The 43,834-nt window shown below is 70.6% G+C and carries 39 protein-coding genes (1 of these 39 running past the window's edge); 17 read left to right on the top strand and 22 right to left on the bottom strand.

The genetic code is table 11. The annotated features are described in order from the left end of the window. Window positions 1-406 precede the first annotated feature (406 nt). Window positions 407-1,048 (bottom strand): DNA-3-methyladenine glycosylase, encoded by a 642-nt coding sequence (locus ACZ7MG_RS38855; RefSeq protein WP_471391401.1) that lies wholly within the window; start codon window positions 1,046-1,048, stop codon window positions 407-409. A gap of 178 nt (window positions 1,049-1,226) precedes the next feature. Here ACZ7MG_RS38855 and ACZ7MG_RS38850 point away from each other — a divergent pair, with 178 nt between their 5' ends. From ACZ7MG_RS38850 to ACZ7MG_RS38840, 3 genes are all read left to right on the top strand, one after another. After that, the gene (locus tag ACZ7MG_RS38850) at window positions 1,227-2,009 is read left to right on the top strand and encodes a sporulation protein (RefSeq protein ID WP_471391403.1); all 783 of its coding nucleotides are present in this window, start codon (window positions 1,227-1,229) and stop codon (window positions 2,007-2,009) included. A gap of 61 nt (window positions 2,010-2,070) precedes the next feature. After that, window positions 2,071-2,610: a YbhB/YbcL family Raf kinase inhibitor-like protein gene (locus ACZ7MG_RS38845; protein ID WP_471391406.1), complete on the top strand. Its 540-nt coding sequence runs from the start codon at window positions 2,071-2,073 to the stop codon at window positions 2,608-2,610. A 151-nt stretch (window positions 2,611-2,761) separates the two neighbouring features. After that, on the top strand, window positions 2,762-3,268 hold the full coding sequence (locus ACZ7MG_RS38840; protein WP_471391409.1) for an HNH endonuclease: 507 nt from the start codon (window positions 2,762-2,764) through the stop codon (window positions 3,266-3,268). A 150-nt stretch (window positions 3,269-3,418) separates the two neighbouring features. Here ACZ7MG_RS38840 and ACZ7MG_RS38835 read toward each other — a convergent pair whose 3' ends face one another. The 3 genes from ACZ7MG_RS38835 to ACZ7MG_RS38825 all read right to left on the bottom strand — a co-directional run bounded on the left by ACZ7MG_RS38835 (window position 3,419) and on the right by ACZ7MG_RS38825 (window position 5,920). Further along, window positions 3,419-4,366 carry an SPFH domain-containing protein gene (locus ACZ7MG_RS38835; protein ID WP_471391411.1) on the bottom strand — a complete coding sequence of 316 codons (948 nt, stop codon included), beginning with the start codon at window positions 4,364-4,366 and terminating at the stop codon, window positions 3,419-3,421. Between the two features lie 185 nt (window positions 4,367-4,551). Then, a complete protein-coding gene (locus ACZ7MG_RS38830) occupies window positions 4,552-4,983 on the bottom strand; it encodes an NfeD family protein (RefSeq protein WP_471391413.1) in 432 nt (143 codons plus the stop codon). Between the two features lie 145 nt (window positions 4,984-5,128). Beyond that, a complete protein-coding gene (locus ACZ7MG_RS38825; protein WP_471391416.1) occupies window positions 5,129-5,920 on the bottom strand; it encodes an ABC transporter ATP-binding protein in 792 nt (263 codons plus the stop codon). Between the two features lie 150 nt (window positions 5,921-6,070). Here ACZ7MG_RS38825 and ACZ7MG_RS38820 point away from each other — a divergent pair, with 150 nt between their 5' ends. After that, entirely contained in the window at window positions 6,071-6,856 is a 786-nt protein-coding gene (locus ACZ7MG_RS38820) for a hypothetical protein (protein ID WP_471391418.1), read from the top strand. 260 nt (window positions 6,857-7,116) lie between these two features. On the opposite strand, the gene ACZ7MG_RS38815 is transcribed toward ACZ7MG_RS38820, so the two are convergent. From ACZ7MG_RS38815 to ACZ7MG_RS38800, 4 genes are all read right to left on the bottom strand, one after another. Further along, complete coding sequence (locus ACZ7MG_RS38815) at window positions 7,117-7,356, bottom strand: chaplin family protein (protein ID WP_471391421.1); 240 nt, start codon at window positions 7,354-7,356, stop codon at window positions 7,117-7,119. A 190-nt stretch (window positions 7,357-7,546) separates the two neighbouring features. Beyond that, on the bottom strand, window positions 7,547-7,795 hold the full coding sequence (gene chpE / locus ACZ7MG_RS38810) for a chaplin ChpE (protein ID WP_257563315.1): 249 nt from the start codon (window positions 7,793-7,795) through the stop codon (window positions 7,547-7,549). 157 nt (window positions 7,796-7,952) lie between these two features. Continuing rightward, window positions 7,953-8,594 carry a response regulator gene (locus ACZ7MG_RS38805; protein WP_471391425.1) on the bottom strand — a complete coding sequence of 214 codons (642 nt, stop codon included), beginning with the start codon at window positions 8,592-8,594 and terminating at the stop codon, window positions 7,953-7,955. Continuing rightward, window positions 8,587-9,732 (bottom strand): GAF domain-containing sensor histidine kinase, encoded by a 1,146-nt coding sequence (locus tag ACZ7MG_RS38800; protein WP_471391429.1) that lies wholly within the window; start codon window positions 9,730-9,732, stop codon window positions 8,587-8,589. Before ACZ7MG_RS38800 ends, ACZ7MG_RS38805 begins: the two co-directional genes overlap by 8 nt. A 254-nt stretch (window positions 9,733-9,986) precedes the next feature. Between ACZ7MG_RS38800 and ACZ7MG_RS38795 the strand changes: the two genes are divergently transcribed. The 3 genes from ACZ7MG_RS38795 (at window position 9,987) to ACZ7MG_RS38785 (ending at window position 12,775) form a co-directional block, all read left to right on the top strand. Then, entirely contained in the window at window positions 9,987-10,682 is a 696-nt protein-coding gene (locus ACZ7MG_RS38795; RefSeq protein ID WP_471391432.1) for an SDR family NAD(P)-dependent oxidoreductase, read from the top strand. Continuing rightward, a complete protein-coding gene (locus ACZ7MG_RS38790; protein ID WP_471391435.1) occupies window positions 10,679-11,809 on the top strand; it encodes an S-adenosylmethionine:tRNA ribosyltransferase-isomerase in 1,131 nt (376 codons plus the stop codon). The genes ACZ7MG_RS38795 and ACZ7MG_RS38790 overlap by 4 nt, the downstream gene beginning before the upstream one ends. Window positions 11,810-12,106: 297 nt before the next feature. Further along, window positions 12,107-12,775, top strand: a complete 669-nt coding sequence (locus ACZ7MG_RS38785; protein WP_471391438.1) for a transglycosylase SLT domain-containing protein — start codon at window positions 12,107-12,109, stop codon at window positions 12,773-12,775. Between the two features lie 79 nt (window positions 12,776-12,854). Here ACZ7MG_RS38785 and ACZ7MG_RS38780 read toward each other — a convergent pair whose 3' ends face one another. Then, window positions 12,855-15,374, bottom strand: coding sequence for an ABC transporter ATP-binding protein/permease (locus ACZ7MG_RS38780; RefSeq protein ID WP_471391441.1), 2,520 nt, complete (start codon window positions 15,372-15,374; stop codon window positions 12,855-12,857). Window positions 15,375-15,617: 243 nt separating this feature from the next. Between ACZ7MG_RS38780 and ACZ7MG_RS38775 the strand changes: the two genes are divergently transcribed. Next, window positions 15,618-17,804: a streptophobe family protein gene (locus ACZ7MG_RS38775; protein ID WP_471391444.1), complete on the top strand. Its 2,187-nt coding sequence runs from the start codon at window positions 15,618-15,620 to the stop codon at window positions 17,802-17,804. 241 nt (window positions 17,805-18,045) lie between these two features. After that, window positions 18,046-19,254, top strand: a complete 1,209-nt coding sequence (serB, locus tag ACZ7MG_RS38770) for a phosphoserine phosphatase SerB (RefSeq protein ID WP_451266716.1) — start codon at window positions 18,046-18,048, stop codon at window positions 19,252-19,254. Between the two features lie 135 nt (window positions 19,255-19,389). On the opposite strand, the gene ACZ7MG_RS38765 is transcribed toward serB, so the two are convergent. From ACZ7MG_RS38765 to ACZ7MG_RS38750, 4 genes are all read right to left on the bottom strand, one after another. After that, the gene (locus ACZ7MG_RS38765; protein WP_471391447.1) at window positions 19,390-19,908 is read right to left on the bottom strand and encodes a SixA phosphatase family protein; all 519 of its coding nucleotides are present in this window, start codon (window positions 19,906-19,908) and stop codon (window positions 19,390-19,392) included. Window positions 19,909-20,005: 97 nt separating this feature from the next. Next, window positions 20,006-20,230, bottom strand: a complete 225-nt coding sequence (locus tag ACZ7MG_RS38760; protein ID WP_471391449.1) for a hypothetical protein — start codon at window positions 20,228-20,230, stop codon at window positions 20,006-20,008. A gap of 235 nt (window positions 20,231-20,465) precedes the next feature. After that, window positions 20,466-20,582, bottom strand: coding sequence for an SGM_5486 family transporter-associated protein (locus ACZ7MG_RS38755; protein ID WP_086757448.1), 117 nt, complete (start codon window positions 20,580-20,582; stop codon window positions 20,466-20,468). A 49-nt stretch (window positions 20,583-20,631) separates the two neighbouring features. Then, a complete protein-coding gene (locus ACZ7MG_RS38750; protein WP_471391452.1) occupies window positions 20,632-22,053 on the bottom strand; it encodes a CynX/NimT family MFS transporter in 1,422 nt (473 codons plus the stop codon). Window positions 22,054-22,123: 70 nt separating this feature from the next. Between ACZ7MG_RS38750 and ACZ7MG_RS38745 the strand changes: the two genes are divergently transcribed. After that, window positions 22,124-22,819, top strand: coding sequence for a FadR/GntR family transcriptional regulator (locus tag ACZ7MG_RS38745; RefSeq protein WP_471391455.1), 696 nt, complete (start codon window positions 22,124-22,126; stop codon window positions 22,817-22,819). On the opposite strand, the gene ACZ7MG_RS38740 is transcribed toward ACZ7MG_RS38745, so the two are convergent. From ACZ7MG_RS38740 to ACZ7MG_RS38720, 5 genes are all read right to left on the bottom strand, one after another. Beyond that, the gene (locus ACZ7MG_RS38740; RefSeq protein ID WP_471391458.1) at window positions 22,794-23,144 is read right to left on the bottom strand and encodes a hypothetical protein; all 351 of its coding nucleotides are present in this window, start codon (window positions 23,142-23,144) and stop codon (window positions 22,794-22,796) included. The two genes, ACZ7MG_RS38745 and ACZ7MG_RS38740, sit on opposite strands and share 26 nt — an antisense overlap. 193 nt (window positions 23,145-23,337) lie before the next feature. Beyond that, window positions 23,338-24,105, bottom strand: coding sequence for an enoyl-ACP reductase FabI (gene fabI, locus ACZ7MG_RS38735; protein ID WP_045560796.1), 768 nt, complete (start codon window positions 24,103-24,105; stop codon window positions 23,338-23,340). Window positions 24,106-24,108: 3 nt separating this feature from the next. Next, entirely contained in the window at window positions 24,109-24,828 is a 720-nt protein-coding gene (fabG, locus tag ACZ7MG_RS38730) for a 3-oxoacyl-[acyl-carrier-protein] reductase (RefSeq protein ID WP_471391460.1), read from the bottom strand. Window positions 24,829-24,967: 139 nt separating this feature from the next. After that, a complete protein-coding gene (locus ACZ7MG_RS38725) occupies window positions 24,968-26,503 on the bottom strand; it encodes a hypothetical protein (RefSeq protein WP_471391461.1) in 1,536 nt (511 codons plus the stop codon). After that, window positions 26,500-32,256 (bottom strand): hypothetical protein, encoded by a 5,757-nt coding sequence (locus ACZ7MG_RS38720; RefSeq protein ID WP_471391464.1) that lies wholly within the window; start codon window positions 32,254-32,256, stop codon window positions 26,500-26,502. The genes ACZ7MG_RS38725 and ACZ7MG_RS38720 overlap by 4 nt, the downstream gene beginning before the upstream one ends. Window positions 32,257-32,568: 312 nt before the next feature. Between ACZ7MG_RS38720 and ACZ7MG_RS38715 the strand changes: the two genes are divergently transcribed. The 3 genes from ACZ7MG_RS38715 (at window position 32,569) to tyrS (ending at window position 36,830) form a co-directional block, all read left to right on the top strand. Then, window positions 32,569-34,092: a TldD/PmbA family protein gene (locus tag ACZ7MG_RS38715; RefSeq protein WP_471391467.1), complete on the top strand. Its 1,524-nt coding sequence runs from the start codon at window positions 32,569-32,571 to the stop codon at window positions 34,090-34,092. Beyond that, the gene (locus tag ACZ7MG_RS38710) at window positions 34,089-35,492 is read left to right on the top strand and encodes a metallopeptidase TldD-related protein (protein ID WP_471391469.1); all 1,404 of its coding nucleotides are present in this window, start codon (window positions 34,089-34,091) and stop codon (window positions 35,490-35,492) included. Before ACZ7MG_RS38715 ends, ACZ7MG_RS38710 begins: the two co-directional genes overlap by 4 nt. 69 nt (window positions 35,493-35,561) lie before the next feature. After that, entirely contained in the window at window positions 35,562-36,830 is a 1,269-nt protein-coding gene (tyrS, locus tag ACZ7MG_RS38705) for a tyrosine--tRNA ligase (RefSeq protein ID WP_471391472.1), read from the top strand. Between the two features lie 89 nt (window positions 36,831-36,919). Here tyrS and ACZ7MG_RS38700 read toward each other — a convergent pair whose 3' ends face one another. Then, window positions 36,920-37,198: a GlsB/YeaQ/YmgE family stress response membrane protein gene (locus ACZ7MG_RS38700; protein WP_471391475.1), complete on the bottom strand. Its 279-nt coding sequence runs from the start codon at window positions 37,196-37,198 to the stop codon at window positions 36,920-36,922. Between the two features lie 246 nt (window positions 37,199-37,444). Here ACZ7MG_RS38700 and ACZ7MG_RS38695 point away from each other — a divergent pair, with 246 nt between their 5' ends. Beyond that, a complete protein-coding gene (locus ACZ7MG_RS38695) occupies window positions 37,445-37,816 on the top strand; it encodes a DUF3099 domain-containing protein (RefSeq protein ID WP_471391477.1) in 372 nt (123 codons plus the stop codon). 222 nt (window positions 37,817-38,038) lie between these two features. Further along, the gene (locus tag ACZ7MG_RS38690) at window positions 38,039-38,287 is read left to right on the top strand and encodes a hypothetical protein (protein ID WP_471391479.1); all 249 of its coding nucleotides are present in this window, start codon (window positions 38,039-38,041) and stop codon (window positions 38,285-38,287) included. A 28-nt stretch (window positions 38,288-38,315) separates the two neighbouring features. Here ACZ7MG_RS38690 and moaA read toward each other — a convergent pair whose 3' ends face one another. The 3 genes from moaA to ACZ7MG_RS38675 all read right to left on the bottom strand — a co-directional run bounded on the left by moaA (window position 38,316) and on the right by ACZ7MG_RS38675 (window position 41,432). Next, the gene (gene moaA, locus ACZ7MG_RS38685) at window positions 38,316-39,305 is read right to left on the bottom strand and encodes a GTP 3',8-cyclase MoaA (RefSeq protein ID WP_471391482.1); all 990 of its coding nucleotides are present in this window, start codon (window positions 39,303-39,305) and stop codon (window positions 38,316-38,318) included. Between the two features lie 148 nt (window positions 39,306-39,453). Continuing rightward, window positions 39,454-41,079, bottom strand: a complete 1,626-nt coding sequence (locus ACZ7MG_RS38680; protein ID WP_471391485.1) for a solute symporter family protein — start codon at window positions 41,077-41,079, stop codon at window positions 39,454-39,456. Continuing rightward, complete coding sequence (locus ACZ7MG_RS38675; protein WP_471391488.1) at window positions 41,076-41,432, bottom strand: DUF485 domain-containing protein; 357 nt, start codon at window positions 41,430-41,432, stop codon at window positions 41,076-41,078. Before ACZ7MG_RS38675 ends, ACZ7MG_RS38680 begins: the two co-directional genes overlap by 4 nt. A gap of 410 nt (window positions 41,433-41,842) precedes the next feature. Here ACZ7MG_RS38675 and ACZ7MG_RS38670 point away from each other — a divergent pair, with 410 nt between their 5' ends. Next, window positions 41,843-43,378, top strand: coding sequence for a S8 family serine peptidase (locus ACZ7MG_RS38670; protein ID WP_471391491.1), 1,536 nt, complete (start codon window positions 41,843-41,845; stop codon window positions 43,376-43,378). Window positions 43,379-43,574: 196 nt separating this feature from the next. Next, window positions 43,575-43,834, top strand: the start of a protein-coding gene (locus tag ACZ7MG_RS38665) for a CopD family protein (RefSeq protein ID WP_471391494.1). The gene runs 781 nt beyond the window's last position; 260 of the gene's 1,041 nt are visible here — the first part of the coding sequence; it begins with the start codon at window positions 43,575-43,577; its stop codon lies beyond the right edge, outside the window.

Genomic DNA, 43,834 nt, shown 5'->3' with positions numbered 1-43,834 from the left:
CAACATATCTGGCGTTGATTTTTGGCACGCTGTTGAGTTCTCAAGGAACGGACGCTTCCTTTGTACTCACCCTCTCGGGCTTTCCTCCGGGCTTTTCCCTTCGGTCTTGCTGTCTTGCGTTTCCGACTCTATCAGATCGTTTTCCGATCCGATTCCCTGTCGGGGGGATTTGCCTTTCGGCTGTCTTTGGCCTCTTGGTTTCCCGTGCGGCCTTTCGACATTCACTACGTTAGCCGATTCCCTCGGCAACTCATAATTGAGTGCTGCGGGCTGGAATCAGGGCATGCCTAATTCGCCCCCGCCGAGGGGATGTCGTAGGTAGTGGGTTGGCCGCTCTCGGCTGCTGGCTGATCGCCGTAACCGGTTCAAGCGGCTCGGGCTACGTTACGGATCGCCCAGGGGCGAGTCAAGTTGAGCGTCGGCGGGGGACGTGGGCGCGATACGGGCTGACTGTCGGGTCGTTGGCGATCCAGAAGCGCCAGGGGTGGACTCCGCCGTCCCCGGAGACACCGGTGCGGGGACCGTTGAGTACCTGGTCAGGGCTGACGGGGGTGCCGGTCAGGACCGTCAGGGGCGGGGTGTCCGGGGCGCAGGCGTCCGTGCCGTCCAGGGCTCGGTCCACGTCCAGGGCCGTGGCGAGGCGCGCGGGCCCTTTGGCCAGTTCTTTGTCATTTCGGGCCGAGATTCGACGTTTGCGGGCCAGGTCGGCACCTTCGGTGATCTCGCCGGCCCGCAGCAGAACCGCGCTCGCCCGGCCCTCCGGTCCGCACACCAGGTTCATGCAGTGCCACATGCCGTAGGTGAAGTAGACGTACACATGTCCGGGCGGACCGAACATCACTGCGTTGCGGGCGGTGGGCCCCCGATAGGCGTGGGAGCCGGGGTCGTTCGCGCCGTCGTAGGCCTCGACCTCCGTGATGCGGAGTTCGATCGGACCGTCCGGGGAGGTGCGGACCAGGACGCGTCCCAGGAGGTCCGGTGCCACCTCCAGTACGGGGCGGTCGAAGAACTCGCGGGCGAGGGGCGTACGGTCGAAGCTCGCGATCATGGCGTACGAGCGTAGTCCCCGGCGGGTGTGTGCCGACGGGTGGCCAGGTGGCGTCCTCACTTGGAAGGGTGGGGAAGAGGGAGGACGCGGAACCGGCGGCCGCCGGACTGCGTTTGTAGGGATCAAGGATCCACACCACACAGCTATATGCAGGCGTTGCCTGACGGGAGGAACAGATATGGGGTTCAAGCGGCTGCTCGCGAGCCTGGGAGCCGGTGGCGCTTCGGTCGAGACGGTGTTGACCGAGGTCAATGTCGTGCCGGGCGGTGTCGTTCAGGGTGAGGTGCGGATCCAGGGCGGCTCCGTGGACCAGCAGATCGAGGCGCTGTCCGTCGGTCTCCAGGCCAAGGTCGAGGTCGAGGGCCAGGACGCGGAGTACAAGCAGGACATCGAGTTCACCAAGCAGCGGCTCGGTGGTGCCTTCGAGCTGAAGGCCGGGGCGGTCCACGTGGTGCCGTTCGGGCTGGAGATCCCGTGGGAGACGCCGGTCACCACGATCCAGGGGCAGTCCCTGCCGGGCATGAACATCGGTGTGACCACGGAGCTGGAGATCGCGCGCGCGGTCGACTCCGGTGACCTGGACCCGATCAACGTGCACCCGCTGCCGGCGCAGCAGGCCCTCCTGGACGCCTTCATCCAGCTGGGCTTCCGCTTCAAGAACGCGGACATGGAGCGCGGTCACATCCGGGGGACGCGGCAGAAGCTGCCGTTCTACCAGGAGATCGAGTTCTACCCGCCGCAGCAGTACCACGGTCTGAACCAGGTCGAGTTGAGCTTCGTCGCCGACGAGCGCGAGATGGACGTCGTGCTGGAGATGGACAAGAAGCCGGGTCTGTTCAGCGAGGGCAGCGACTCGTTCCGCTCGTTCAAGGTGGGGCTGCACGACTACCAGAACACGGACTGGGCGGCGTATCTCAACCAGTGGCTGTCGGAGGTCGGCAGCAAGCGCAGTTGGTTCTAGGCTCGACCTGCTCGACACAACTGGAACCACACCTACCCCGGATCCATCAGGAGGTATCGAGGTGACCGAGCCGAAGAGGCCGCCGCTCCCCCACGATTTCCACCCGGTCGTGCCGTCCTTCACGGTCGCGAGCGAGGACATCGAGGCGGGTTCCACGCTCAAGGACGCCCAGGTCTACGCGGAGGGGAACACCTCGCCGCAGCTGCGCTGGGAGGGCTTCCCGCCGGAGACCAAGAGCTTCGCCGTGACGTGCTACGACCCGGACGCCCCCACGGGCAGCGGGTTCTGGCACTGGGTCGTGTTCGACATCCCGGCGTCGGTGACGGAGTTGCCGACGGGTGCGGGGTCGGGGAAGTTCGAGGGGCTGCCCGAGGGCGCCGTCCAGGTCCGCAACGACTACGGGACGAAGGACTTCGGCGGTGCCGCGCCGCCGCCCGGGGATCCGGCACACCGGTATGTGTTCACGGTGTACGCCGTGGATCAGGAGAAGCTCGGTCCGGATGCGGACGCCTCACCCGCCGTGGTCGGCTTCAACCTGCGGTTCCACACGCTGGCGCGTGCTCAACTCATCGGTGAGTACGCCGCTGTGGCGGAAAAGTAACGAAGCCGGACGTTCATTGAACGTTTGCCCGTCTCTGGTCTTGGAAGTGATCAGAGACGGGCATTTTTTATTGCGTTGTCCATCTCGGCGTGCCCGGCCAGAGTTGATCCAAGCCCGCCGGGGGGTGGGCTGGCACAGGAGGTGGGCTGGGATGCGGGACACGCTGGTACTGAACGCGAGCTTCGAGCCGCTGTCGACGGTGACGCTCAACCGAGCCGTCGTGCTGGTACTGCAGGACAAGGCCGTCGTCGAGCAGACCCACCCCGAGCTGCGCATGCGCGGAGCCGCGGTCGATATACCGGCGCCCCGGGTGATCAGGCTCTGCAGGTATGTACGGGTGCCGTTCCGAAGACAAGCGCCATGGTCGAGGCGGGGTGTGCTGGTACGCGACCGGCACCGGTGCGCGTACTGCGGTCGTCGGGCGACGACCGTGGACCACGTGGTGCCGCGGTCGCGGGGTGGTGGGGACACCTGGCTGAACACGGTGGCTTCCTGTGCCGAGGACAACCACCGCAAAGCGGACCGGACGCCGGAGCAGGCGGGGATGCTGTTGCTGCGGCAGCCGTTCGAGCCGACGCCGGCGGATGCGATGCTGCTGTCTCTGGGGCACGATGACTTCGATGCGTTGCCTGCGTGGCTTTCGCAGGGGGCCGCGTAGGGCTCCGCCGTTGAGCGCCGTTGGGGTTGCGGTTGGTTGCGGGCTGCGGGGGCGTTGTGGCTGATCGCGCAGTTCCCCGCGCCCCTTAGAAGCGAAAAGCCTGGGGCCCGCCTTCTGCTTCGAAGGCGGGCCCCAGGCTGTTGTGTGCGCTCAGTCGATCGCCGGCTTCTCTCGGCGGTCGCCGTTGCCGTCGGTGGGGCGGGGGACGGTGGGGCCGCCGCCCAGGTTGCCGAAGTTGCCCATGGCGCCGGAGAGGCCCTTGAGGGCGTCGCCGATCTCGCTGGGGACGATCCAGAGCTTGTTGGCGTCGCCCTCGGCGATCTTCGGGAGCATCTGGAGGTACTGGTAGGAGAGGAGCTTCTGGTCCGGGTCTCCGGCGTGGATGGCCTCGAAGACCGTACGGACGGCCTGGGCCTCGCCCTCGGCGCGCAGGGCGGCGGCCTTTGCCTCGCCCTCGGCGCGCAGGATCTGGGACTGCTTCTCACCCTCGGCGGTGAGGATGGCCGCCTGGCGCGTACCTTCGGCGGTGAGGATCGCGGCGCGCTTGTCACGGTCGGCGCGCATCTGCTTCTCCATCGAGTCCTGGATGGAGGTGGGCGGCTCGATCGCCTTCAGCTCGACGCGGTTGACGCGGATGCCCCACTTGCCGGTGGCCTCGTCGAGGACGCCGCGCAGGGCCGCGTTGATCTCCTCGCGGGAGGTCAGGGTCCGCTCCAGGTCCATGCCACCGATGATGTTGCGGAGGGTGGTGACGGTGAGCTGCTCGATCGCCTGGATGTAGCTGGCGACCTCGTACGTGGCCGCGCGGGCGTCCGTGACCTGGTAGTAGATGACGGTGTCGATGTTCACGACCAGGTTGTCCTGGGTGATCACCGGCTGCGGCGGGAACGGCACGACCTGCTCGCGGAGGTCGATGCGGTTGCGGATCGAGTCGATGAACGGGACGACGATGTTGAGGCCCGCGTTGAGTGTGCGCGTGTAGCGGCCGAACCGCTCGACGATGGCCGCGCTGGCCTGTGGGATCACCTGGATGGTCTTGATCAGGGCGATGAAGACCAACACCACCAGAATGATCAGGACGATGATGATCGGTTCCATGGTGTGCTCCCCGAGCCCTTCTCCGCCGTGTCGCTTCCGGAAGATCTTGAAAGTCCTCAAGATCCTGAAGATCTTATGCCTGTCGAGGCCGTTGAAGATCTTGTGGTCGAGTCTGGCAGAACACCGCCTGCCGGGTGGGTCGTTCAGGTCAGAGCGTCATCGGCTCGTGACCACGTCGTACGAGGTCACATGACGATCGCGGTGGCGCCCTCGATCTCCACGACGTCCACTTCCTGACCCACCTCGTAGGCCTGGCCGGTGTCGAGCGCGCGGGCGGACCAGACCTCGCCGCCCAGCTTGATACGGCCGCCCGCGCCGTCGACCCGTTCCAGGACGACGGCGTGTTTGCCCTTCAACGCGTCGATGCCGGTCGCGAGTTGGGGCCGTTGGGATCTGTGCCGGGCCGCGACGGGGCGGACGACGGCGATGAGCGCGACGGAGACGATCGCGAAGACGACGACCTGGAGTACGACTCCCCCGCCGAGCCCCGCGACCGCGGCGCCGGCGACCGCGCCCAGGGCGAGCATGCCCAACTCGGGCATCGCGGTCACGACGAGGGCGATACCGAGCCCGGCCGCGCCGATCAGCCACCACACCCATGCGTCGATGCTGTCCACAACGGCCATGGTAGAACCGCGATCCGCCCGCCGAACAGAGCGCCCGGTCAAAGATCGCGTACAGAGGGCACCCAAGTCGGGTGCGCCCGGGCCCGGTTGTGGCACTGGGGCACCCGACTTGCGGAAGATCGGGAGAAGTTGGAGGTCAGGTGAGCGGCAGGCCGTGGGCGGTCCAGCGCTCGCCCATCTGCTCGACGACGAGCGGGAGGCCGAAGCAGAGGGAGAGGTTGCGGGAGGTCAGCTCCAGCTCCAGCGGACCGGCGGCGAGGACCTTGCCCTGGCGGATCATCAGGACGTGGGTGAAGCCCGGGGGGATCTCCTCGACATGGTGCGTGACCATGATCATGGAGGGGGCGATCGGGTCGCGGGCGAGCCGGCCGAGTCGGCGTACGAGGTCCTCGCGGCCGCCGAGGTCGAGTCCGGCAGCGGGCTCGTCGAGGAGCAGCAGCTCGGGGTCGGCCATCAGGGCGCGGGCGATCAGGGTGCGCTTGCGCTCGCCCTCGGAGAGGGTGCCGAACTTGCGGTCGACGTACTCGGTCATGCCGAGGCGGTCGAGGAAGGCGCGGGCGCGCAGCTCGTCGATCTCCTCGTAGTCCTCGTTCCAGGTGGCCGTCATGCCGTACGCGGCGGTCAGCACGGTCTGCAGGACGGTCTGGCGCCTCGGCAGCTTCTCCGCCATGGCGATGCCGGCCATGCCGATGCGGGGGCGCAGTTCGAAGACGTCGACCTTGCCGAGGGTGTCGCCGAGGATCGTGGCGGTGCCCTTGCTGGGGTAGAGGTAGCTGGAGGCGATGTTCAGGAGGGTGGTCTTGCCGGCGCCGTTCGGGCCGAGGATGGCCCAGCGCTCGCCCTCCTTGACCGACCAGGAGACCTGGTCCACCAGAGCCCGGCCCTCGCGGACCACGGATACGTCCTCCAGCTCCAGAACATCGCTCATGAGCGCGCTGTCTCCCCTTGCAGTGTCGGCCTGTCTCGGCTGTCGCGTACGCCTGTGGTTGGAGCCACCGCCGGGTGGGCGCAGCCCTCAGGGAAATCTACGCCACCGGTCGGGCCGTCCATCCCCTCGGTCGGTCCTTAGGGTGGGGGCATGCTCTCGGAACCACGTTCAGGACGCCTTGCCTCATGGGGAAACGCCCTTCTTGCCGGACTTGTCTCGCCGGATGACGCGGTGCTCGCGATCGTCGGGCAGGACGCGGTGCATCGGGTGGAGGGGTTGCCCGGTGAGCCGGGGCCCGTCGGGCTGACGCTCGGGCTGGGGCGGTTGCGGGCGCTCGGGGTGACCGGGCTGCGGGTCGCGCTGCCCGCGGCGGGGCATCCGCTGGGGCTGAGCGGGCCGCCGGAGTTCAACAAGCGGGCGCTGGAGGCGGAGGAGGCCGTCGTCTGTCACGGGGGTGCGCTGGGGCTGGTGCCGGAGGTGTACTCGGTGGGGCCCGCGGGCGACGAGCATGTGGAAGTCGTCTGGCACTGCCTGGAGGTACGGGAGGCGCCGCCCGCCGATGTGCCGTCCCTCGGGGAGGCCGAGCGGGAGTTGGCGGAGGCATTGCGGGAAGCGACCGCGGTGTTGTCTCGGCTGGACGTCGCCGCGTCGGGGCCGGTGGCGGAGGCGGCGATCGACGCGTACCGGGCGCGGGCCGAGCGGGGGCGGGAGGTGTTGGCGCCCGGGTATCCGCCGCGTGCGGTGCGGGTGCTGGAGCTGGCGCAGCGGGTGGGGTTGCTGATCGCCGTGGCGTTCGAGAACGGGGACGGTGGGGCCGTGAGCGCCTCCGAGATGGCCTCACGGAGCGCCGCGCTGCGGCCGGTGGAGCGGACGGCTCGGCGGGCGCAGGTGGCGGCGTACAACGCGTTCGTGGAGGAGCGGGAGCGGGGGCGGTAGTTCGGGCCGGTGCGCTGGGGCCTTGGCCGTGCGTTGCCCGGTGGGTGCGCTGGGGCCTTGGCTGTGGGTTGCCCGGCGGCTGTGGCTGAGGCGGGCGGGGTTTCGCTCACCGGCGCTTGCCGGGTGCCGCTGCGCCCACCCGTGCCGCCCCAGCGGCACGATTGCCCGCAGTTGGGAAGGGGGCGCGGCCTGGCGCGCCCGCGCACAGCAGAACGCCCCGCCGACCCTGAGGGTTGGCGGGGCCCCGTACGGCGTGAACGTCAGTGGTTGGCCGTGAGGTTGCCGAAGGTGGGGTTGAGCGCGGCGATGAGGTTGGCGCTGAGGCCGGTGACCGTGACGGGGACGTCGACGGGGACCTGGACGTCGAGGCCGGAGCCGACGCCGGGGGAGTGCACGGCAGCGCTGTCCGCGGACGAGTCGGCGACGGCGGCGCCGGACGAGGCGCCCGCGGCGAGACCGGCGGCGGTGACGGTCAGGGCGGCCTTCTTGGCGAAGTTCATGAGCTGCGTTCCTCCTGCGTCGTACGTGTCCGGCCCGCCCGCGGGCCGTGCGCTGATCAACGCCGGGCGGACACACGGTGGCACGGACGATCGAGGGGAACTGCCGGTTCGGCGCATTGGGGTGACAACCTGACCGGCCTCCCAGGGGCGCCTGGAAGGCCGGTGGTCACTGGTGCTCCGGGGCGGAACGTCAGTGGTTGACACCCAGGTTGCCGAAGGCCGGGTTCAGGATGCCGACGACGTTCACGCTGTTGCCGACCGCGTTCACGGGGATGTTGACCGGGGCCTGGATGACGTTGCCCGAGACGACGCCCGGCGAACCGATGGCCTTGCCGTCGGCGTGCGCGCCGCCGTCGGTGGCGGAGGCCATACCGGCACCGGCGGCGACGAGGCCACCGGCCACCATCGTGACAGCGGCGGCCTTCTTCAGGTTCTTCACTTTGAGCCCTTCCTTGCGATCACTGCGGCGGTCGCACGCAGCACGCACTGAAGAACGCGGGCGGTCCCGGCAGGATGCGCCGTCCGGGGGACATACACCCGACAGTATGAATCTCAGCCCGGAGCGGAACCCTCCATGTTGCCGGACAATCCGACCGTCATCCGGCCACACCGTGGCGTACCGCCCACAGCGCGGCCTGGGTCCGGTCCGCCAGGTCGAGCTTCATCAGGATGTTGGAGACGTGGGTCTTCACCGTCTTCTCGGAGAGCACCAGCGCGCGGGCGATCTCGCGGTTGGAGCGGCCGTCGGCGATCAGGCCGAGCACCTCGCGCTCCCGCTCGGTGAGGGAACCGCCTCTCCCCTGCCCGGAGTTGGTCTCCTCCTGGGACAGCAGGGCGTCGGCGACCTCCGGCTGGAGGAGGATGTGGCCGGCGTGCACCGAGCGGATGGCGCCGGCGAGGGCGTCGGGGTCCACGTCCTTGTAGACATATCCGGCGGCGCCGGCGCGCAGGGCCGGGACGACCGTGCGCTGCTCGGTGAAGCTGGTGACGATGAGCACGCGCGCGGGGTTGGCCAGTTCGCGGAGCTTCCTGAGGGCCTCGACGCCGTCCATGCCGGGCATCTTGACGTCCATCAGGACGACGTCGGGCCGCAGTTCCTCGGCGCGGGCGACGCCCTCGGCGCCGTCGGCGGCCTCGCCCACGACCTCTATGTCGTCCTGCACCTCCAGGAAGGTGCGCAGGCCGCGGCGGACCACCTGGTGGTCGTCGACGAGCAGGACCTTGATCGCGTCAGCCACCGGGGACCTCCATCTCGATCGTGGTGCCCTTTCCGGGCGCCGATTCCACGGTCAGCCGGCCGCCGACCCCGCTCGCCCGGTCGCGCATGGAGACCAGGCCGAGGTGGCGTCCGGCGCGGCGTACGGCCTGGGTGTCGAAGCCGGTGCCGTCGTCGGTGACCCGCAGGACGGCTCCACCGCCGTGCCGGTCGAGGGTGACGTCGACTTGTTCGGCCCCCGAGTGCCGCAGGGCGTTGTGCAGGGCCTCCTGGGCGACGCGCAGCATGGCCTCCTCCTGGGCGGCGGGCAGCGCGCGGGCGCCGCGGCCGGAGAAGGTGACGCGGGCGCTGTGGGCGCGGTCCAGGACATGGACCTGGGTGCGCAGGGTGGCGACCAGGCCGTCCTCGTCGAGTCCGGCGGGGCGCAGTTCGACGACGGCGGCGCGCAGTTCGTCCGCGGCCTCGGCGGCGAGGGCGGCCACCTGCTGGAGTTCGCCCTTGGCGCGGGAGGGGTCGCGGTCGACGAGGGCGGCGGCGGCCTGGGCGGTCAGGCGCAGTGAGAACAGCTTCTGGCTGACCGCGTCGTGCAGTTCGTGGGCGAGCCGGGAGCGCTCCTCGGCGATGGTCAGCTCGCGGCTGCGCTCGTAGAGGCGGGCGTTGGTGAGGGCGATCGCGGCGTGCTGGGCGAGGATCGAGAGGAGTTCCTCGTCCTCCTCGGTGAAGCCGCAGCCGCCGTCGGGCTTGGGGCAGCGCTTGTTGGCGAGGAAGAGGGCGCCGATGACCTCGTCGCCGTCGCGGATGGGCAGGCCCAGGAAGTCGATCAGGTCGGGGTGGGCGCTGGGCCAGCCCTCGAAGCGGGGGTCCTCGCGGACGTCGGCGAGGCGCTCGGGGGTCGCCTCGTGGAGCATCGCGGCGAGGATGCCGTGCTGGCGCGGGAGGGGGCCGATGGCCTTCCACTGGGCGTCGCTGACGCCGTCGACGACGAACTGGGCGAAGCCGCCGTGGTCGTCGGGGACCCCGAGCGCGGCGTACTCCGCGTCGAGCAGCTCACGCGCGGAGGCGACGATCGTCTTGAGGACGTCACGCACCTCCAGGTGTCTGCTCATGGCCAGCAACGCGCTGCTCACCGCGGCGAGGCCGGACCGTGGACCTTGACTCATGACCTCACCGTACCGGCGGGGTCCGACAGCGCGGATCGGACCGCCGGTGGCCCTGGCGGGGTCCTCGGACCTAGGCCGGGAGCCTACGACCGGGCCTAGGCCTGGCCTAGGCACCGGTGGTCGGCCCGGTGGCCTAGGGCGAAGGGCCCCGGTGCTCTGCGGCCCGCGTACGAGGCGGCGGGGGCGGTCCCGTTCCTACGTTGGGATCACCGCCGACCGGTCGGGAGGCGGCCGAGGACGAGAGGGCGGTTGTCATGCCGGTAGCGATCATCACGGGGGCGTCGAAGGGGCTGGGCCGGGCACTCGGCGCGGCGCTGGCGGAGCGCGGCTGGGCTCTGGTGCTGGACGCCAGGACCGCCGGGGTCCTGAAGGAGGCGGCGGCGGAGCTGGCGGCGTACGGGACGCGGGTGGAGGCCCTGCCGGGCGATGTCACGGACGCCGGGCACCGCGCGGAGCTGGTGGCGGTGGCGCGGGCGCTGGGCGGGGTCGATCTGCTGGTGAACAACGCGAGCGCGCTGGGCGCCGAGCCGCTCGTACGGCTGGAGGGGCTGGCCCTGGACGGGCTGCGGCGGGCCCTTGAGGTCAATGTGGTCGCGGCGCTGGGGCTGGTCCAGGAGGCGCTGCCGCTGCTGCGGGCCTCGGGGGCGGGCGCGGTGATCGGCGTCAGTTCGGACGCGGCGGCCGAGGCGTACGGGACCTGGGGCGGGTACGGGGCCTCGAAGGCGGCGCTGGACCAGCTGTCGGCGGTGCTGGCCGAGGAGGAGCCGGGGCTGCGGGTGTGGGCCGTCGATCCCGGGGACATGGGCACGGACCTGTACGCGGCGGCCGTACCGGACGACGACGATCCGCGGCCGAGCCCGGCGAGTGTGGTCCCGGCCTTTCTGCGGCTGCTGGACGAGCGCCCGGTCAGTGGCCGCTACGGGGCTCCTTCCCTGCTGGAGGTGCGATGACGACGGCGACGGTGCGGGTCCCGGAGGAGCTGCACGCGCGCGTGCCCGCCGAGCAGCGCGGTCCGGGGCGGGACCGGGACGGCGTACGGATGCTGGTCTCGCGGGGCACGGATGTGTCGCACCACGCGTTCGCGGCGCTGCCGGGGCTGCTGAGGGCGGGGGATCTGCTGGTCGTCAACACCTCGCCGACGCTGGCGGCGGCGGTGGACGGGAGGGTCGGGCACGCGCGCGTGGTGGTGCATTTCTCCACGCGGGGCGACGACGGGCGGTGGGCCGTCGAACTGCGGGATCCGGACGGGCGCGGCACCACGCGCGCGCGTGCGGGCGGTCCGGCGGGGACGGTGGTGCGGCTTCCGTGTGACGTACGGCTCGTCCTGGAGGAGCCGCTGAGCGAGCGGGGCGAGCGGCTGTGGTGGGCGCGGGTGTCGCCGTCGGACGTCGCCGGGGTGGGGGGCGTCACGGCGGCCGTCGCCGGGATGCTCCGGGAGCACGGGCGGCCCATTCGGTACTCCTACACGGAGCGGGACCAGCCGCTGTCCGTGTACCAGACGGTGTTCGCGCTGCCGGCGGAGGACGGGGCGGGGAGCGCCGAGATGCCGAGTGCGGGGCGGCCGTTCACGGCGCGGCTGGTGGCGGAGCTGGTGAGCCGGGGGGTGCAGTTCGCGCCGGTCACGCTGCACACGGGGGTGGCGTCGGCGGAGGCGCACGAGCCGCCGTATCCGGAGCGGTTCGCGGTGCCGGAGGCGTCGGCGCGGTTGATCAACGCGGCCGGGGCGGGGGGCGGCCGGGTGATCGCCGTGGGGACGACGGCGGTGCGGGCCGTGGAGTCGGCCGCCGGGGACGACGGCGTCGTCCGGGCCCGGGAGGGCTGGACGGATCTGGTGGTGACGCCGGGGCGCGGGGTGCGGGTGGTCGACGGGCTGCTGACCGGGCTGCACGAGCCGGAGGCCTCGCATCTGCTGATGCTGGAGGCGGTCGCGGGGCGGGCGGCGATCGACCGGGCGTACGAGGCGGCGGTCGGGGGGCGTTATCTGTGGCACGAGTTCGGCGATGTGCACCTCATCCTGCCGGGAGAGGCGCCATGGAAAGGTCCTCACACAGAGCATTGCGCCAGCAACTGCCGGTGAGACCGGGGCCCGGCCCATGTGAGCCCTCCCATAGGGCGCGCATCACGTACGAACCTGCCTAGGAGAGGGATAAGGGTGGTTTGAGCGGGAGAGACGGGTTGGTCTGTCCCGTTTTGCCGTTTCCGCTCCAACTATCGGGGATCGTACGTCACACCTTTGCCACACGATTTTGCGGCCGCTAAGAATTGCTGCTGTCGCTCGACGCCGCGGGTCGCCCCGCGGCGTTTGTGCTGGAAGAGAAGTGTCCCCACCCGGCACGAGAGCGACCTCCGCGCTATTCGAAGAGGTCCCTCACTCATGCTCAAGAACGTCAAGAAGAACCCCGGCCACAGTCTCGCGCTGACCAAGACCCACAAGCTCTCGCTCGCCGGAGTGGCCGCCTTCGGTGCCGCCGCCCTCGCGTTCTCGCTGGTGCCGGCCGAGGCTCAGACCGCCACGCAGACCGTGTCCGCGGCTCCGGCGGCGTTCAGCCAGAACCCGGCCACGGCCGCGAAGGCCAGCGTCACGAACCAGGCCGCCGACGCCGACAAGAAGGCCGCCGCCGCTGCCGCGAAGAAGAAGGCCGAGCAGGAGCGCGCGAAGAAGGAGGCGGCCAGCCGGTCCGCCCAGCGCGCCAAGGTCGCCAAGGCCGCCGCGAAGTCGTACCCGAACAACCTCGACGGCTGGATCCGCGAGGCGCTCGACATCATGAAGAAGCACAAGATCCCGGGCACCTACCACGGCCTGCACAAGAACATCATGCGGGAGTCCTCGGGCAACCCGAACGCCATCAACAACTGGGACATCAACGCCCAGAACGGCGTCCCGTCGATCGGTCTGCTGCAGGTCATCAAGCCGACCTTCGACGCCTACCACGTCCCGGGCACGAAGAAGAGCCAGTACGACCCGGTCGCCAACCTGACGGCCGCGGCGAACTACGCCGCCGACCGCTACGGCTCGATCGACAACGTCAACAGCGCGTACTGAGGCCCGCGCGGGACCTCTGAGAACGTGGAAGGGCGGCACCCGGTGCGGGTGCCGCCCCTCGTTCGTCAGTGTCCCCCGGTCACTTGCGCATGACCTCGGGCTCGTGGCGGCGCAGGAAGCGGGCCACGAGGACCCCGCAGATCACGCCGAGCACGATGAGGGCGATCATGTCGAGGCTGTAGGCGCCGACCGTGTGGTCCCACAGCGGGTCGGTGTCGCCGGCCTCCTTGGGCGGGCTGATGTTGTTGAAGTCCAGCGTGGCACCGGCGGCGGCGACCGCCCAGCGCGACGGCATCAGATACGAGAACTCGTTGACGCCGGGGCTGCCGTGCAGGGCGAAGAGGCAGCCGGTGAAGACGACCTGGACGATCGCGAACATCACCAGCAGCGGCATCGTCTTCTCGGCGGTCTTCACCAGCGAGGAGATGACCAGGCCGAACATCATGGACGTGAAGCCAAGGCCCATGATCGGGATGGAGAGTTCGAGCATCACGGCGAACTTGCCCTCGCCGAAGATCAGCGCCTCGTCCGGGATGGTCCGGCTGGAGAACCCGATCGCGCCGACCATCGCGCCCTGGAACACGGTGACCGCGCCGAGGACGATCACCTTGGACATCAGGTACGCCGAGCGCGACAGGCCGGTGGCCCGCTCCCGCTCGTAGATCACCCGTTCCTTGATCAGTTCTCGTACGGAGTTGGCGGCGCCCGCGAAGCACGCGCCGACCGCGAGGATCAGCAGCACCGTGGTGGCCGTGCCGTTCGGGACGGGCAGGCCGGTCGCCTTGTTCACCCCCCGCACCAGCAGGTCCTTGTCCGGGTCGATGAGCAGGCTCACCGCGCCGAGGACGGCCGGCAGGATCACCGTCAGCGCCAGGAAGCCCTTGTCGGAGGCGATGACGGAGACATAGCGCCGGACCAGGGTGCCGAGCTGCGACATCCAGCCCTGCGGCTTCGGCGGACGCATCGCCTGTGGCGGCGGCATGTGCACCGACTGCGGGGCGACGGCGTCGATGTCCGCGGCGTACATCTGGTAGTGCTGCGAGCCCTTCCAGCGGCCCGCCCAGTCGTAGTCGCGGTAGTTCTCGAAGGCGGAGAAGACGTCGGCCCAGGTGTCGTAGCCGAAGAAGTTCAGCGCCTCCTCGGGCGGACCGAAGTACGCCACCGAGCCGCCGGGGGCCATCACCAGGAGCTTGTCGCAGATCGCCAGCTCGGCCACCGAGTGGGTGACCACCAGGACCGTACGGCCGTCGTCGGCGAGACCGCGCAGCAGCTGCATGACATCGCGGTCCATGCCCGGGTCGAGGCCGGAGGTCGGCTCGTCCAGGAAGATCAGCGACGGCTTGGTCAGCAGCTCCAGGGCGACCGAGACGCGCTTGCGCTGGCCGCCGGAGAGCGAGGTGACCTTCTTGTCCTTGTGGATGTCGAGCTTCAGCTCGCGCAGCACCTCGTCGATACGGGCGTCGCGCTCGGCGGCCGTGGTGTCGGCCGGGAAGCGCAGCTTGGCCGCGTACTTGAGGGCCTTCTTGACGGTCAGCTCCTTGTGCAGGATGTCGTCCTGCGGGACCAGACCGATGCGCTGCCGCAGCTCGGCGAACTGCTTGTACAGGTTCCGGTTGTCGTAGAGGACGTCGCCCTGGTTGGCGGGGCGGTAGCCCGTGAGCGCCTTGAGCAGGGTGGACTTTCCGGAGCCGGAGGGGCCGATGACCGCGATGAGCGACTTCTCCGGGACACCGAAGGAGACGTCCTTCAGGATCTGCTTGCCGCCGTCGACGGTGACCGTCAGATGGCGCGCGGAGAAGGAGACGTCACCGGTGTCGACGAACTCCTCGAGCCGGTCGCCGACGATACGGAACGTCGAGTGGCCGACGCCGACGATGTCGTTCGGGCCGAGGAGGGCCGTGCCGCCCTTGGCGATCGGCATACCGTTGACGAACGTGCCGTTGTGCGAGCCGAGGTCACGGATCTCGAAGCGCCCGTCGGGCGTCGCGTGGAACTCGGCGTGGTTGCGCGAGACCTGGAGGTCGGAGACCACCAGCTCGTTCTCCAGCGCACGACCGATCCGCATCACCCGGCCGAGGGCCAGCTGGTGGAACGTGGTCGGGCTGCGGTCGCCGTAGACCGGCGGCGCCCCCGCGCCACCACCGGGGCCCTGCTGCGGGAAGCCCTGCTGCTGCGGGACCTGTGCCGCCGGCGGCTGCTGCCAGCCCGCCTGCGGGGCCTGCTGCGGCGGTGCCTGCTGGCCGGCGTATCCGGCGCTCGCGCCCTGTGCCGCGTACGGCTGCTGCTGGGGCTGCGCGACGGACGCGGCGGTGCCGGAGAGGCTGAGTCTCGGGCCGTCGGTCGCGTTGCCCAGGTGCACGGCCGAACCGGGGCCGATCTCCAGCTGATGGATCCGCTGCCCCTGCACGAAGGTGCCGTTGGTGCTGCCGTGGTCCTCGATCACCCAACTACGGCCGCCGAAGCTGATCGTGGCGTGACGCCAGGAGACCCTGGCGTCGTCGAACACGATGTCCCCCTGCGGATCACGTCCGAGGGTATATGCCCTGGACGGATCGAGCGTCCAGGTTTGTCCGTTCAATTCCAGTACGAGTTCCGGCACTCCATGCCCCACTGAGTTGTCCCCCGAATTACCCCCAACACAGGGAGTCTAGGGATGTCGAACATCGGGGGGAACTATTTCAGGCTCGACCCCCTGACCGAAAGTCGGGCCTTGTGAAGAGAACGTACGGGGGCATCTCCCCGTCCCGTTGACGGGGTTGAAACCGGGCCGGAGAGTGGTAATCCCACGCGAGGGGGACATCAGCGGTGCAACGCCGCGATGCGGATCGGGGGGGGTCCGACCATGAGCGACCGGAATGCAGGCCAGGGCAGGCGTGTGCCGTGGGGGGACGTCGTGTTCTCCGCGATCGCCGCCGTGAGCTGGGCGTTGATCGGGATGGCGGCCACGGCGGCGCTCGGTCTGCGCCTGCTGGAGGCCGACTCGGCGGGCGAACTCGGGCCCATGACCGCGGCGGTTGTGGCGCTCGGGGCGGGTGGGTCGGTGACCCCGTCCGGCGATGTGTCCGTCTTTGGCCTGGAAGGCGCGCAGGCCACCACTGCCATCGAGATCACGCCACTGGGTGTGGGCCTGGTGGGAGCGCTCCTGCTGTCGTGGTTCTTCCTGCGCTCCCTGCGCGGGGCGGGAGTTGTGATCTCCTCCGCCGAACTCCTCGCGCGCGTGGGCACGGTGCTCGCGCTCTTCGTGGCGCTGATGGGCGGACTGGCCTGGGCGGGCAACGCCGTCGTGACCCTCGACGGCGGTCAGCTCGGCATCGACGAACAGCTGCCGGGCGGCGGCGACCTCGACAACGTGGAGATCCCCGGACTCGGCGACCTCGGGGACATCGGCGGCGGTCTGCTGCCGGACCGCCTGGGTGACCTGGCCGACGCGAACGCCCGGGTCGGCTTCACGGTCGACACCGTGCCGACCCTGCTCGGCGGCCTGACCTGGTGCCTGGGTGTGCTGGTCATCGCCCTCCTGGCCTCTCGCCGCACGCCCCTGCCGGCCGCCCTCGACGCACTGCATCGGGTCGTACGGCCGGCCGTGTCCGCGGTGGTCACCGTGCTGCTGGTGGCGGTCCTGGCCGGGCTCGCGGCGTCGGCGTACGCGGCGATCGGCGACCCGCATCCGAAGCGGATCGCCGGCGCGGCCTTCCTCGGCGCGCCCAACGGGGTCTGGCTGGGCGTCCCCCTCGGCCTTCTCGTCCCCTGGGACGGCAGGGCCACCGGGGCGCTGGCCGATCTCCTGCCCGACCCGCTCGACGAACTCCTCCGGGTGAACGCGGACGAGCCCGTCACGCTCGGCCGTCTCGCCGAACTGGACGGCCGGGTCTGGCTGTTGGGCCTCGCGGCGGCGCTCATGATGCTGTACGCGGGGGTCCTGGCCGCCGTGCGTACGCCTTTCGTACGGGCCTCGGCCGCCACCGCTGCCGGGGGTGGGCCCGGTCCGGATGTACGGGGCGGGGGTGCGCTCGGCTTCGTCGCGCGCTGCGCGCTTCGGCTCGGGCTCGCGACGGCGGTGGCGCTGCCGCTGCTCGTCCGGCTGACGGAGCTGTCGGTGGACGCCTCGCTGGCCGTGTTCGGCATCGACGCGTTCGACGCGGGGATCGAGCTGCGCGGGCAGGCCGCCATGGCCCTGCTGCTGGGCGCGCTCTGGGGCGCGGGTGCGGGGGCCGCGGGGGCGGTCCTGGCCTGCCTGACCCGCGCCGCCGGGTTGCGGGCGTCGCCGTGGGCGTGGGGTGAGGTGGGTTGTGGGGGCGACGGCGGGGCGGCGGCTGCCGGGGTCCATGAGACCTCGGGTTCCGCCTCGGGACCGTACACCCCGGGCGCTCCGTACCGGCCGCCGAACCCGGACACCAATCCGTATCTGCGGCTGCCGGACGAGCTGCGGAGGGCGCCGGGGGCGCGGGATTCCGGGGGGCCTGGGGAGGCCCGGGGGCGCGGGGAGTCCTGGGGGTCCAGGGAGTCCTGGGGGTCCGGAGAGACGCGGGGGCCCGGAGAAGCCCGGGGGCCCGGAGAGACCCGGGGGCCCGGGAGCGGTGGTCGGGGGGCTTCGGGTTCGCGGGAGGCCGGGGAGGACGGGCCGTGGCCGGGGGCCCCGGGGGGCCGTGGTGGTTCCGGGGTGCGGCCGCCCGATGTGTACGGGGCGCCGACGGTGGTGCGGAGGGTCACGCCTCCGCCGCGGCGGCCTGGGTCGGGGGCGGGCTCAGCGTCAGGGGCGGGGTCGGGGACGAGGTCGGGGCCAGGGCCAGGGCCAGGGCCAGGGCCAGGGCCAGGGCCAGGATCAGGATCAGGATCAGGGCCAGGGCCAGGGCCAGGGCCAGGGTCGGGGACGAGGTCGGGGCCGGGGGCGGGGGCGGGGTCGAGGTCGGGCGCCTGGCCGCCACCGCCACCGCCACCGCCACCGCCACCGCCACCGCCACCGCCACCGCCACCGGCGGAGGAAGGGCCACCGCCGCCTCCTCCACCACGAGGGCCCCGGGGGCGTTGAGACGGGACGGGCCTGTCCCTCACCGCCAGCACCACGGCCCGAGCTAGCTTCTCCTCCCCCTCCCCGCCCGCGGGGCCCGGGGCGTTGAAATGGGACGCGGGCGGGGGTGATCCTGTGCAGGTGTTCCGGGGCGTCGTACACGATCCGGGTGCGCTTCAATCGCCGGTAACCCAGTGTTCTCCGTCCGCTGGGCGGACCTCAGGGGCAAAAGGCGCGGGGCGCCGGATACGGTTGGCACATCATGAGCGCTTCGCAGACCTCCTCTGACACGCCCACTCTCCTCGTCAAGATCTTCGGCAAGGACCGGCCGGGTATCACCGCCGGGCTGTTCGACACCCTCGCCGCGTACTCCGTCGACGTGGTCGACATCGAGCAGGTCGTCACCCGTGGCCGGATCGTGCTGTGCGCGCTCGTGACCGAGCCGCCCGCCGGACAGGAGGGCGACCTGCGGGCGACCGTCCACAGCTGGGCGGAATCGATGAAGATGCAGGCGGAGATCATCTCCGGCCTGGGCGACAACCGGCCCCGCGGCCTCGGCCGCTCCCACGTCACCGTTCTCGGCCACCCGCTGACCGCCGAGTCCACCGCCCGTATCGCCGCCCGGATCACCGCGACCGGCGGCAACATCGACCGTATCTTCCGGCTCGCCAAGTACCCGGTGACGGCCGTCGAGTTCGCGGTCTCCGGTACGGAACCGGAGACGCTGCGCACCGCGCTGGTGACCGAGTCCGTCGCGCTGGGCGTGGACGTGGCCGTGGTCGCGGCGGGGCTGCACCGCCGGGCGCAGCGCCTGGTGGTCATGGACGTGGACTCCACGCTCATCCAGGACGAGGTGATCGAGCTCTTCGCCGCGCACGCCGGCTGCGAGAAGGAGGTCGCCGAGGTCACCGAGGCCGCGATGCGCGGCGAGCTGGACTTCGAGCAGTCGCTGCACGCGCGCGTGGCGCTGCTGGAGGGGCTCGACGCCTCGGTGGTGGAGAAGGTGCGCAGCGAGGTCCGGCTCACGCCGGGGGCGCGCACGCTGATCCGTACGCTGAAGCGGCTGGGCTTCCAAGTCGGCGTCGTCTCGGGCGGGTTCACCCAGGTCACGGACGATCTCAAGGAGCGGCTGGGCCTCGACTTCGCGCAGGCCAACACGCTGGAGATCGTCGACGGCAAGCTCACCGGCAAGGTCGTCGGGGAGATCGTGGACCGCGCGGGCAAGGCGCGGCTGCTGCGCCGGTTCGCCGCCGAGGCGGGCGTGCCGCTGGCCCAGACCGTGGCCATCGGCGACGGCGCCAACGACCTCGACATGCTCAACGCGGCCGGTCTGGGCGTCGCCTTCAACGCCAAGCCGGTGGTCCGCGAGGCCGCGCACACGGCGGTGAACTTCCCCTTCCTCGACACCGTGCTGTACCTCCTCGGGGTGACCCGGGAAGAGGTCGAGGCGGCGGACACGCACGACGAGTAGCCGCGCGGACGCACAGCGCGGGCGAGGGCGCACAGCGGGGCGAGGCGCACGGAAAGGCCCGGCACCAGGTGGTGCCGGGCCGCTGTCGTGCCGGGCCGCTGTCGTGCCGGGTGCCGATGAGGCCGCGCGGCCGGGCTACTCCGTCGGCGCCCAGTAGTCGGCCAGCGTGGCCCCGCCCGGCTCCAGGCTCTTCCAGGCGCCCTCGAAGGTGAGGACGGCGAAGGCTGCGGCCGGGAAGCCGAGGCGGTTCATCCGCTCGCGGGCGTCGCCCTCGGCGCTGCCGGCGAGGATGTCGGCGAGGCCCTGGATCCCGGGGTTGTGGCCGATCAGGACGACGTTCTGCGCGTCGTCCGGGGTTTCGTTGAGCAGGGCGATCAGCTCGCCGGGCGAGGCTTCGTAGATCCGCTCCTCGTAGACCGTTTTCGGCCGCTCGGGCAGCTCGTGGACGGCCAGCTTCCAGGTCTCGCGGGTCCTGACGGCCGTGGAGCAGAGGGCGAGGCCGAGGGGGATGCCGGAGTCTGCCAGTTTGCGCCCGGCGACGGCGGCGTCCATACGGCCCCGGTCGGCGAGCGGCCGTTCGTGGTCGGAAACCTGCGGCCAGTCGGCCTTCGCATGCCGGAAGAGGACGATCCTGCGGGGTTCTGCGACGCTCATGCGTCCCAGCTTCGCACGAAACAGGCCATGGGGCGCAGGGAGTTGAAGTGCGGATACCCGAGACCGGTACAGGTGATTCCGGCGGGCTGGCCGCTCGTCACGGTGTGTGGTTCAGCAGGGCCTGCTGTATCCACTCCAGGAGGTGGGCGATCGCGGGGTCGCCGCTCGCCGCCTGGGCCTGCGCCGGGTTCAGGATCAGCAGCAGGAGGGCGGCGAAGCCGAGCGCGGGCAGGGCGACCGCCCACCAGGGCAGCCGGATGTCGACGCCGGTCGTGGGCGCCGTGGGCGCCGGGTGGGGCCGGGTGTGCGTAGGGGCCGACATGCCGCCTCCGTGGTCTGCGAGTGGGCTGTGGCCCGTCCTCCCGGCCACATCTCGAAGCTACGGAATGCGAGCGCCCCGTCCCATCCGGTGATCCACCCACTTCACCCTGAGACTCGCCCCCTAGGGGACGGGGGGTTATCCCCACCCCGGAGAGCACCCGGCGAGCACCCGACAAGCCCCGGCGGCCACGCCGCCGATCTTCTCGCCGGTCACGCCGACGCGACCGCCGTACCGCTCACGGTGACGCGATGACCGCGATGATCCCGATGACGACGAAGATGGCGAGGAACGAGCCGAAGACCAGGAGCATCTTCTTCTGGCCGTTCTGGGGGTTCGGGTCGAGCACTGGCATGCGCCCAGTCTCCCACCCCCGACCCGCCTAGGAGCCCCCGGGGTGTCCCTCAGCGGCCCGCCTCGTCCTCCACCACCCGGTCGCGGCCCGCCAGGACACCCACCGCGATCTGCGGGAGCATCAGGGCCGCCATGAGGGCGAGGGGCAGGCCCCAGCCGCCGCTGTGCTGGTACAGGACGCCGACGAGGAGCGGGCCGGGGATCGAGATCAGATAGCCCGTGCTCTGGGCGAAGGCCGACAGCTTGACCACGCCCGCGCCGGTCCTGGCCCGCATACCGACCATGGTGAGCGCGAGCGGGAAGGAGCAGTTGGCGATGCCTATGAGCAGCGCCCATGCCCAGGCTCCCCCGGCCGGGGCGAGGTAGAGGCCGCCGTAGCCGAGGAGCCCGCAGACGCCGAGGACGACCGCGATCGGCCCCTGGTGGGGCAGCCGGGTGGCGAGCCGGGGGATCACGAAGGCCAGCGGCACGCCCATCACCATGGTGACGGCCAGCAGCAGCCCCGCCGTGCCGGCCGGGACCCCCGCGTCCCGGAAGATCTGCGCCATCCACCCCATCGTGATGTAGGCGGCGGTCGCCTGGAGCCCGAAGAACACGGCGAGCGCCCAGGCGGTACGGCTCCGGGTGATCCGGAGGACGGGCGCGTCCTCGCGCGCGGGGGCCGTCCCGGCCGGTGCCGCCCCACGCGCGGGGGCACCCTCGGCCCTCCGCTCCCCCACGCGCGCGGAGGCACCCTCGCCCCGCCGCTCCCCCACGCGCGCGGGGGCCACCCGCTCGGCCGGGCGTGCGCCACGGTCGCGGTCCCGCACGAAGGGCAGCCAGGGCAGTACGGCCGCCGCCGCGAGACCCGCCCAGACCGCGAGGCCGGTCTGCCAACTCCCGCCCAGCGCCGCGGTCATGGGCACGGTGACGGCGGCCGCGGACGAGGTGCCGAGGGCGAGGGCCATGGAGTAGAGGCCGGTCATGGAGCCGACCCGGTCGGGGAACCAGCGCTTGACGATGACCGGCATCAGCACGTTGCTGACGGCGATACCCATCAGGGCGAGGGCGCTCGCGGCCAGGAAGCCGGCCGTACCGCCGGCGTACGGCCGCAGCAGCAGACCGCCGGCGATCGCGACCATGCCCGCGCAGACGACGGCGGCCGGGCCGAAGCGGCGGGCGAGCCGGGGTGCCATGACGCCGAAGAGTGCGAAGCAGAGCGGCGGCACGGAGGTGAGGAGGCCGGCGACGCTGCCGCTCATGCCGAGCCCCACGCGCACCTCTTCGAGGAGGGCGCCGAGGCTGGTGATGGCGGGACGGAGGTTGAGGGCGGTCAGGACGATGCCCACGACCACCAGCCGTGTCGCCCACGCGCGCGTGGCCGACGCCGGGGGTTCGGCCGCGGCCCGGTCGGACACGGGTGTGCCGGACAGTGCCCGGTCCCGTGTGGATGTCGTCGTCGCCATCTCCTCGCTCACCATGACACCCATCATAGAATCATGGGATGATTGGTTGTCCATGGCCCGACTGCTCCAGGTCGGCCACTGCGTGCGAAGGTGTGCCATGCCGCTGAGCCATCCCCGCCGATCGGCGCTGTCCGAGCAGGTCATCGCCGCGCTGCGGAACCAGATCACCTCGGGCGAGTGGCCGGTCGGCTCCCGCATCCCCACCGAGCCCGAGCTGGTCGAGCAACTGGGTGTCGCCCGGAACACGGTCCGCGAGGCCGTCCGCGCGCTCGCGCACAACGGTCTGCTGGACATCCGCCAGGGCTCCGGCACCTATGTCGTCGCGACCAGTGAACTCGCGGGCGTGATGCATCGCCGCTTCGCGGGCGCCGACCCGACGCACATCGCAGAGCTGCGCGCCGCCCTGGAGTCGAGCGCCGCGAAGCTGGCCGCCGAGCGGCGCACCGAGAAGGACCTGAAGCAGCTCGACACGCTCCTGGCCCGGCGTGAGGAGGCGTGGGCGTCGGGCGACGCGGAGGCCTTCGTGACCGCCGACGCGACCTTCCACCTGGCCGTCGTCGCCGCGTCCCACAACGACGTCGTGACGACCGTCTACGCCGACCTGGGCGAGGTCCTGCGGGACTGGCTGCGCGGCGACGTGGGCGAGGAGCTGACCCCGGAGACGTACATGGACCACACCCGGCTCATGGACGCGATCCGCGCGGGCGACGCGGAGACCGCCGCGGCGGAGGCGGCCGGGTACCCGTTCCACTGCCGTCCGGGCCGGGTCAGTCCGCCCCCCTCCGGTGGCTGAACCACACCGACCGCACTTCCTTCCAGCAGCGCCCGGTGAGCCGTACGGTCCGCGCGGGCGCCGTCTCGACGGCCGCGCTGTCGCTGTCGATGTCCCACCACCGCGCGCACTCGATGTGCAGCCGGACGTGGTCGACGGCGGCGTGGGGGTTGAAGCAGTGCGCGACCACCTGGGAGCCGGTGACGGTGCTGCGGCAGGCCGCCCCGAACGGATCGGGCTTGGCGTCGTCCGCCACTACGCGCGCGTGCGGTGCCGATTCGGACGGGAGGGTGAGGACGAGGGCCAGGGCGACGACAGCTGGGGCGACGCTGCGGGAGATGCGCACAAGGGGGACCTCCTCGGCCGATCGGCTGAGCGGTGCACGTCCAGCGTGCGCGGCACCCGGCCCCGGCGGCCCGCCGGATGAGCCGAACGAGTGATGATCCCGGCGGACAGGAGTACGGCGAGGGCGCGCACCCGAATGGATGCGCGCCCTCGGACCGGCATACGGTCTGAAGCGGAAGTGGGAGCGGTGGCGCTCAGGCGCCGATCGCGTGCAGCCCGCCGTCGACGTGGATGATCTCGCCGGTGGTCTTCGGGAACCAGTCGCTGAGCAGCGCGACGACACCGCGGCCGGCCGGCTCGGGGTCCTTGAGGTCCCACTCCAGCGGCGAACGGTCGTCCCACACGGCGGCCAGCTCGCCGAAGCCCGGGATGGACTTGGCGGCCATGGAGGCGAGCGGACCGGCGGAGACGAGGTTGCAGCGGATGTTCTGCTTGCCCAGGTCACGGGCGACGTAACGGCTGGTGGCCTCCAGGGCGGCCTTGGCGGGGCCCATCCAGTCGTACTGCGGCCAGGCGAACTTCGCGTCGAAGGTCAGACCGACGACCGAGCCGCCGTTCTGCATCAGCGGCAGGCAGGCCATGGTCAGCGACTTCAGGGAGTACGCCGAGACGTGCATCGCGGTGGCGACGGACTCGAACGGCGTGTTGAGGAAGTTGCCGCCGAGGGCGTCCTGCGGGGCGAAGCCGATGGAGTGCACGACGCCGTCGAGGCCGCCCAGCTCCTCACCGACGATGTCGGCCAGCCGCCCGAGGTGCTCGTCGTTGGTGACGTCCAGCTCGATGACCTTGGTGGGCTTGGGGAGCTTCTTGGCGATGCGCTCGGTCAGCGTGGGCCGGGGGAAGGCCGTGAGGATGATCTCGGCGCCCTGCTCCTGGGCCAGCTTGGCAGTGTGGAAGGCGATGGAGGACTCCATCAGCACACCGGTGATCAGGACGCGCTTGCCCTCGAGAATTCCGCTCATGGTTCAGTGACCCATTCCCAGTCCGCCGTCTACGGGGATGACGGCTCCAGTGATGTACGAGGCGTCGTCCGAGGCGAGGAACCGCACCGTCGCGGCGATCTCCTCGGGCTGCGCGTAACGACCGAGCGGCACCTGCTTGACGATGCCCTCGCGCTGCTCGTCGGTGAGCACCTTGGTCATGTCGGTGTCGACGAAGCCGGGGGCGACGACGTTGAAGGTGATGTTGCGCGAGCCCAGCTCACGGGCGAGGGAGCGCGCGAAGCCGACCAGGGCGGCCTTGGAGGCGGCGTAGTTGGCCTGCCCCGGCGAGCCGAACAGACCGACGACGGACGAGATGAGCACCACACGGCCCTTCTTGGCGCGCAGCATGCCGCGGTTGGCGCGCTTGACGACCCGGAAGGTGCCCGTGAGGTTGGTGTCGATGACCGAGGTGAAGTCCTCCTCGGACATCCGCATCAGGAGCTGGTCCTTGGTGACGCCGGCGTTGGCGATCAGGACCTCGACCGGGCCGTGCTCGGCCTCGATCTCCTTGTAGGCCTGCTCCACCTGCTCGGGGTCGGTGATGTCGCACCTGACGGCCAGGCAGCCCAATTCTGTGAGGGCGGCCGGCGGCTCCCCCGAGCGGTAGGTGATGGCGACCTTGTCGCCGGCGTCGGCGAACGCGCGGGCGATGGCGAGGCCGATGCCCCGGTTACCTCCGGTGACGAGAACCGAGCGGCTCAACGGATCACCCTTTCGATAGGGGTCTGACGCATCCGCCCAGATCTGGCTAGCAGGCGGCTTACCTCGAAACCTATCGGTCCGCATCCGCGCACGGGCATTCGGGCACCGACAGTGGCTCACCGGACTGCCTGTCGGATCCCTACAGTTTTGCCCACCGCCGGTGGGCGAGCGTGAGCTCTTCACACAGAGCGTGGAGCGTGGCGTCGTGGAGCGCGCCCCGGTGCGCGAGGATGTTTCTGGCCTTCACGAGTTCCTTCAGCAGGCGCAGTTCCTCGCCCGGGAGGGCGAGGCCGCCCTCGTGGCAGGCCGAAAGCAGGGCGCCGACCTCCAGTTGTCCGAAGGCCTTGTCGGGGTGCGTGCGGTAGTCGGCTGCGGGTCGCTGGGCGTACGCCTCGACCAGGGCTTGCAAGGGCCGGGTCGCGTAGCGGGCGCTCAGGCGGACCAGATGTTCGCGGGCGTCCTCGATCCACGGGAACACGACCCGCTGCTGGGCCTGCCCCACGAGGAGGTCCAGCTCGGGCGGCGTCCCCGGTTCACCATCGGCGTACCAGACCGCCGGATGGCGGCGCAGCCTGCCCTCCCACGACTGCACCAGGCCCCCGGACCAGGCCGACCGCAGTCTCGAGCCGGGACGCCTTCGCGTTCCGGCTTCGAGAGCCGTGCCCGGAAGGGCGGCGGCCCGGGTGATCTCCTCGGTGCCGAGGCAGGACCGGAGAGCGGGGCCGAGCCGGCTGGTCCGGCCGTCCCAGACCATGGCGAGCCGATGAGCGAGCTCCAGGTCGAATCCCGCAACCTCGGTGACGATCTCTTCGCGGACCGCGGCCCGAACCCGCTGTCCGGCGGAGCCTGGCAAGCCACCTGTCCGAGCCGATGCCACCACCGTCGCCGTGTCGAGGCGTCCGACCGTGCCCCACCACCAGTGCACCGCCGTCGTCGCGATGTCCCGAGCGAGTTCGTCGGTGAGCGCCGCGGAGACATCCCGTACTCGCGCCACGACCAAGAGCCGTGGGCGTCCCTGGGGCGGCAGGCCGGCTTCCTTGACCGCAGCGGAAAGGGAGTGGAAGAGCCGCTGGACGGCACCGCCCCGAGTACCACCGGACACGCCCAGGGCGTCCTCCTGCGGATCATCGGGTTCCGCCCAGGCCCGCAGGCCTATGACCGGCCTCCAGCGCTGAGCGGGATCCGTGAGGCGCGCGACCACCTCGCCAGGCCCCACGGCCAATTCCTTGCCCAGCCGTTCGAAGACCTCCGGCACCGCCTGCTCTCGCACGGCCGTGCGCGTCATGGGCACGGGGCGCGTGTCGGACCAGCCGATGTCGAAGTCGTCGTCGAAGTCGAGATCGGGGAGGCCGTCCCAATCGGGTGCCCCGTGATCTTGGGCCTCGCCCTCCCACCGAGGCTCATCGGGCCCGGCTGGTCGATCCGTCGTCCCAGCCCCGCCGTGGCCTCGCGGTGCGGGCACGGTGAGGACGGTCGGCGGCACCACGTCCAGGCGGTCGGGTGTCGTAGTGAGCGCGACCCGGTACAGCTCCTCCGCCTGTCCCGTCTCGACCAGTCGATCGGGGACCAGCCAGAGGCAGTTCAGTCCGGCCGCCAGTTGGGCGGCGATCTCGTCCAACTGCGCCCTGACGCCGGGCAGCGCCGCGAGCACCGGTCCGGGCCGACTCGCCGTCACACGGTCTCCCCGGCCCGCGCGCGGACAACCCGGAAGGTGACGGGATCCAGCGCGATACCTCCGTCCGTCTCGTCGAGCACGTTGAGTTCGTCCAAGTGGACCAGCCAGTCCCGGGTCTCCCCGGAGCCGAGGCTGGTGGCGGCCTCGACATCGTCGACAGGCACCCCCTGCCCCTCTTCGACGTACTCCGTCCACAGGGCGAGCAGGGAGAGGTCCTTGTCGGTGAGACCGGACTTCTTGATGTGGCTGTCCACGTTCGCGGGCTTAGCGGTGACCGCGCGGATGTTGTCGAGGGCGTCGTCGAGCGTCGCTCCGCGCAGTGAGACGTCGGCGACAGCGACCTCCGTGAGATGGGGCCATCCGGAGGTCGCGTCCGTCAGCCGACGTCGCTCCTCGCGCGAATCGAATGGACATTCCGGCCAGGCACGCAGGGAGTCGGCGGTCCATCGGCGCAGCTGCAGGGTGCGCACGCGCAACCGCCGTCTCTCGTCGGTGGCGCGCAGTGAGCCGACCGCTCCGGCATCGGCCAGGACGAGGACCGACCGGCTCTGCTTGTTCTTCCGTCCCTCGTTCTGCGGCACGTGCTTGTCGGCGGCGGGGCCCGCGTGCTCGAAGCAGTGCCGCAGCGCGTCCGCCAAGGCGTCCACCGCCACACCCCGCAGGTCGGCGAGGACGACGTGGGCCGTCCGCAGGAAGGCAGCGTCGGCCAGCACCGTCATGAGACCGTCTCCACGCTTCGACTTCACCACCTTGACCCCGCGTCCCTCGGCGAACGCGGCGACGGCCTGGAGCACCAGGTCCGGCTGATGCAGCTCCGTGGTGGGCACCACGGACACCCCCGGCTGGGCAGCCTCGTGCAACTGACCCTCGGTCAGCGGGCTGTAGCGCTGGACGCCGGTGTTGCGATCGCGGCCGAGGATGCGCCGGGCGGCGCGCGGGTTGTAGTCGTAGGGAAGGCCGAATTCGGTCTCGTGCAGCTCGGTTTCCAGTTCCTCCTGGGTACCGAGCATGTTGACGACGTTCGGGCTTCGTACGGCAAAGCGTGCCCGGTCTCCCAGTCGGATCAGCAGCCCGAGTCCCACCATCTCGTTGAGGTAGATCTCGGCCTGCTGCACGCCGCACTCCTCGAAGCCCTCCGGCCAGGCGTCCCGGGCGAGGTCCAGGAGTTCCTTGGCGCTGTAGTCGCCTCGGTAGCCGTCTTTCAGGCTCTCCAACGCGATGAGGAGGGCCAGGACCCGGTAGCGGTCCTCCAGGTTGATGGTGAACCGCAGCCGCTCGGCGATCCGGCGTCGGAGCGTCTCGGAGGCCGCAACTTCCTGCACATCCCTGTCGGAGATGGCCGTGGCGCGGTCCGTGCCGTCGTAGGGGCGCGAGTGCAGGGTGCGGACCAGTTCGCTGCAGAAGATCTGCACCAGGTTGGCCTGGTAGTTGGTGATGGCGAGGATCCGCCACACCAGCTCCGGCCGTTCGAACACGTACCCGAGTGCGGCCATGGGCTCGGTGACAAGTCGGAGGGCGGCCTGCTGTTTCAACGGCCCGACGAGGACATCGGGGCCACCGTGCGCCGTCGAGACATTGGACAGTGCGCCAAAGCGCTGCACCTGGTGGAGTCCCGCGAAAACGATCTTGAAGCGGCGTTCCGATTGCTCCATCAGCTGCTGGAAACGCTTGACGTTCGGGAACGTCGACTCTCCACCGGCCCGGAACGTCCGGCGTGAGTCGGCCGTCAGGAACGCATCGGCCTCGTCGGCGAGCACGAGCAGGCGACGTGACTCGTCCGCGTCCAGCCACTCGGCGAGCCTGCGCGCCACCACTTCCGGGCCGGCCTGCTCCGACACCTTGTTCCCGAAGACGCCCCGACGCTTGAGCTCGTCCGCGAGGAGGCTCCAGATCTTGTCAGGCGCCTCGGCCTGGCCGATCTCCGCCTTCAGCAGGTCGAGGTAGACCGCCTCGTAGTCGTCGGAACGGCTGGGGAAGATCCGGGCCACCCGTCGCAGCAGCGCGGACTTCCCCAGTTGCCGTCCGCCGTAGAGGAAGAGGCCTCCGCGCGGGTCCATGACCTCCCGCATCTCCTCGTCCCGGCCGTAGAACACCTCCGGAGGCACCAGTCCCGCGACGAAGGGCGTGTACGGGTTGTACGCCGCCCAGGGCAGAGTGATCCGTTGGAGCGCACGGAAGCTGCCTGGGGCACGGGCAGCCATCCAGCCGACCACGGCCGGGTCCACGACCAGGGCCTGCTGGGCCCCGGCCCGGGCCGCGTCCGCCAACCGACCCCGTCCTTCGATGCCCAGTGGGTGCAGGTAGAGCACGATGTTGGCGTCGACGTCGGCGTCCTCCAAGTACGCGAGCGGGCCGTTCGCGCGCTGTTCCTCCCAGATCAGCTGGACCGTGTACGACGTGGCCTGGGAACCCAGCGCGGCGACGTAGCCGGTCCGTTCGGCCGCCCTCGCCCGCACCTTGAACCTGCGCACCCCCTGTGTTCTGGTCTCCACCACGGGCTGGCCGTTGGGCTCCAGGCCGAGCAGTCGCAAGACGCGCGGGAGGTGCTGCTGCCATTCGCTGTTGCGGCCGTGCCGGGTGCACAGCGCCTTCCACGAGCGCAGCCCGAGGTCGGCCGCCTCCGTCAGCCTGCCGCCCGAGCCGTGACGAACCGCCCACCAGTCGGCGTCAACACCGTCGCCGCCCGGTCGCGGGACGCCGGGCCCGGTCAGCCCGGCCAGGAACTCGGCGAGTTCTTCGCCGTCGTCCTCTGGTCGTTCGGGCAGTTGCTTGCCACCGCGTGCGAGGGCGAGGAACTCCTCCGCGGTGACGGTGTCGCCCTCGGTGATGAGCTTGGCGATCCGGTCGTATTCGGCGGGGGCGAGGCGTAGTTGTTCCAGCTCCTGGCGTTGCCGGCGGGTGTCCTTCTCCACCAACTGGGCCAGTTCCCGCCGCAGCTCTTCGAGCCGGTCCATCGCGTAGCGGTAGCGGCCGGCCTCGTCGCCGTTCGCGAACTGCTGCAGCCGCCCGGCGAAGTGGCGCTCCTGGTCAGGTGCGAGCAGATTGAGGGTGCGCATCTGGGCAAGCAGGACCGCCGCCTCCGTGTGGCGTCGGCGCACGGTCTCGCGCCAGTTCTCCAGCCCCTGCTGGACACGTCGTTCGGCGCTCTCCGCCCATTCGGCGTCCGAGGAGCCCTGGCCGACGGGGTCCTGTCTTACGGCGTCCACCAGCGCCCGCGCCAAATGCAGGTCACCCTCCGCAAGGTAGCGGCGCAGCGCCTGTTCGGCGTCCAAGGGCGCCATGAGCGCCGCCATGCGACGGGCGGTACGCAGATCCTGAAGGTCGGGCAGACCGACATTGTCGCGAGGGAGGTCGGCGAGCCTGAGCAGGCAGTCCGCAGTGGGGCGAGGGCTGCCGTCCTCCTTGGCCTGTCGGTTCTCGGCGCCCTGCTCCGACAGTTTGCCCTCCAGCCAGTTCTGGAGCAGTTCTAGCGCCGCGCCGCCCACGCCGGGCGGTGGTGTCACGTCCCGCAGTCCATGCCGCGCGGAAGCCAGTGCGGGAATGCCCGACTGGGAGAGTCCGACCGGCCGCAGCAGGCTGACCGCCACCGCGTCCGCCTTGGTGAGGATGTCCGCCACGGACCGGCAGGCGGCGTGCAGTTGACGCAGGGCACCGGCGGTTATCGGTTCCTTGGCCTGTTTGGGGGTACGGAACCGGCTGTCGGTCTGTTCGATCAGCCGGTCGACGTCGTCCGCGTCGCGCAACCGCTCGGCCCGCTCCCGGAACGCGGTGACGGGGAGTGGGCCGCCGTCGACCCACTGGATGACGTCGCGCAAGGCCAGGCCCAGCTCTCCGCCCGGCCCGACGAGGTCCTGCAACACACGGGTCGCTCGCTGATACTTCGTCTTGCGCCGGGAGAGGCTGTCGAGCAACTGGTTCGCCTGTGTTCCGAGTTCCTCTCGCAGGTCGTGATCCTGCTGTGGGTCGTCGGCGTGATACGCGCCCGGGTCGAAGGACCGGCCGTTTCGCACAGCGGCCACGAGGACGGTGAGCAGTTCCTGCCAGGGCTCGGCCAGCCCGGTCGGCGGCGAGAAGTCACTGACGAGCGCGTGCGGCCAACAGGCGGTCAGCCCCGCGCGCAGTGCGGCGACGCAGGCCACGAGGTAGGCGTCCCGGTCACGGCCGAGCGGGCCCTCGTCGATGTCGTGCGTGATCTGCACGGCTGTGGCGTCCGACTCGGTGACGCAGTCGAAGGCGGCCGCGGCGAACGCCAGGGCCCGGGCTCGCACGTCGGGCTCGGCGGACGCCTCGGTCATCCAGTACGCCTCGGCCAGACGGCCCGATCGGACCAGTGCGGCGACCGGCTGCTCCTGCCCCGTCTCCCACGGCGCGCGGACGTCCCAGTCCGCATCCGCGACCGAGTCGGGCCACGGCTCCTGCTCGGGGATCGTCTCCGACCGCGTGGAGTCGTCGGAAGAGGTCTCCGCCGGGGTTTCGGGGAGGGGGCTCGCGGTGGTGGTCACGGCGTTGTCCGGTGCGGCGCTCCGCGCGGGCTCTTCGGCGGAGGCGTCCACGGTCGAGAGCGCCTCGACGGGGGTGCCGGGAGAATCCGGTCGCGCGGAACCCGCAGGCGCCTGCGAGTCGAACGACTCCGGCTCGTCCACCGCAGACGCGCCGGCTTCGGATCGAGTCGAGCCCCGACCGGTGGGCTCAGCCGCCGGTACGACGGGCGTCTTCACCGGCGCGTCGGGCACCGGGGTTGCCGACGGTCCCACCCACCCATCGCCCACCGGGACCTCCCCCGCGGCGGTGACCGGCCGGGGAACGTCAGCCTCGACAGGGGGCGCGGTGTTCGACGGCTCTCCGGGCACGTCGACGGGGGCGCTGGTAGGGGACATCACCCGCGTCGTACCTGCACCCTCCCCGAAGGTACGTTCGAGCTCGGTGATCTGTGCCCCTACCCGGTTGCGCAGCACGGTGAGCGTCGCGGCCTCGTCCGGATCCATGGCAGCGTCGATCAGAGCGTCGTAGGACTCGGCCCGCTCACGCAGCGTGACGAGTTCGGCACGCGCCTTGTCCAACCGAGCGCGCTCGGCGGTCAGCCATGCGTAGTCGGACTCGTGCGACCAGTCCATTCCCTGGTCGGCACAGTGGTCGACGGCTCGCTCCCGCAGGCTGATCCACTCCGTCAGCGCGTCCGCCAGCCCACGCGCCGCCGCGGGCCGCCTGCCCGACTCGACCGCGTCGGCGGTGCTTCGCAACGAGGTGGCCAACTGCCTTCCTGTGTCGACCAGTTCTGACAGCAGGCCGTCGAGAGCCGAGCCTCGGTCCGCACCGAACGCCGTTGCCGAGGTGCCGCCGGACGATTCGTCCTCGGCGCCCTTCGGCTCGCCGACCTCGCCGTCCGGTTCGGGATGCCCTACTGCTGTCACGACTCTCCTGAGGATCTCAGCGGGGTTCGACGGTGGTTGCTGATCGGCCGCACGTAGCAGGACGTCCGTATGGTGCTCGGCCGTACCGGCTGCCGGCGCCTGCCGCATGTCCGGGGAGAGCAGCCCATACAGCGCACAGCGAGCGAGCGGCGGATCCAGGACCCGGAACATCGTCTCGAGTTGTTCGAGGGTCGGTTCCTCCAGCGCGTGCGGCGGGCAGCCATGATCCTCGACGAGGCTCCGGCACGCCCAGGCCAGACCGCAGGAACCGGCCGACAGCAATTGGGGCTGTCTCGCCCGTGCGACCCAGACCCGGAAGGTGTTCACGTCGCGCCGGGTCACCGGCGTGCGGTGACGACCGTCGTGTCTGCGCCCGCAGGACTGCTGACGCAGACAGTGATGTGACGTCAAAAAGCTTCGGATTGCGGGCTCGTCGAGCGACGAGAGCCAGATACGAAAATCAGTCCCCCACCCCTGCATGGCGTCATCATGCCACTCTGTGTTCACGTGGCGAGTCATACAGGAAGCATTTCCTGAGACGACCTCAGCACCATCAATACGCGGTGGCCACAGCAGGATCGGAGGTGACGTGCTTGACTGCGGTTTATCCGCCTCGCAGGCAAACACAGACACATCAATAGGGGAGAGCCTCCTGTGGCCCACGGCATCGATCCAATCTTCCTCGCGCTACCCCTACGCGCCCTGGCCGACGCCGCACTGGCCCGCGCGCGGGCCCTCGGTGCCGAGCACGCCGACTTCCGGTTCGAGCGGGTGCGGAGCGCTTCCTGGCGGCTGCGGGACGCCAAGCCCGCCGGGTCGTCGGACACGACCGATCTCGGGTACGCGGTGCGGGTGGTGCACGGCGGGACGTGGGGGTTCGCGTCCGGGGTGGATCTGACGATGGACGCCGCCGCGAAGGTCGCCTCGCAGGCCGTGGCGATGGCCAAGCTGTCCGCGCAGGTCATCAAGGCCGCCGGGTCCGACGAGCGGGTGGAGCTGGCCGACGAGCCGGTGCACGCGGAGAAGACCTGGGTGTCGTCGTACGAGATCGATCCGTTCACCGTCCCGGACGAGGAGAAGTCCGCGCTGCTGGCGGACTGGAGCGCGCGGCTGCTGGCGGCCGACGGGGTCAACCACGTCGACGCCTCGCTGCTCACCGTGCACGAGAACAAGTTCTACGCGGACACCGCCGGGACCGTGACCACCCAGCAGCGGGTGCGGCTGCATCCGTCGCTGACGGCGGTGTCGGTCGACGAGTCCAGTGGTGAGTTCGACTCGATGCGGACGCTGGCGCCGCCGGCCGGGCGCGGCTGGGAGTACGTGACGGGCACCGGCTGGGACTGGGACGACGAGCTGGCGCGGATCCCGGAGCTGCTCGCCGAGAAGATGCGGGCGCCGAGCGTCGAGGCGGGCGTCTACGACCTGGTCGTGGACCCGTCCAACCTGTGGCTGACCATCCATGAGTCCATCGGGCACGCCACCGAGCTGGACCGCGCGCTCGGCTACGAGGCCGCGTACGCCGGGACCTCCTTCGCCACCTTCGACAAGCTCCACAAGCTCAAGTACGGCTCCGAGCTGATGAACGTCACCGGTGACCGCACCGCCGAGCACGGCCTGGCGACCATCGGGTACGACGACGAGGGGGTGGAGTGCCAGAGCTGGGACCTGGTGAAGGACGGAACGCTCGTCGGCTATCAACTCGACCGCCGTATCGCCCGGTTGACCGACCTGGGACGCTCCAACGGGTGTGCGTACGCCGACTCCCCCGGGCATGTGCCGGTGCAGCGGATGGCGAACGTGTCGCTGCGGCCGGACCCGGCGGGGATGTCCACCGAGGACCTGATCGGCGGGGTCGACCGGGGGATCTACGTGGTCGGGGACCGGTCCTGGTCCATCGACATGCAGCGGTACAACTTCCAGTTCACCGGGCAGCGGTTCTTCCGGATCGAGAACGGGCGGATCACCGGGCAGCTGCGGGACGTCGCCTACCAGGCCACGACCACCGACTTCTGGGGCTCCATGGCGGCCGTGGGCGGGCCGCAGACGTACGTCCTGGGCGGCGCCTTCAACTGCGGGAAGGCCCAGCCGGGCCAGGTCGCCGCGGTGTCGCACGGCTGCCCGTCGGCCCTCTTCAAGGGCGTCAACATCCTCAACACCACGCAGGAGGCCGGTCGATGAGCGCCCGTGACAGCAAGGCCCACAAGCCGTACGAGATCGTCGAGCGGGCCCTCGCGCTCTCCCGGGCCGACGGCTGTGTGGTGATCGCCGACGAGTACTCGACGGCGAACCTCCGCTGGGCGGGCAACGCGCTGACCACGAACGGGGTCACCCGGGGCCGGTCGGTGACCGTCGTCGCCACGGTCGACGGCAAGGAGGGCACCGCCTCCGGGGTGGTGTCGCGGGCCGCCGTCACCGCCGAGGAACTGGAGCCGCTGGTGCGGGCCGCCGAGGCCGCCGCGCGCGGCGCCGGCCCCGCCGAGGACGCCCAGCCGCTGATCACGGGTGTGGAGCACTCCCCCGACTTCACGGACGCGCCCGCCGAGACCTCCTCCGCCGTGTTCGCCGACTTCGCGCCGGCGCTCGGCGAGTCGTTCGCCCGCGCGCGTGCGGGCGGCCGGGAGCTGTACGGCTTCGCCAACCACGAGCTGGTCTCCAGCTATGTCGGTACGTCCACCGGGCTGCGGCTGCGGCACGACCAGCCGAACGGGACGCTGGAGCTGAACGCCAAGTCCCCGGACCGCAAGCGCTCGGCCTGGGCGGGGCGCTCCACCCGGGACTTCAAGGACGTCGACCCGGCGGCCCTGGACGCCGAGCTGGCCGTACGGCTGGGATGGGCCGAGCGGCGGGTGCCGCTGCCCGCCGGGCGGTACGAGACGCTGCTGCCGCCGACGGCCGTGGCGGACCTGCTGATCTACCAGATGTGGTCGGCGTCGGCGCGGGACGCCGCCGAGGGCCGGACCGTGTTCAGCAAGCCCGGCGGCGGCACCCGCATCGGCGAGCGGCTGACCGAGCTGCCGCTGAGCCTGCGCAGCGACCCGAACGAGCCGGGCCTGGAGTGCGCGCCGTTCGTGCTGGCCCACTCCTCGGGCGGCGACAGCTCGGTCTTCGACAACGGGCTGCCGCTGACGGCGACCGAGTGGATCAGCGGCGGCGAGGTCGCGCATCTGCCGACCACCCGGCACAGCGCGGGCCTGACCGGTCTGCCGGTGGTGCCGACGATCGGCAACCTGATCCTGGACGGCGGCGAGGACCGCTCCCTCGACGAGATGGTCGCGAACACCGAGCGCGGGCTGCTGCTGACCTGTCTCTGGTACATCCGCGAGGTCGACCCGGCGACGCTGCTGCTGACCGGGCTGACCCGGGACGGCGTCTACCTCGTGGAGAACGGCGAGGTCACGGGCGAGGTCAACAACTTCCGGTTCAACGAGTCGCCGGTGGGCCTGCTCGGCCGGGCCACGGAGGCCGGACGGACCGAGAAGACGCTGCCGCGGGAGTGGAGCGACTACTTCACCAGGGCCGCGATGCCCGCGCTGCGGGTGCCGGATTTCAATATGAGTTCTGTCAGCCAGGGCGTATAACCTCGTAGCCGACAGTCACTCGACTGGCGAAGATCACCTGGCTGTAGATCACCCGAGGAGCACGAGACCGTGACGGACATCGTCGACGAGCTGAAGTGGCGGGGGCTGTTCTCCCTGTCCACCGACGAGGACGCCTTGCGCAAGGCGCTCGCGGACGGTCCTGTCACGTTCTATTGCGGTTTCGACCCGACCGCGCCGTCCCTGCATGTCGGGCATCTGGTGCAGGTGCTCACCGTGCGCCGGCTCCAGCAGGCCGGGCACCGGCCGCTGGCGCTGGTCGGCGGCGCGACGGGCCTGATCGGCGACCCCCGCCCGACGGCGGAGCGCACGCTGAACGACCCGGAGACCGTCGCCGGCTGGGTCGGCAGGCTGCGCGCCCAGATCGAGCCGTTCCTGTCCTTCGAGGGCGAGAACGCGGCCGTCATGGTCAACAACCTCGACTGGACCGAGGGCCTGTCCGCCATCGAGTTCCTGCGGGACATCGGCAAGCACTTCCGCGTCAACAAGATGCTGACGAAGGACTCCGTCGCCCGTCGGCTGGAGTCCGACCAGGGCATCAGCTACACCGAGTTCAGCTACCAGATCCTCCAGGGCATGGACTTCCTCCAGCTCTACCGGAGGTACGGCTGCACGCTCCAGCAGGGCGGCAGCGACCAGTGGGGCAACCTCACGGCCGGGCTGGACCTGATCCACCGGCTGGAGCCCGGCGTGGAGGCGCACGCGCTGGCCACCCCGCTGATGACCAAGGCGGACGGCACCAAGTTCGGCAAGACCGAGGGCGGCGCCGTCTGGCTCGACCCGGAGATGACGACGCCGTACGCGTTCTACCAGTTCTGGCTGAACGTGGACGACCGGGACATCACCCGGTACATGCGGATCCTGTCCTTCAAGTCCCGTGCGGAGCTGGAGGAGTTGGAGCGGCAGACCGAGGAGCGGCCGCAGGCGCGGGCCGCGCAGCGGGCGCTGGCCGAGGAGCTGACGACGCTGGTGCACGGCGCGGACCAGACGGCCGCGGTGATCGCCGCGTCCCGTGCGCTGTTCGGGCAGGGCGAGCTGGCGGAGCTGGACGACCGGACCCTCGCCGCGGCGCTGTCCGAGGTGCCCCACGTCCAGGTCGCCGAGCTGGGTCCGGTGGTCGATCTGTTCACCGAGGTCGGGCTGGTGCCCAGCAAGTCCGCGGGGCGGCGGACCGTGAAGGAGGGCGGGGCGTACGTGAACAACGTGAAGGTCACCGCCGAGGACGCCGTGCCGGCGTCGGAGGACCTCATTCATGGGCGGTGGCTGGTGTTGCGGCGGGGGAAGAAGAACCTTGCCGCGGTTGAGGTCACCGGGGCCTAGACGCCGTCGGGGCGTGGGGTGTCTGGCGAGTGCCGCTTCGTTGTGGCTGATCGCGCAGTTCCCCGCGCCCCTTCAGGGCGCGTGGGCCCTCAGGTGCGGTGTTTTCTCTTGCCCAGGGTCGCCATGTAGGCCATGTCGCCGAGGGCGACGATGATGATCGCGGCGACCAGTTGGAAGATGTGGCGGCTCCAGTCGATGCCGTCGGTCTCCTCGACGCCGAAGCCGCGTGCGACGGCGTTGCCGACGACGGCGCCCAGCATGCCGAAGATCGTCGTCAGCCAGAGCGGGCTGTGCTGCTTGCCCGGGAGGATCGCCTTGGCCAACAGGCCGAGGATGAATCCCACGATGATCGCCCACAACCAGCCCATGGCTGCCTCCTCGTACGGCTCGACGTGAGCAGTACGCCCAGTGTCGGCCCGCCCGCCGTACGCCGCATGTCGGGCATGGCCGTACGCGGCGCGGCGCATTTCCCCCACTCTCCGTGGAAGGTGACCCGGTCTCGTAGGCGGCGCAGACGCGGCGTAACGTGGAACGCGTCCGGACCGTGTTCCTTGCAGCGGGCACGGATGGGCACGGGCCGGGGAGCGTCCGATACAGGCGGGTGGTGGAACGTGATGCGGAAGCAGCAGAACGTGGAGGTCTTCCGGATCACGGGCGCCCGGCAGGGGCTTGCCGACGACGTCCGCGGCCGGCAGCGCCGGTACATCATCTCGATGTCCGTGCGCACCCTCGCGGTGATCGCCGCCGCGGTCCTCTGGAACGTCGAACGGCACGTCGCGGTCGTCGCACTGGTGCTCGGCGGGGTGCTGCCGTACATCGCCGTGGTGATCGCCAACGCGGGCCGGGAGAACGCGCCCTCGCTGCCGTCGACGTTCGTGCGGGCCCCCATGCGGCCGATGATCACGCCGCCCGCGGAACCCTTCCCGGAAGACGGCGCGGCCGATCCGGCGGACGGTCGGCGCAGTGAGCCGCGCGAGCGGGCCTGAGCACCGGGAACACCCGCGAAGCGGAATCCGGGCACTCGCCAAGCTCAAGAAATGCTCAGATCAATCATGTAGTTCCTGTGCCGGGCAGAGGCCTACCCGTGACATACTTCGTACGCGCTCCGCATCCCCCGTCGGAGCGACAGACCGACGCCGGGCAGCTCCCCCCGTGGCTGCTCGGCGTCGCCTTTTCTGCGGCCGGAATGCTGCGGCTAGGGTCGACGGGTGAACATCCTCAACGTCCCCGGCTCCGATCCGTCCTCCCCCGCTTCCCCCATCTGTTCGGCCAAGGGCTGTCGCGCCGACGCGGTCTGGGTGCTCGCCTGGAACAACCCGAAGCTGCACACGCCGGAACGGCGCAAGACGTGGCTCGCGTGCGACGAGCATCGGGAGCACCTGTCGCAGTTCCTGGGTGTGCGGGGCTTTCTGAAGGACGTCGTGAGGCTCGACGAGTGGGAGGACCCGGCGCCGTAAAGGCACTCGGCGCGCGCCCGACCCTCGCTCAGCCCCCGATCGCCGACATCGGTCGGTCCGGCTGGACGAAGGACGGGTCGTCCAGGCCCGCGCCCGCCTTCTTGCCCCACATCGCCAGGCGCCAGATCCGGGCGATCTCCTCGTCCGGGGCGTCGGAGCGCAGGGCGGCGCGCAGGTCGGTCTCCTCGCGGGCGAAGAGGCAGGTGCGGACCTGGCCGTCGGCGGTGAGGCGGGTGCGGTCGCAGGCCGAGCAGAAGGGGCGGGTGACGGAGGCGATGACGCCCACGCGGTGGGGGCCGCCGTCGACCAGCCAGCGCTCCGCCGGGGCCGAGCCGCGTTCGTCCTTGCCCTCGTGGGTGAGGTCGAAGCGGGTGCGCAGGGAGGTCAGGATGTCGCCCGCCGTGACCATGCCGTCGCGCTTCCAGCCGTGCTGGGCGTCCAGGGGCATCTGCTCGATGAACCGCAGCTCGTAGTCGTTCTCCACGGCCCAGGCCAGGAGGTCCGGGGCCTCGTTGTCGTTGAGGCCCGGCATCAGGACCGAGTTGACCTTGACGGGGGTCAGGTCCGCGTCACGGGCGGCTTCGAGGCCTTCGAGGACGTCCTTGAGGCGGTCCCGGCGGGTGAGGGTCTTGAAGACGTCCGGGCGGAGGGTGTCCAGGGAGACGTTCACCCGGTCCAGGCCGGCCGCCTTCAGGGCCGTCGCCGTACGCCGCAGGCCGATGCCGTTGGTGGTGAGGGACATCTGGGGGCGGGGGTCGAGGGCCGCCACCCGCTCCACTATGCCGACCAGACCGGGGCGCAGGAGCGGCTCACCGCCGGTGAAGCGGACCTCCTCGATGCCCAGCAGGCGGACGGCTATGTCGATGAGGCGGACGATCTCGTCGTCCGTGAGCAGGTCGGGCTTGGCCAGCCACTGCAGACCCTCCTCGGGCATGCAGTACGTACAGCGCAGATTGCACCGGTCGGTCAGCGAGACCCTCAGGTCGGTGGCCACTCGGCCGTAGGTGTCGATGAGCACGTGGGCCCCCTCCCGTCGGCAGATCAATGGTTCTCGAAACACCTGCGAGCCTACGTGACCCCACTGACAACATCACAGGCCCGATCGCACGAGACGCGGCGCGGGGCCGCCGTAGGGATCTACGACGGCCCCGTGCGGGTGTGCCGGGTCAGTGGGCGCCGGTGCCCGTGAGGGAGCGGACCTCCAGCTCGGCGTACTTGGCCTCGTCGGGCTTCTCCTTGGACAGGACCGTGCCGAGGAAGCCCATCAGGAAGCCGAACGGGATGGAGATGATGCCCGGGTTCTTCAGCGGGAACCAGGCGAAGTCGACGTCCGGGAACATCGCCTTGGGGTCGCCGGAGACGACGGGCGAGAAGAGCACCAGGCCGACGGCGACGATCAGACCGCCGTAGATCGACCACAGCGCGCCCTGGGTGGTGAATCGCTTCCAGAAGAGGCTGTAGAGGATCGTCGGCAGGTTGGCGGAGGCCGCGACCGCGAAGGCGAGGGCGACCAGGCCGGCCACGTTCAGGTCGCGGGCGAGGGCGCCGAGGCCGATGGAGACGATACCGATGGCGACGGTGGCCCAGCGGGCCGCGCGGACCTCCTCGGCACCGGAGGCCTGTCCCTTGCGGATGACGTTGGCGTAGATGTCGTGCGCGAAGGACGAGGAGGAGGCGAGGGTGAGGCCGGCGACGACGGCGAGGATGGTCGCGAAGGCCACCGCCGAGATCGTGGCGAGCAGGATCGCGCCCCAGGCCGAGTCCACGCCGCCCAGATGCAGGGCGAGCAGCGGGGCCGCCGTGTTGCCGGACGGGTTGGAGGCGATGATCTCGTCCTGGGAGATCAGCGCGGCGGCGCCGAAGCCGAGGGCGATGGTCATCAGGTAGAAGCCGCCGATGATGCCGATGGCCCAGTTCACGGACTTACGGGCGGCCTTGGCGTTGGGCACCGTGTAGAAGCGGATCAGGATGTGCGGCAGACCGGCGGTGCCGAGGACCAGGGCGATGCCGAGGGAGATGAAGTCCAGCTTGGAGGTGCCGGTGGCGCCGTACTGGAGGCCGGGCTCCAGGAAGGCGGCGCCCTTGCCGCTGTTCTCGGCGGCGGTGCCGAGCAGATCGGAGATGTTGAAGTTGAACTTCAGCAGCACCAGGAACGTAATGAGGAGCGTGCCGCCGATGAGGAGCACGGCCTTCACCATCTGGACCCAGGTGGTGCCCTTCATCCCGCCGATGGAGACGTAGACGATCATCAATAGGCCGACGAGGGCGACGATGAGGATCTTGCCCGCGTCGGAGGTGATACCGAGCAGCAGGGAGACGAGGACGCCCGCGCCCGCCATCTGGGCCAGCAGGTAGAAGATCGAGACCACGATGGTCGAGGTGCCCGCGGCCGTACGGACCGGGCGCTGGCGCATGCGGTACGCGAGGACGTCGCCCATGGTGTAGCGGCCGGAGTTCCGGAGCGGTTCGGCGACGAGCAGGAGGGCGACCAGCCAGGCGACCAGGAAGCCGATGGAGTAGAGGAAGCCGTCGTAGCCGAAGAGGGCGATGGCGCCCGCGATGCCGAGGAACGACGCGGCGGACATGTAGTCGCCGGAGACCGCGAGGCCGTTCTGGAAGGCGCTGAACTGGCGGCCGCCCGCGTAGAAGTCGGCGGCGTCCTTGGTCTGGCGGCCGGCCCAGACGGTGATGCCGAGGGTCGCGAGGACGAACAGCGCGAACAGGGTGATGATGAGCGGCCGGTGCTCGCTGGCCTCGTTCGCGGCGAGGAATGTCTGCTGTACGGGGCTCATGCGCCGCTCTCCATCCGGGACTTGATCGCCTCGGCCTTGGGGTCGAGCTTCGCGGCGGCGTGCCGCGAGTACCACCAGGCGATGAGGAACGTGGTGACGAACTGGGCGACGCCGAAGACGAAGGCGACGTTGATGTTGCCGAAGAGCTTGGTGCCCATGAAGTCGCCCGCGTAGTTGGAGAGCAGGACGTACAGCAGGTACCAGGCGATGAAGGCCACGGTCAGCGGGAAGGCGAACGAGCGGTAGGAGCGGCGCAGTTCGGCGAACTCGGCGCTCTCATGGACCGCGGCGAACTCCTCGGGGGAGGGCAGGTGATGCTCGGCCTTCGCGGGGGGCGGTGCGTCGGTTGCCACGGAGTCTCCTCGCGTCTGAGCCGCGGTCGCGACGGTGGATGGTGACTTTTTCGCCGTCGGATCGGGGGACGGACTGGGTACGGACATGGGGTCGGCTCTGTTCCTTCGGTGACGGGTGCACGATCGTGCTCGGGCTCCCTGCTCAACGTCACGGCGGCGCACGGGGACCGGTTCAACCGTGCGTGTTTCTTTCGAAAACCGATGCGGAAGCGCTGCGGAGGCCGGGACGGAAGTGGCTGGGAAGTGCGGTGACTTCGAGGGTTACCCCTCTACTTCGGCCGACCGTCCATGAAGTCATTGCTGGCCGGTGACGACCAGGGATAGCTTCGGGCTGCACCACCAACGTCATGTACCTGCCCAGGCACCCGTGTGTCCCGGGCCGGTTTCTTTGAGGATGATGTGGAGATCCCATGGCTCATCTGCGCTCCAGACGACAGCTCGCACTCGCCGTGCCGGTCGTCCTGTCGCTGACCGCCTCGCTCGGTTTCCTGCCGGGTGTCGCCTCGGCGGCCCCGCTCACGCAGTCCACCGCGGCGACCGCGACCGCGGAGGGCCCGAACCTCTCGTACGTCGTGAACACCAAGACGGACAAGGGCACGATCGCCCGCGTGCAGAAGGCGATAGCCGAGGCCGGCGGCAAGGTCGTCATCACGTACGACAAGATCGGCGTGATCGTGGTCCACTCGACCGACCCGGCGTTCGGTGCGACGATCCGCGCGGTGCGCGGGGTGCAGTCCGCCGGTGCCACCCGGACCTCGCCGCTGACCCCCGCCGGTACGACGGACCTGGGCGCCGTCGACAGGCTGACGGCCGCGGAGGCCGCGAAGGTGAAGGCCGCCTCGGCGGACATCCCCGACGCCGAGCCCCTCGAAGCCGACCAGTGGGACCTGCGGGCGATCGGCGCCGACAAGGCCGCCAAGATCAACGACGGCAGCGACAAGGTCACGGTCGCCGTGATCGACACGGGTGTCGACGACACCCACCCGGACCTCGCGCCGAACTTCTCCAAGTCCCAGTCCGCCAACTGCAACGGCGGCGTCGCGGACACCAGCGAGGGCGCCTGGCGGCCGTACACCACGAACGACTACCACGGCACGCACGTCGCCGGTGAGATAGCCGCGGCGCGCAACGGCGTCGGTGTCGCCGGTGTCGCGCCGGGTGTGAAGGTCTCCAGCATCAATGTGACCGACCGCGTCAGCGGCCTCTTCTACGCGGAGAGCGTCGTCTGCGCGTTCGTCTTCGCCGCCGACCGCGGTGTGGAGATCACTAACAACAGCTACTACGTCGACCCGTGGCTCTACAACTGTGTGGACGACCCGGACCAGGAAGCCATCGTCGACGCGGTGAACCGGGCGCAGAAGTACGCCACGAACAAGGGCACTCTGCACCTGGCCTCGGCGGGCAACTCCAACCACGACCTCGCCTCCGACGCGATCCTGGACGCGTCCAGCCCGAACGACACGACCCCGGTCGAGCGCACCATCGACCCGAGCGAGTGCTTCGACGTGCCGACGCAGTTGCCCGGCATCGTCACGGTCAGCGCGACGGGCGTGAAGAACGAGAAGTCGTACTACTCCACGTACGGCAACGGTGTCGTCGACATCGCGGCGCCGGGCGGCGACGCCCGCTACCAGATCCCGGACACGCCGTCGAAGAACGGCCGCATCCTGTCCACCATGCCGGACGGCGGCTACGGCTACCTCCAGGGCACGTCGATGGCGTCGCCGCACGCCGCCGGTGTCGCCGCGCTGCTGAAGTCCACGCACCCGTGGGTGTCCGCGCAGGGGCTGCAGAAGCTGCTGAAGGCCCAGGCGGACGAGCAGGCCTGCCCGACGTCGTACGACCAGAACGGCGACGGTGTCCAGGACGCGGTGTGCGAGGGCGACACGGACGTGAACGGTTTCTACGGGTTCGGCATCGTCAACGCCCTGAAGGCCGTCAAGTAGCCCGCCGCGGCAGACGCGTTGGTGGCGTGACCGAGTACTGAGGGGCCGGGCGGTGTCACACCGCCCGGCCCTTCCGTTGCATGGTGCCGGCGTTGAGCGGGCGGGGCTCCTCCGCCGTATGTATGGGTGGAATGTCGAACTGCCAGTTGGTTTCCGGCACTTGCCCTGGTCTGGTGCGACTGGTGAACTTTTCGGGGTGAGCCTGACGAGACGGAGGAGACGGACGACGGAGGAGACGGGCGCGGAAGCGGAAGCGGAAGCGGGGGTGGTCGGGAGAGGGGCCGGCCGGGCCGTCGTGGTGCTCGTGCTGGTGGTCCTGGGCGCGCTGATACCCCTGTTCGGGCCGCGGGTCGCGCTGGACGGTACGGGGGAGGCCGGGGCGCCCGGCGCCGGTGGGATCGCGCTGTTGCGGGCGGTGCTGCTGGCCGCGCTGTGTGTGCCGGTGGGCGAGCTGTT

Source organism: Streptomyces sp. NPDC107538, from assembly GCF_055657445.1.
This window is presented reverse-complemented; position numbering and strand designations above follow the sequence as displayed.

Coding starts and splice junctions, on each gene's coding strand:
- ACZ7MG_RS38855 (WP_471391401.1), bottom strand. CDS start 1,048: ATGATCGCGAGCTTCGACCGTACGCCCCTCGCCCGCGAGTTCTTCGAC.
- ACZ7MG_RS38850 (WP_471391403.1), top strand. CDS start 1,227: ATGGGGTTCAAGCGGCTGCTCGCGAGCCTGGGAGCCGGTGGCGCTTCG.
- ACZ7MG_RS38840 (WP_471391409.1), top strand. CDS start 2,762: ATGCGGGACACGCTGGTACTGAACGCGAGCTTCGAGCCGCTGTCGACG.
- ACZ7MG_RS38835 (WP_471391411.1), bottom strand. CDS start 4,366: ATGGAACCGATCATCATCGTCCTGATCATTCTGGTGGTGTTGGTCTTC.
- ACZ7MG_RS38825 (WP_471391416.1), bottom strand. CDS start 5,920: ATGAGCGATGTTCTGGAGCTGGAGGACGTATCCGTGGTCCGCGAGGGC.
- ACZ7MG_RS38820 (WP_471391418.1), top strand. CDS start 6,071: ATGCTCTCGGAACCACGTTCAGGACGCCTTGCCTCATGGGGAAACGCC.
- ACZ7MG_RS38815 (WP_471391421.1), bottom strand. CDS start 7,356: ATGAACTTCGCCAAGAAGGCCGCCCTGACCGTCACCGCCGCCGGTCTC.
- ACZ7MG_RS38800 (WP_471391429.1), bottom strand. CDS start 9,732: ATGAGTCAAGGTCCACGGTCCGGCCTCGCCGCGGTGAGCAGCGCGTTG.
- ACZ7MG_RS38795 (WP_471391432.1), top strand. CDS start 9,987: ATGCCGGTAGCGATCATCACGGGGGCGTCGAAGGGGCTGGGCCGGGCA.
- ACZ7MG_RS38790 (WP_471391435.1), top strand. CDS start 10,679: ATGACGACGGCGACGGTGCGGGTCCCGGAGGAGCTGCACGCGCGCGTG.
- ACZ7MG_RS38785 (WP_471391438.1), top strand. CDS start 12,107: ATGCTCAAGAACGTCAAGAAGAACCCCGGCCACAGTCTCGCGCTGACC.
- ACZ7MG_RS38775 (WP_471391444.1), top strand. CDS start 15,618: ATGAGCGACCGGAATGCAGGCCAGGGCAGGCGTGTGCCGTGGGGGGAC.
- serB (WP_451266716.1), top strand. CDS start 18,046: ATGAGCGCTTCGCAGACCTCCTCTGACACGCCCACTCTCCTCGTCAAG.
- ACZ7MG_RS38765 (WP_471391447.1), bottom strand. CDS start 19,908: ATGAGCGTCGCAGAACCCCGCAGGATCGTCCTCTTCCGGCATGCGAAG.
- ACZ7MG_RS38760 (WP_471391449.1), bottom strand. CDS start 20,230: ATGTCGGCCCCTACGCACACCCGGCCCCACCCGGCGCCCACGGCGCCC.
- ACZ7MG_RS38755 (WP_086757448.1), bottom strand. CDS start 20,582: ATGCCAGTGCTCGACCCGAACCCCCAGAACGGCCAGAAGAAGATGCTC.
- ACZ7MG_RS38750 (WP_471391452.1), bottom strand. CDS start 22,053: ATGATGGGTGTCATGGTGAGCGAGGAGATGGCGACGACGACATCCACA.
- ACZ7MG_RS38745 (WP_471391455.1), top strand. CDS start 22,124: ATGCCGCTGAGCCATCCCCGCCGATCGGCGCTGTCCGAGCAGGTCATC.
- fabI (WP_045560796.1), bottom strand. CDS start 24,105: ATGAGCGGAATTCTCGAGGGCAAGCGCGTCCTGATCACCGGTGTGCTG.
- ACZ7MG_RS38710 (WP_471391469.1), top strand. CDS start 34,089: ATGAGCGCCCGTGACAGCAAGGCCCACAAGCCGTACGAGATCGTCGAG.
- ACZ7MG_RS38700 (WP_471391475.1), bottom strand. CDS start 37,198: ATGGGCTGGTTGTGGGCGATCATCGTGGGATTCATCCTCGGCCTGTTG.
- ACZ7MG_RS38695 (WP_471391477.1), top strand. CDS start 37,445: ATGCGGAAGCAGCAGAACGTGGAGGTCTTCCGGATCACGGGCGCCCGG.
- ACZ7MG_RS38680 (WP_471391485.1), bottom strand. CDS start 41,079: ATGAGCCCCGTACAGCAGACATTCCTCGCCGCGAACGAGGCCAGCGAG.
- ACZ7MG_RS38670 (WP_471391491.1), top strand. CDS start 41,843: ATGGCTCATCTGCGCTCCAGACGACAGCTCGCACTCGCCGTGCCGGTC.